The 57,671-nt window shown below is 51.7% G+C and carries 43 protein-coding genes (1 of these 43 running past the window's edge); 22 read left to right on the top strand and 21 right to left on the bottom strand.

The window, feature by feature from the left end; genetic code table 11:
* Positions 1-802, top strand: the 3' portion of a protein-coding gene (locus tag HY774_00840) for a glycosyltransferase (protein MBI4747007.1). It extends 737 nt beyond the left edge of the window; the window shows 802 of its 1,539 coding nt (coding positions 738-1,539); the start codon falls outside the window, past its left edge; its stop codon occupies positions 800-802.
* Between the two features lie 439 nt (positions 803-1,241).
* On the opposite strand, the gene HY774_00835 is transcribed toward HY774_00840, so the two are convergent.
* Positions 1,242-2,273 (bottom strand): serine kinase, encoded by a 1,032-nt coding sequence (locus HY774_00835; GenBank protein MBI4747006.1) that lies wholly within the window; start codon positions 2,271-2,273, stop codon positions 1,242-1,244.
* A gap of 11 nt (positions 2,274-2,284) precedes the next feature.
* Positions 2,285-2,743, bottom strand: coding sequence for a PqqD family protein (locus tag HY774_00830; protein ID MBI4747005.1), 459 nt, complete (start codon positions 2,741-2,743; stop codon positions 2,285-2,287).
* 237 nt (positions 2,744-2,980) lie between these two features.
* Here HY774_00830 and HY774_00825 point away from each other — a divergent pair, with 237 nt between their 5' ends.
* Complete coding sequence (locus HY774_00825; protein MBI4747004.1) at positions 2,981-3,997, top strand: hypothetical protein; 1,017 nt, start codon at positions 2,981-2,983, stop codon at positions 3,995-3,997.
* Positions 3,998-4,326: 329 nt separating this feature from the next.
* Here the strand turns inward: HY774_00825 and HY774_00820 are convergent, their stop codons facing one another.
* On the bottom strand, positions 4,327-5,388 hold the full coding sequence (locus HY774_00820) for a Fic family protein (protein ID MBI4747003.1): 1,062 nt from the start codon (positions 5,386-5,388) through the stop codon (positions 4,327-4,329).
* A gap of 88 nt (positions 5,389-5,476) precedes the next feature.
* Between HY774_00820 and HY774_00815 the strand changes: the two genes are divergently transcribed.
* Complete coding sequence (locus HY774_00815; protein MBI4747002.1) at positions 5,477-5,803, top strand: hypothetical protein; 327 nt, start codon at positions 5,477-5,479, stop codon at positions 5,801-5,803.
* Between the two features lie 99 nt (positions 5,804-5,902).
* Here HY774_00815 and HY774_00810 read toward each other — a convergent pair whose 3' ends face one another.
* Positions 5,903-7,426 carry a TIM44-like domain-containing protein gene (locus HY774_00810; GenBank protein ID MBI4747001.1) on the bottom strand — a complete coding sequence of 508 codons (1,524 nt, stop codon included), beginning with the start codon at positions 7,424-7,426 and terminating at the stop codon, positions 5,903-5,905.
* Complete coding sequence (locus tag HY774_00805) at positions 7,423-8,040, bottom strand: hypothetical protein (GenBank protein ID MBI4747000.1); 618 nt, start codon at positions 8,038-8,040, stop codon at positions 7,423-7,425. Before HY774_00805 ends, HY774_00810 begins: the two co-directional genes overlap by 4 nt.
* Positions 8,041-8,344: 304 nt before the next feature.
* Here HY774_00805 and HY774_00800 point away from each other — a divergent pair, with 304 nt between their 5' ends.
* Entirely contained in the window at positions 8,345-9,229 is an 885-nt protein-coding gene (locus HY774_00800) for a hypothetical protein (protein MBI4746999.1), read from the top strand.
* Between the two features lie 125 nt (positions 9,230-9,354).
* Positions 9,355-10,236: a hypothetical protein gene (locus HY774_00795; GenBank protein MBI4746998.1), complete on the top strand. Its 882-nt coding sequence runs from the start codon at positions 9,355-9,357 to the stop codon at positions 10,234-10,236.
* A gap of 98 nt (positions 10,237-10,334) precedes the next feature.
* Here HY774_00795 and HY774_00790 read toward each other — a convergent pair whose 3' ends face one another.
* The 5 genes from HY774_00790 to HY774_00770 form a co-directional block, all read right to left on the bottom strand.
* The gene (locus HY774_00790) at positions 10,335-11,309 is read right to left on the bottom strand and encodes a response regulator (GenBank protein MBI4746997.1); all 975 of its coding nucleotides are present in this window, start codon (positions 11,307-11,309) and stop codon (positions 10,335-10,337) included.
* Positions 11,310-11,470: 161 nt separating this feature from the next.
* Positions 11,471-12,916 carry a menaquinone biosynthesis decarboxylase gene (locus tag HY774_00785; protein ID MBI4746996.1) on the bottom strand — a complete coding sequence of 482 codons (1,446 nt, stop codon included), beginning with the start codon at positions 12,914-12,916 and terminating at the stop codon, positions 11,471-11,473.
* 155 nt (positions 12,917-13,071) lie between these two features.
* Positions 13,072-18,699, bottom strand: a complete 5,628-nt coding sequence (locus tag HY774_00780) for a PAS domain S-box protein (protein MBI4746995.1) — start codon at positions 18,697-18,699, stop codon at positions 13,072-13,074.
* Positions 18,700-19,123: 424 nt separating this feature from the next.
* Entirely contained in the window at positions 19,124-19,627 is a 504-nt protein-coding gene (locus HY774_00775) for an HIT domain-containing protein (protein MBI4746994.1), read from the bottom strand.
* 211 nt (positions 19,628-19,838) lie between these two features.
* On the bottom strand, positions 19,839-20,117 hold the full coding sequence (locus HY774_00770) for an integration host factor subunit beta (protein MBI4746993.1): 279 nt from the start codon (positions 20,115-20,117) through the stop codon (positions 19,839-19,841).
* A gap of 757 nt (positions 20,118-20,874) precedes the next feature.
* Here HY774_00770 and ftcD point away from each other — a divergent pair.
* Positions 20,875-22,443, top strand: coding sequence for a glutamate formimidoyltransferase (gene ftcD, locus HY774_00765; GenBank protein MBI4746992.1), 1,569 nt, complete (start codon positions 20,875-20,877; stop codon positions 22,441-22,443).
* A 383-nt stretch (positions 22,444-22,826) separates the two neighbouring features.
* On the opposite strand, the gene HY774_00760 is transcribed toward ftcD, so the two are convergent.
* From HY774_00760 to HY774_00725, 8 genes are all read right to left on the bottom strand, one after another.
* Positions 22,827-23,087: a CopG family transcriptional regulator gene (locus HY774_00760; protein ID MBI4746991.1), complete on the bottom strand. Its 261-nt coding sequence runs from the start codon at positions 23,085-23,087 to the stop codon at positions 22,827-22,829.
* Positions 23,065-23,343 carry a hypothetical protein gene (locus HY774_00755; GenBank protein MBI4746990.1) on the bottom strand — a complete coding sequence of 93 codons (279 nt, stop codon included), beginning with the start codon at positions 23,341-23,343 and terminating at the stop codon, positions 23,065-23,067. The genes HY774_00760 and HY774_00755 overlap by 23 nt, the downstream gene beginning before the upstream one ends.
* A 222-nt stretch (positions 23,344-23,565) precedes the next feature.
* Positions 23,566-25,689: a DEAD/DEAH box helicase gene (locus tag HY774_00750; GenBank protein MBI4746989.1), complete on the bottom strand. Its 2,124-nt coding sequence runs from the start codon at positions 25,687-25,689 to the stop codon at positions 23,566-23,568.
* 7 nt (positions 25,690-25,696) lie between these two features.
* Positions 25,697-27,109 carry a DUF2791 family P-loop domain-containing protein gene (locus tag HY774_00745; GenBank protein MBI4746988.1) on the bottom strand — a complete coding sequence of 471 codons (1,413 nt, stop codon included), beginning with the start codon at positions 27,107-27,109 and terminating at the stop codon, positions 25,697-25,699.
* On the bottom strand, positions 27,109-28,392 hold the full coding sequence (locus HY774_00740; protein ID MBI4746987.1) for a DUF2791 family P-loop domain-containing protein: 1,284 nt from the start codon (positions 28,390-28,392) through the stop codon (positions 27,109-27,111). The genes HY774_00745 and HY774_00740 overlap by 1 nt, the downstream gene beginning before the upstream one ends.
* Positions 28,392-29,294, bottom strand: coding sequence for a hypothetical protein (locus tag HY774_00735; GenBank protein ID MBI4746986.1), 903 nt, complete (start codon positions 29,292-29,294; stop codon positions 28,392-28,394). Before HY774_00735 ends, HY774_00740 begins: the two co-directional genes overlap by 1 nt.
* 342 nt (positions 29,295-29,636) lie before the next feature.
* The gene (locus HY774_00730) at positions 29,637-29,927 is read right to left on the bottom strand and encodes a hypothetical protein (protein ID MBI4746985.1); all 291 of its coding nucleotides are present in this window, start codon (positions 29,925-29,927) and stop codon (positions 29,637-29,639) included.
* 321 nt (positions 29,928-30,248) lie between these two features.
* Complete coding sequence (locus HY774_00725; GenBank protein ID MBI4746984.1) at positions 30,249-30,434, bottom strand: hypothetical protein; 186 nt, start codon at positions 30,432-30,434, stop codon at positions 30,249-30,251.
* A 211-nt stretch (positions 30,435-30,645) separates the two neighbouring features.
* On the opposite strand from HY774_00725, the gene HY774_00720 reads away from it, so the two are divergent.
* The 3 genes from HY774_00720 (at position 30,646) to HY774_00710 (ending at position 32,455) form a co-directional block, all read left to right on the top strand.
* Positions 30,646-31,035: a hypothetical protein gene (locus HY774_00720; protein ID MBI4746983.1), complete on the top strand. Its 390-nt coding sequence runs from the start codon at positions 30,646-30,648 to the stop codon at positions 31,033-31,035.
* Between the two features lie 210 nt (positions 31,036-31,245).
* Positions 31,246-31,809: a hypothetical protein gene (locus HY774_00715; protein MBI4746982.1), complete on the top strand. Its 564-nt coding sequence runs from the start codon at positions 31,246-31,248 to the stop codon at positions 31,807-31,809.
* A gap of 67 nt (positions 31,810-31,876) precedes the next feature.
* Complete coding sequence (locus HY774_00710) at positions 31,877-32,455, top strand: hypothetical protein (protein MBI4746981.1); 579 nt, start codon at positions 31,877-31,879, stop codon at positions 32,453-32,455.
* 152 nt (positions 32,456-32,607) lie between these two features.
* Here HY774_00710 and HY774_00705 read toward each other — a convergent pair whose 3' ends face one another.
* Positions 32,608-32,991, bottom strand: a complete 384-nt coding sequence (locus HY774_00705) for an HIT family protein (protein ID MBI4746980.1) — start codon at positions 32,989-32,991, stop codon at positions 32,608-32,610.
* Positions 32,978-35,242: a DEAD/DEAH box helicase family protein gene (locus tag HY774_00700; GenBank protein ID MBI4746979.1), complete on the bottom strand. Its 2,265-nt coding sequence runs from the start codon at positions 35,240-35,242 to the stop codon at positions 32,978-32,980. Before HY774_00700 ends, HY774_00705 begins: the two co-directional genes overlap by 14 nt.
* 257 nt (positions 35,243-35,499) lie before the next feature.
* Here HY774_00700 and HY774_00695 point away from each other — a divergent pair, with 257 nt between their 5' ends.
* From HY774_00695 to arr, 4 genes are all read left to right on the top strand, one after another.
* Positions 35,500-35,856 carry a hypothetical protein gene (locus tag HY774_00695; GenBank protein ID MBI4746978.1) on the top strand — a complete coding sequence of 119 codons (357 nt, stop codon included), beginning with the start codon at positions 35,500-35,502 and terminating at the stop codon, positions 35,854-35,856.
* Between the two features lie 105 nt (positions 35,857-35,961).
* Positions 35,962-36,651, top strand: a complete 690-nt coding sequence (aqpZ, locus tag HY774_00690) for an aquaporin Z (GenBank protein ID MBI4746977.1) — start codon at positions 35,962-35,964, stop codon at positions 36,649-36,651.
* Positions 36,652-37,015: 364 nt separating this feature from the next.
* A complete protein-coding gene (locus tag HY774_00685; protein MBI4746976.1) occupies positions 37,016-37,576 on the top strand; it encodes a dihydrofolate reductase in 561 nt (186 codons plus the stop codon).
* 221 nt (positions 37,577-37,797) lie between these two features.
* Complete coding sequence (arr, locus tag HY774_00680) at positions 37,798-38,214, top strand: NAD(+)--rifampin ADP-ribosyltransferase (protein ID MBI4746975.1); 417 nt, start codon at positions 37,798-37,800, stop codon at positions 38,212-38,214.
* A gap of 141 nt (positions 38,215-38,355) precedes the next feature.
* On the opposite strand, the gene HY774_00675 is transcribed toward arr, so the two are convergent.
* A complete protein-coding gene (locus HY774_00675) occupies positions 38,356-40,587 on the bottom strand; it encodes a winged helix-turn-helix domain-containing protein (GenBank protein MBI4746974.1) in 2,232 nt (743 codons plus the stop codon).
* 196 nt (positions 40,588-40,783) lie between these two features.
* Here HY774_00675 and HY774_00670 point away from each other — a divergent pair, with 196 nt between their 5' ends.
* The 9 genes from HY774_00670 (at position 40,784) to HY774_00630 (ending at position 57,536) form a co-directional block, all read left to right on the top strand.
* A complete protein-coding gene (locus tag HY774_00670) occupies positions 40,784-41,080 on the top strand; it encodes a hypothetical protein (protein MBI4746973.1) in 297 nt (98 codons plus the stop codon).
* A gap of 17 nt (positions 41,081-41,097) precedes the next feature.
* The gene (locus HY774_00665) at positions 41,098-41,643 is read left to right on the top strand and encodes a hypothetical protein (protein ID MBI4746972.1); all 546 of its coding nucleotides are present in this window, start codon (positions 41,098-41,100) and stop codon (positions 41,641-41,643) included.
* Positions 41,644-42,528: 885 nt separating this feature from the next.
* Positions 42,529-45,870 carry a CHAT domain-containing protein gene (locus tag HY774_00660; GenBank protein ID MBI4746971.1) on the top strand — a complete coding sequence of 1,114 codons (3,342 nt, stop codon included), beginning with the start codon at positions 42,529-42,531 and terminating at the stop codon, positions 45,868-45,870.
* Positions 45,871-46,020: 150 nt separating this feature from the next.
* Entirely contained in the window at positions 46,021-49,320 is a 3,300-nt protein-coding gene (locus HY774_00655) for a tetratricopeptide repeat protein (protein ID MBI4746970.1), read from the top strand.
* 191 nt (positions 49,321-49,511) lie between these two features.
* On the top strand, positions 49,512-51,716 hold the full coding sequence (locus tag HY774_00650; GenBank protein ID MBI4746969.1) for a hypothetical protein: 2,205 nt from the start codon (positions 49,512-49,514) through the stop codon (positions 51,714-51,716).
* A 621-nt stretch (positions 51,717-52,337) separates the two neighbouring features.
* Positions 52,338-53,579, top strand: a complete 1,242-nt coding sequence (locus HY774_00645) for a tetratricopeptide repeat protein (protein ID MBI4746968.1) — start codon at positions 52,338-52,340, stop codon at positions 53,577-53,579.
* Between the two features lie 130 nt (positions 53,580-53,709).
* The gene (locus HY774_00640) at positions 53,710-55,230 is read left to right on the top strand and encodes an AarF/ABC1/UbiB kinase family protein (GenBank protein MBI4746967.1); all 1,521 of its coding nucleotides are present in this window, start codon (positions 53,710-53,712) and stop codon (positions 55,228-55,230) included.
* A 431-nt stretch (positions 55,231-55,661) separates the two neighbouring features.
* Positions 55,662-56,693, top strand: coding sequence for a biotin synthase BioB (gene bioB, locus HY774_00635; protein ID MBI4746966.1), 1,032 nt, complete (start codon positions 55,662-55,664; stop codon positions 56,691-56,693).
* Positions 56,694-56,810: 117 nt separating this feature from the next.
* Entirely contained in the window at positions 56,811-57,536 is a 726-nt protein-coding gene (locus HY774_00630; GenBank protein ID MBI4746965.1) for an ABC transporter ATP-binding protein, read from the top strand.
* Positions 57,537-57,671: the final 135 nt, after the last annotated feature.

The following is a 57,671-nucleotide window of genomic DNA, read 5'->3' as shown; positions in this document are numbered from 1 at the left end:
GTTTGGCTATCCGTTGTGCCCTGACAATTATGCGGCAGCGGAACTCGTACTCCAGGAAGCCATGCTGGTAGGTGTCCCACCGGTTATTTTTCCCTTTGGCGGTGCGCGGGATTTGGTCCTGAATGGCCAGACCGGGCTGATTGTTGAATCCGAAGCCCACTATCCGAAAGCAATCGAACGGCTTGCCCGCGATGTGGAACTCCGGCAACGGCTTGGTGAAAATGCTCAACGGTACGCCCGGCAATTCTTTGGCGCTGACAAAACAGCCACTCAGTTCAATCGCCTTTACGAACACTTGATGGAGCGTCCAAAACGAGAGCGTCCATCGCTGGACACGCTGATCGAACGTCACCAACCAGCCCTGTGGTGCGGGCTCAAAGCCCAGTTCCCTGGCGCGATTTCTTTTCTCTCATCGCTTGGCGACACCGCACCAGCCTTCCAAACCAGTTTCTTGTCGTTAGATGTGAATGAACAACTGGCGGCGGAATCGGAAATCGCCACCAGTTCGCCCATTCTGTGCAACGCCAACGGTGGCGGCATCTGGCATTATCGGGCTTATTTTCCAACGGATGGATATTTGCGGTTGTGGTCAGGGTTGACACTTGAAAAAAACGGGCGCGTGGCGCTGGCGGTAGCTGAATTTACCAAAGCTTGGGAACTGGGATGTCACCACTGGCGCGTGCAATGGTACCTCGCCCGTGCCGCAACCCGCGCTGGCGCCAATGAACTGGCGGAAAAAGCACTTCAAGTGGCAATGAAAAATGCTCCGGATTTTTTTGAAAGAATGAAGAATGAAAAGTAAGCCTGTTGTGGAAAGGTCGGATTTCGCCCGCAGGGCGGTGGAAAGTAGCCGGTGGGCAGCCTGCTTTGAGGCGCACCCACCGGAATGTAGTGCAAGACAGGTTCGCGCCCGGCAGGGCGCTGGATCAAAGCTTCAAGGATAATGAAACCTGGCCAAATTGATGACCAAACTGATTTTCCAGCGCCCATCCGGGCGCAAAGAGGAGATGGACCGACGTCCGTAGGGAGCGCCCAAAGCGGCGCACCCTACGGCTACTGTCCGGCGCCCTGCGGGCGGAAACCGCATCAACTCAAATCCCGGAGTTGTCAAACCTAGATAATAACGCACTCAAGCTGGTCAATGAGTCGGTACCACCTGCGTGAGCAGGTGGGTTCGGTTCGTCTCAGCCCATCCGCTCACGCAGGTTGGTACTGACCAAATCTGAGTTTTGGGGTAGGTCCTAAGTCAGCAATTCCAAAATCGTTCGTGGAATTTGCGCCCGGTCGGTGCCGAGTTCAAACCGATAACAAGGAAGTTGACGACACAGACGGGCAATGGTTTGAAACGTCGCGGGTCCAGCGGTTGGCCATTGCATCATTTGCCCTGGGGCCAGGGCACGAAGCCCCACCGCACCGGAAACCGGCTCCAGGCGGGAATCCACCTTCCCGGTAACCTGTAGCAATAACAGGGCTTTTAATGGAAATTCTGTCAGAATCTTGTGTGAGAAATGCCGGTGCAGGTAAAAAAGTGCCTTTTCGGTCTGCAAAATCGGAGCGTCATCACCAAGTGACGCCAATACCGGAATCTGGGCAATGTCCTCGGGAAACAACTTCCCAGTACCATAGACACTGTAGACGGTTGGTTCCGGTTCTGCCGCAACCAGACAATGGTCGTCGCTCAGATATTTCAATTCAGATCCAAGACAGGACAGCGCCGTGTTTGATTTCCCAGCGCCGCCATGGCCAATGAGCAGCACACCACCAGTTGGGAGACCAACCGCCCCGGCATGAACAATATGGCGTCCAAAGCGACTCAGCCAGATGTGCAAAATAGTCCGGAGCGGCACCGAGACTTCATAATCGGGAATTGCGCTCTGATCTGGCACCCAAAAAATGGCCCGTTTCCGGTCAAAGTCGAGTAAGCTGAGCGCATTCGGGCCGACATCCAGGTGGGTATAAAACCGATCAGTACAAAATTCTTTGACTTCGCCATGGGCAAAATGTCGCCCGGCATTCCAGGGTGGAGGCGGTGCCCCAATTGAAGTGGATGTACTGTCCCACAAATCAATGGTCAGGTCCGGTGTGGGAACGGCCTCCACGGCGAGATGTTCCAGCGCAGGAAGAATCAATCGAATCAGTGCTGGACCAGCAAATCGAAGCTGAATCGTAAATCCAGCGATGGCATAAAATCGGTCAGGTACAGGTTCGCCACGACGTGTGGCCTGTTCAAACGCCTCAAAATTTGCCTGATAGTAGTCAGTGATTGATTCCACAGGAGGTGGGCTTAATTGGTCGAAGATGAGGTTTTCGCAGTCGGCCATCCGGTTTCGTCCACTTCGTGAATCGGATCAAGCAGGAGCAAATCCTGCATGTCAGTGTATTTATTGAGTTTCGGGGCAGTAAAATTCAGCTTGCTGGTGCCTGTTTCATAGATTGAACCAGCCGTTGAAGATGAGAGCGTGGACCAGGTTGGATCGGCATTGATCAACCCTTCAGAGCAAAGAAGTTCAAGAAACTGGTGGGTTCCCGTCTCAATTTCAGCCGTCTCACCAGCGTATTTGGCGCGGACACTGGCCACAATTTCCACAATCGGCTGTTTTTGTTCCAGGCAGGTCCAGACCACAGCACCAACATCATCAAGGCTGTAATAAGCACCGCTTTCAAGATTGACAATCACAACCTCATCGTCAAATTGCTCGCGAATGACGTGCGGCGATTGGATTCTGTAAAACACTGAAGACATAAATAACTCCAACACCAGGATTTAGGGTTCAGGACTTGGGGATTGTAAACTTTTGGGGAACTGACTATATGCATCTACAGTCTACCTGACAACTGGTTTCACTGTATTTTGGACTGTGGGCAAAAGTTCAGAGTCACATCTTCAGGCGTGAAGTTGATGTAGAATGAACTGTTCTCGTCTAAAGACGATACTCTGAACCCTTTTCTGAAATGCTCTACTTCAAAAGGAACCAATCATATGGAGTTCAAAACATTCCATATCAAACAGGAACTGCTCCCGACACGCTGTGACGTGTGCCATCAGGCTGATTTGTTCGACCCGAAGACTGGTATGTGTGAGCGCTGCCACTCGGTCTTACCGGCTGAAACTGACCTCCGAAGCGGTGTACTGGTTTATCAACGCCCGCTGGGTCTGAACTGGCGAATAACCGAGATTCTGAACAATACCCCACCTTTACCCGTGGGATTATTATTCACAGCACTCAGGGAAGCGCTGGCATTGTTTCCCTGGTTTTTTGTGCCGCTGGGTCTTTTTTTAGAAATGGGTTTTCGTGCTCTTACCATCGGCTGGTTGATGTTTAACGACCCTGGTATTTCAGGTGCTCTCTACTGGCCGGTAGCGGTTGCGTTGATTGCGTTGTGTGTCGTTATCAATCTCTGGCAACTGGCAACGTTGACGGTAACGACTGGTTTTTACAAAGCAGGTGAAGCGCTGCAATGGCACCGGATTACGGGTCAGATCTCAGAACACCTCGCATCACTGCTCAGCACGGTACCGGTCATTGGGGCCTACCGACTTCTGATTGCAATCTGGGGTATTTTTTTTCTGATCCCAACGTTTACGGGCGAGTTCAGCCCCTGGTCATTCGCCTCACTTCTGTTCCCAATCGCGTTGATTCCACCGCTGTATGCGTTTGGCAGCAGCAGTTTTGTCATGGAATTTCTGCTTCTTGACCGCTTTAATCAGGATCCACTGCTCTCCAGTCAAACCTACTTTGGGAGAAACTGGCGGCTGCTCTCGGTTTACTGGTTGCTCCGGTGGGGAACTGTCTTTGGGACCGCCTGTGCGGTTGCCGTTCTTTTTCACCAACTGGGTTATGCGTTTATCTGGTTTTGTATGGTGATGTTTCCGCTTCACAGCCTGCTGACCGCATTTTTCACCATCACCAAAACCTTGCTCTTTACGGAAATCGAGACGGATGTCCGCCGCCGCCTCAACGAAGCGCTTCCAGTGGCTCCAAATCCCTCGGAGTAATGCCAGTTTGTAGTCAGTAGTCAGTAGTCAGTAGTTCACTAAGTTTATTTGATTGAACTACTTGATTATTCTTTAATACAATCATTTCATTGCAACCTGGTATAATACCTTTTCGCAATGAAGTTCTTGTATTCAGGCCCGCAGGGTCGCTGTTTAATAGCCGTGGTGCGAAGCCCACGGTCACGGCCAGGACGAGACCCAGGCCCTACAAGAGCGTCATTCAATACCAACGGAAAAGACGCGGGGGTTCTTATCCTGGCGCTTATACCCTGAGCCCTCAGCCCCAATGACATTACCCTCTTTCTTACCCTCTTTTAAGGGTAATACCCTTATTCTTTGGGCTGTTTTTGGGAAATAACAGACCATCTGGCACCAGGACCACGACCAAGACACATAACCTGTCCATCATCTTTGAGCCGTTTGAGAACTGCACGGATCATGTCTCGGCTCACGCCAGGAGCGGCTCGTTCCAAATCAGTCATGGTAAAAGTATCGGAACCAGATCGAATTGCTGCCTCAATCAGTTCGGTTTTTGACCCTTTGGGGGCTGAAGCTTGTTCAAACCGATGCTCAAATTCCTGGTACGCCGTTTTGAGAACAAAGAGAAAGAAATGAATCACCGGCCAGGGATCGTGGTGACCCTGGTGCCACCGCTGTGAACTGGCTTCCAGGGTTTCATAGTATCGCTCTTTGTTTTGCTCAATGATCCGTTCCAAACTAATGTATCGCCCGACTTCATACCCAAGCTGGTAACATTGGAGCAGAAACAACAGTCTGGAAACACGCCCATTGCCATCTCGAAAGGGATGAATGCACAGAAAATCCAGATTGAACGCGGCCATCGCAATCAGCGGATGAACCCATCGCTCTTCCAAACATTGATGCCAAAGCGCAATCAATTCAATAACTGCCTGTGGAGTTTCTGAGACCGAGACAGTTTGGAACCGAACTCGCTGACGACCATCAGGGTATTTTTCAATAATGTGGCTTTCCCTGGTTTTAAACTGACCAGCATCGCCAGCCAGCCCCCGAGTCAACGCATGGAGTCGGCACACCAGATCAGAATCCAACCGAAGCCGAGCACCTTGATTGTGAATGAACTGAAGTGCATTCCGGTAGCCCCGGATTTCTTCCTCATCTCGATTGTGCAACAGCGATTTCCCAAACAGAACGGTTCCAATCCGTTTGTGATCAATTTCAACCCCTTCGATTCGATTCGATGAGACAGCGCTTTCAATCAAGGCATGTTCCCTGAGGACTTTTAACTTTTGTGGTGACTGACGGGTAAATAATTCCTGTTTGCCGCGTGCTTCGCCTAAATCAGACAAATGCCAGCTTGCCGCCATCGGAATGGATTGAATACCTTGTTGAAACTGGAGAAATGTTTTCATTTTTCTTGCTTTCGAAATAGAATTCCCGGCCACACCACTCACTTCAGATCACGAACAAACCTTCAAGAAACAGCGGAGCCACCGAGTCATGTACCCTTGCCCCAACTGCCAGAAGCCGACGATTTCATCGGCCAGCAAACTGTGGGTTGGAAAACCAATCATTGATGGGATTGTGCCTGAGCGCACGACAATCTGTTCCAACTGCAACGCGGAAATCAGCGTTGCCGGAAAAAATCTGCTCTGGTTGTGGTATGTGATTGTGTTTTTGTCGGTGCTGGTGTTCTGGTCATTGAGCGGATTACCGATTGCGTCTGACCTGCTCCGAATTGGAATCGGTGCAGTGATTGGGCTTTCACTCTCGATGTTGTTGTTTATCTATCAGTTACAAAGAGCGCTCATTGTTAAGAAGAAATAGGGTTCGGGGTTCGGGGTTCGGGGTTCGGGGTTTTTGAAGAATGTCACCCTGTCACCCTGTCACCTTGTCACCCTGTCAGTTGGTCATCTGGTCATCCTGTCATCCTCGATACGCGTCATCCTGTTCGATGCGGCTCAGGACCCAGTCAAAATCGCCGCTTGTGATTTTGCTGCCGCAATACTCACAGACACCCGCCATATTGATATGGAGCGGCGCTCCGCAATTGGGGCAACTTGAGTTCCCTTTTGACACGGAAGCCACTCCCCGGCGACGAATGAACGTCCAGTATTCAGTGAAAATGCGCGGTTTATTGGGCTTGCCACAGAGAATCGTCCCCGCCAAATCTTCCGTGTAATCAATGCAACTGGCGAAAATGCGGACAGTAATCGCATCAAAAAACGCATCCGCTTTGACTTTGGCCAGATCAATGCGGCTGATTTGAATTTCTTTGAGCACGTTTCGCAGTCCCTGCCGCTCATATTCGCGAATCCAGTAGCGGTGCATCTGGAACACATTGTCCGTTTCAAAGGGACGGGCCTGCTCCCAATCCAGCGAGGTCCAGGCCAGGTAAATCTGGTGAAAAATGTGCTGGACGCGCTTTTCAAAGACTCCCCACTGAAACGTCGGATTCAACACAGTGAACTGCTTAAACACCAATTCAACATTGGGTTGAAACACGGTTGGCAGGTCAGTTCCCCGCTCGGGCACATCCTGGGTCAAGGCGGGCCCGCGATCTTCGCGACCAAGCAACTCAATCCGAATCACAAACCAGTCAAAGTCTCCGCCTGAAATCATGACGCCACAGAAGGCACAACTCCCGTCCGGGCGTTTTTCAAGTGGCCCGTTGCACTTCGGACACCGGTCAACCGTGATCTTTTCCGGCGGGCGCGACAGCAGATCCCGTTTTCGCTGAAATGCCCATCGTTCACGGGCATACCAGGTCGTCTGGCCCTCGCCGTGGCGATTGAGTTCGGTGTAATTGGTCTCAAATTCAACTGTGATGGTGATTACCGGCTCTGAAACTGGGGTGAAATCAATCACGGTGGCGGATCCAAGCACGATTCCAGTCACTCCGACCACGTCCGCCGGAGTTTGATAGGCAAGCTGGTTCAACGCATCCGGGCTGACAAAAGACCGGTATGGTTCAAGCCCCTGCCGACCACGGGCTTCGTGGACTCGACCGTACAGCGCGGCCACAAAGTCCATGAAGAGAATTTCTGAAAAGTTTGGATCATGGACCCGGAGCGCATCTGATCGCTGGGAAATGGTCACCGGTGACGGCAGGGGCTCCCACTCTTGCGGAACGCGCGATGAATATGATGGCACCTGGCTGTGGCGTGAACTATAGATAAACCACACAATGACAATGAGTAAGAGCGGTATCCCGATTTTTGGATAGTAAAAAATCAGGCGAAAAATCAACTCCAGCAGGAAAAAAAGACCTTCGCCGCTCCCACTCCCACCGCTCCCGCCACTCCCGCCGCCGCTACTTCTTCGGCTGCCGCCATATGAATGACCGCCACCGGGGCGAGCTGACCCATCGGCCAGTTCAAACCAAACCAGAAGGCCACACAGGCTCACCACCAGACACACCAGGAAAAAATGTCGTTTGAAAAAACTCATGACAGAATGTGCGGACGGTTTGGAAGTTCGTCGGGGTTATCAGCCGTGGCTGGGAGGTAGCGGCTCAAAAATCGGCCAAAGGCGAGCAGGTCTTCCGGAAAATCAGACATTCGTTGCCGCGTAGGTTTATCCGTTTGGAATTCAGCCACAGCTTGCTTCCAGGCTTCAAGTGGAATGGCAGTCGTCACACCAAGATCGGCCACAATTTCAACCTGCTGCTCAATCACCGACCAGTAAATTAAAATCCCGGTCCGTCCGCGCGTCTGCAGAACTTCGAATTCAACAAACGCCGCCCGCGCAGCTTCCCTGACCTGTCGCGACTGACGTTTGCGTGAAGTCAACCACCGGCGAAGTGGCGTCAATGAGCTAAGATACGCGCCACCCACTGCAATTCCAATCAACTCAAACGGGAGATAAGCAATTTCAAATACCCAATCCGAATACATCATAAACGCCAGTGCCAGCCAGGCGAGTCCTCCGCCCACCAGATAGGCAACGTCCCGATACTGGCCGGACTGGGGCTGGACCACAACCACCAGTTCGGCTGAAGTCAGCGCTTCGGCTTCTGTCACCATCTGGGTAATTGCATCAAAAAATTCAGGTGTGAATTTCATAAGTCAGTAGTCAGTAGTCAGTAGTCAGTAGTCAGTAGTCAGTAAATCCAGTTTTTTCAATCAGTTTATGAGTTGTCAATTCAAATTTGTGATTTCAAAGGAGATTTAGCTCAAGAATCCAAAATTCCACAGTTGCCTCGCTGTCCCCCTGTCATTTTGTCACATTGTCATCCGCATCGGGTCCGGCAACTTGGTTTGGAGGGTTAGATTCTTGTAACATAGGAATTCTACACTCCTTGTTTCCTCCTCCTTAGATCCATAGGTCAACCAAATTAGAAATATCCATCAGGAGAGGGTTTCGTGTATGAAAAATCAAAACATTCGATCTATTTTCATGTCTGCCGTTGCGGGTCTGCTGCTCAGCCTGCCCATTTTTGGTACTTCCGGACTTTCGGCATCCCTTCCACCGACAGAATCCTCTCGACTAACTGAGCCTCAAAGCCCAGTGGACATCAAAGCCTTGACCGCTGAACTGGCTGGCCTTCAGGCGGATCTGGCTCGTGCCAAACAGGAATTCTTATCGCCTGGCACTGAAACCCCGCTTCCCAACCAGAAGCGGATGAAATATAGCGACTATCAAGCAGCCTATACCACCTGGGCGGAACGAATTAAGAGTTTCTCCGCCCGACTCGAAAAGGCGTATGCCCAGTTGAATTGGATTTACCAAAACCGCCCGAATGAGAAAGCCTACCCACAGGTATTTCAGGTCTACACCACGTGTGATGGCATTTACAATGAACTGATTGAAGGGTTTCGGAAACTCAGTGCCCCAACCGTGCTTCAGGTCAGAATGGTGATTGTCAACGATGGCCGGCTCAATGAGCATGTCAGTCGAAATGCAGGCAATACCCGGGCTGACTTGACGGTTGAACAACTTGATCAGGCTGACACCGTCACCTTCATCGGAAGCTTTGACGTTGTCAATCTGTTTCTGGTCGTTAGACAGGATCAAGCCTTTTATATCCTTCAACGATGGAAGGAACGCCCCAATCAACCTGGCGCGCCAGAGATTCTGCACAATGACGTTGTCTTTTCACAATCATTTGCACTGGCACAGGTTCAAGGCTACAGCCCAGCCCAGCATATGGAACTGGCCCTGTCGCTCAATCTCACTCCAGTTTCCGCCCAGGGTGAAAAGTTACTTGACCTGCACGACTTTCTGGATCGGATTACCACCTACACCAACTAAACCCAATTCAAAAATCTGGAAATTCCAGTTCATTTTTGGTAATGTACAGGCTCTACACTTTCCCTCTTTTCCTATTTTCCCGGGATACCGTTCCGTCATCTTCATTTCAGGAGAGAGGTTTGTGTATGAATAGCCGATTTACTGGTTTCACCTGTGCTTCCATCTTCACGGGGTTTTTATTGGCCAGCCCCATTTTGGCGGCTCCCCAGCTTACTGGTTTGGTTCCCACAACGAAACCGTTTCAACCAGCAAAATCACAAGCACCAGTTGATATCAAACAGTTGAATTCAGAACTCATCGCCTTAAAGGAAGACCTCAACCGTACCCGGAATGAGTTTCTTTCCCCGACGGCAGAGATCCCGCTTCCAAACCCGAAGCGAATGAAATTCACCGAATATCAGGCTGCCTATTCTCATTGGGCAGAACGAGTCCGGGGGTTTTCAGACCGACTCGAAAAATGTTACTCCCAACTCAACTGGGTCTATCAAAACCGCCCGGCTGAAAAAGCATATCCTCAGGTTTATCAAACTTATAGCACCTGTGACGGCACCTATGGCGAACTTCTTGAAGGATTTAAGAAGCTCCATGTGCCCCACACGCTGCAGGTTCAGATGGTCGTGGTCAAAGATCAACGGCTCAATGAGCATGTGGGTCGAAATGTGGGCAATTCACGAGGTGAGTTGACGGCTGAGCAACTTGATCAGGCAGAACAGGTTACATTTCTGGGAAGTTTTGATGTGGTCAATTTGATACTGGTCATCAACCAGGATCAGGCGTTTTATGTACTTCACTGGTGGCGAGAGACGTCTGGCGGATCCGATATCATTCACAACGACGTTGTGTTTACTCCCCCATTCCCAAAATCTCAGATTCAGGACTTTGCCCTGATTCAGCATATGGAATATGCACTGTCGCTCAAACTGACCCCGGTTATGACTGACGGAACCAAGTTTTTGGATTTGATTCACAGTCTTGATCGCCTCACAACCTATATGAAGGCTGAGTGAAGAATGAAGAAAGTGGTTAGTGGTTAGTGGTTGGTTCTTGGTTCTTGGTTCTTCTTTGAAAGTATTGATTTCTAACCACTAACCACTAACCACTAACTTCATTCCTGAGCTGGTTCTGGCGGGGAAGTTTCTGGAATGGAAGACCAGGTGGAGCGACGGTCAACGATATATTCACTTCCATCTTTGGCTTTGGCTTGCTTCTTTAATTCGGCGGCAATTTGGGCAATCTGACCGGGGTGTGAAATATAGCGACCATCGCAGACAACCACCGCCAGAGCGATACTGAGCACGGGAACCAACCCATGGTTTCCTTGACGATCAGTGACGATGACTCCTCCCCGGGCCCAATCTTCCGGTGTGTAAAAGTCCTCAATTTCGGCATCAAAGTGCTCGATGATGGTCTGGCAGAGGGCTTCGCTCCGCTCCGGTGCCGTCACAATAATGAAATCATCACCCCCGATATGGCCGACAAAATCGGTTTCAGCCACGCCTAACACGTTGACGGCACTGGTCAACACGTTGGCGGTAAAGTTTAAAACTTCATCTCCGGCGGTAAATCCATAACGGTCATTATAGGCTTTGAAGTTATTGAGATCGGCGTGAATAACGGCAAACCGGATCCCAGCTTTGATATTGGTCTTGATAATCGCCTGAATCTGGAGGTTTCCCGGCAACCCAGTCAACGGGCTGGCTTGCAATTCGCGCCACTGCCGGCGCAGGTGTGAATCAATGCGGGCAATCAACTCAGAGAATTTAAACGGCTTGGTTAAATAATCATCCGCCCCGACTTTGAGCCCTTCGACAACATCTTCCTCCTGCTTACGAGCGGTCAGCATGACAATCGTGGCATGGCAACTGCGTGGATTCCGGCGTAACCGCAGACAGGTCTCAAGCCCACTCATTCCCGGCATCATCACATCGAGCAACACCAGTCGGACGTCACCTTGAGCCGCAATTTTAAGCGCGTCTTCGCCCGATGCGGCTTCTTCCACCTGATAGTGCTTGCTCAGCACCGTGGTTAGCATCTTGCGGAGGCTTGGATCGTCATCTACCACCAGAATTTTATCAGCCATAGGTTTTGGGTTGAGGACTCATCAAGTAACAAAATGACAAGGTGACAAGATGACAAGATGACAAGGTGACAAGATGACAAGGTGACACGACGTAAGGGCGCTGTTGCTCTGAACCGCGCCCCCTTCGAAAACCCGGAACCCGGAACCCGGAACCCGGAACCCTATTTGAACAGCGTTTTCCACTTGGCATCAACTAACTTGACAATGTCATCGGACATTCGGTTTTCTTTCGGCCAGTCACGGTGAAATCCTTCACTGGGCCATTTGCGAGTGGCATCAATTCCCATTTTAGAACCATAAGCGATCATTCGAGAAGAGTGATCCAGTTCGTCAATCGGGCCCAGGGTAAATTGGATATCGCGTTCCGGATCAATGTTGTTGAGCACATACCAGGCTACATACTGTGGATCCCGAACCGGCACGTCTTCATCCACCACAATAATGCATTTGGTAAACATCATCTGCCCCGTGCCCCAGACAGAATTCATAATTTTTCGGGCGTGGCCGGGAAAAGCTTTTTTGATGGACACGATCATCAAGTTGTGGAAGACGCCTTCAAATGGCAGATGCATGTCTACCACTTCCGGAAATTGCCGTTTCAGGACCGGCATGGCAATTCGTCCGACGGCTTCACCCATAAAGCAGTCTTCCATCGGGGGACGGCCAACGATGGTGGTCTGGTAAATCGGATGGCGGCGGTGGGTGACACAGGTCACGTGAAACACCGGAAAGTCTTTGGCTTCGGTGTAAAACCCGGTATGGTCGCCAAACGGACCTTCGACCCGCTGTTCATGCGGGTCAACGTAGCCTTCGAGCACAATTTCCGCATTGGCCGGCACTTCGATATCGTTGGTGATGCATTTCACCATCGGCACGGGCTTTGAGCGGAGAAACCCGGCCAGCATCATTTCATCCAGGTCATCCGGCAACGGGAAAATCGCGGCAAACGTGAGCAGCGGATCGCCACCAATCGCAACTGAAACCGGCATGCGCTGGCCAGTGCGTACGTGCTCGCGGAAATGGGCCGCCCCGTGTTTGTGCATCTGCCAGTGCATGCCGGTGGTTTGACCGTCATATACCTGCATGCGATACATTCCGACGTTGCGCTTGCCGTTCAATGGATTGTTGGTAAATACCAGCGGAAAAGTAATAAACCGGCCACCATCTTCGGGCCAGCATTTCAAAATAGGCAATTTCAGGAGTGAAAACTCATCTTCGAGCAACACAACTTCCTGACAGGGACCGCTTTTGACCCGTTTGGGGAAGAAACTGCCCAGTTCGGCCAGTTTCGGCAGCAGTTTGATTTTCTCCATCAGCCCTTCAGGTGATTTGAAATCAATGAGTTCCGTCAGACGACCGGCAATTTCGTCATAGGATTCCGCCCCCAGGGCAATCAGCATTCGGCGCTCACTGCCCAAAGCGTTGATGAGAACCGGGGTGCGGTAACCGGTCACATTTTCAAACAACAATGCTGGGCCACCAGCTTTTGAAACGCGGTCGGTAATTTCGGTGATTTCAAGCTCACACAAAACCTCAGTCTGGATGCGCTTGAGTTCCCCCTGCTTTTCGAGGGCTCTGATAAATTCTCGCAAATCTTCAATTGGCATAAAATAAAGAATTTGTCAGTACCACCTGCGTCAGCGGGTGGGTCCGGTTGATTCTCAACCCACCCGCTGACGCAGGTGGTACTGACCCACATGGTTAAGGAAGAGATGTCTGTAAAAAGATCCTGAGTATGAAAAATGAAGAATGGAAACATTCTTCATTTTTGGGCAATCGTGAGGGCCTGACGGATGGTATCTTCGGTGAGTCCATCCTGGAAAAGCAATCGGGTCTGCTCGTTTTGTGCCGGGAGCAGGCCCCGCTGGGCGTCCGGCACATCACAATAGAGCAGAATCACCGGCAGTTTTCGCCAGGTTGGGTTGCGACGCATGCTTTGCAACAGGTCCCCGGTGTCAAAATACGGGCTTTCAAGATTGGCAATCACCACATCCGGAAGCTCCAGGAAAATCGCGGAGAGCGCCGCCTCCCCGTCTGGTGCAAATGAAATCGAATGCCCTTGCTCGACCAGAAGCGATTGTAGCTGAGCAGCACCATCGGGAGCATCACTCGCCAACAAAATTCGAAGGGGGACCGAAACCTTCATGGGTTCGGCTAACGTTTCGGTTGGCTCGCTGGTCATCGAGGTCAGGGTTTCAACTGATTGAAAAATGGGGTCAAGGACGGCTGTCGGTAACGGCCTCTGTTCCAGCAATGTCTGTTTTTCTTTTAAAACAGCTTCTAAATGTTCGCGAATCCGATGAACTTCCTGCTGGGTTGAATCCAAAACCCTTTGATACTCAGCCATTTGAGTATCAAATTGTCGGCTCAGTTCGAGCCGGGCAGCTTCAGCCTCGGCCAGTGCCTGGGCCGTGGTTGAAACCTGTGTTTCCAGAACCTGCCGGGATTGCTCAGATTCCTCCAGTTGGGTTTGCAATTCACTGACTGATGCCTGCAAGTTCGAATTTTCGGCACTGAGAAACACAGCCTGATCCAGTTCGCCGGTCAACCGCCCCTGCAATCGTTCAACTTCGGTTTGCAGGACGGCCTGTTCGTCAACCGATGCCTCCAGTTTGGTCTGGAGTTCCACAACCTCGGCTTCAAGCTGGGCCTGTTGCGCACGGAGCAACACCGTCTGGTCCAGTTCGCCCGTCAGGCGTCCGTGCAGCTCCTGAATCTCGGTGTGCAGCACTTCCTGTTCAACCCGAGACTGGTCCAATCGGGCTTGCAAGGTGCGGATCATTTCATCTGATTGGGCTCTGGATTCCGCCAACGTTGCTGACAGCGATTGCAATTCCTGTTCAAGCTCGGTTTTGACCTGTTCTTCCTGGGTATGTCTCGCTTCTTCCCTGGCTTTGAGCGCTTCCCGGAGGTCTGTTTCAATCGCGGCGGCATGGTCAATCAGGCGCTTCCAATCAGTTCGCTCCGCTTCCATCAGTTGAAGCCGGTCCAAAAGCCGAGGGAGAATTGTATTAAATCGCTCTTTTTGCTTCAGAAAGCGGGTATTTATTTCGTCAATTTGGATGATCAGTTCGCCTTTTTGGGCCTCTAACTGCTCATTCCGAGCCTGCAATTGGGTTGATTCCGTTTTGACTTGCTCCAATTCCCGCACCGTCTCGTGCAAAGTCAATTCCGTTCCAGCCGCATTGTCGAGCAGGCGCTGCCAGTCGGCGCGCTCGGCTTCTTGTAATTTCAATCGTTGTAAAAACCGTGCCTGAAAGACTTCATATTGCTTTCGTTGGCGGTCATAGAGTGCGGCAATTTCCAGGACCTGGGTTTGCAGTTGTTCATTTTGGGACGTTAACTGCGATGACTGTTGCTTCAGTTCAGCCAACTGAAGCTGCAATTCCTGGTTTTCGGTTGTCAGTTGCGTGGTGAGCGCTGTCAACTGGACTGCCTGGGTTTCCAGTCGGGTATTGGCAGCTTGCAACTGTTCGGCCTCACGTTCCAGGTAGTGGCGATCCTGGACGGCAGCTCCGAGCAATTGTTTTACTTCGTCATGAGCTGAGCCAAGTGCATCATGCATCATCTGCAATCGCTGGGACCGGGTGTGTAACTCGTGGATGCGCTCTTCGAGGGTTTTCACCGCCGCTCGGAGCGTGGCCCGCTCAGCATCGTCAGCCTCAATCTGGCTGTACAGTTCGGAAATCTGGGTAAATTGTTCGTTGGCTTGCAGATGCAGTCGTGCCAGCTCTCCGCGTTCGTGTTCGCGTTCCGCCCTCTGGTCAGCCTGTTCTTTCTGGAGACGATCTATTTCGGCCTTTGATTCGGCCAGATGTTCAACTTGGGCCGCAAGTGAGGTTTCCAGCTCCTGAATTCTGGCTTCAAAAGGTGCGACATCAACCGGCGACACGGCCCGCAACGCATCCAGTTCAGATTGGATCCTGTGCAGCAGTATTTCACGGGCTTCGGTCTCCGCCGTCAAAGCTTCAAACTGACGCGTGAGGTCCCGAAAAGCTTCGCGAAGCTGTTCTTTTTCAAGCTTGTGGGCGTCACTCTCGGCTACCAGACTGGCGGTTTCATCCTGACGCGCCAGTTTTTCAGTTTCCTGGTCGCTGAGGCGTTGTTCAAGGTATGCGATGCGCTCTTCATAAGGACCAACGTCCACTGGGGGAATGGATTGCAGGTGTTCCAGTTCCCGCTGCAGAGCCTCGGTTGATTCCCGATGGGCTTCAGACTGGGCGCTCAACTCGGTAATGCGCTCAGACAACTGGTGGATTTGTTCGTGGAGGGTGACTTCCTGGGCTGAACGGTCTGCCATTTTTGCTTCAAGATCCTCAAAAGTTTGCTGAAATTCGGTCTGCCGGGCCTGAGTAACAAGAAGTACCGCTTCAAGCTCGGCAATTCGGGTTTCATAGGGGGCAACATCCACAGGTGGTATCGCTTTGAGCCTATCCAGTTCGGCGTGCAACAACTGGTTTTCGCTCAGGAGCCGGGCCCGGTCAGACGCCAGTCGTTCGGCTTCACCCCGGAGCGTCCGGGTGGATTGCTCGGCATTGCGCACATCGTTGAGCGTGGTATCCATCGCGGCCCGCGCCTGGGCCAGATCGCTTTGAGCCTCATCCCACACCGAACGCAACCGGGCATAGGCTGTGCTCAGGTCATTGAGCGTGCGTTTGGTTTCTTCCAGCTCGGCAATGTCAGCCATGAGCTTCATCACGTGTTCCTGGTGAATTTGTCGCTCGGCTTCGAGTTCGCGTTCGTGCTGGTGGCGTTCGTCGCTCACATCCTTTTGCAGCCCAAGCACCCGCTCACGGGTCTCGCGCAGATCGTCTTCAAATTTGGTTCGCTCAAATTCAACCTGTTCAAAGGTTGAGCGCAAGCCCTGAAAGCGTTCTTCCAGTAACTTTTCACGTTGTTCAAGATCAAGATACTTCACTTGCAGTTCGCGATAGGGCGCCACCAGCAGTTGAAGGCGGGTCAGTTCATCCCGCTGAAGGTTGAATTCAGCATTTCGCCGCGCATAGCGTTCCTCCAATTCGGCACATTGCTGGCGGAATTTTTCAACCTGCTGTTCCAGATCGGAGACAGATTTTCGGAGGGCCGCCTGTTCATCGGTCTGCTGGTGCCACTCGGCTTCTTTGTGCTGCAGTTCTTTTTCAAGCGCCGAAACGCGTTTCTGATCGGTGGCCAGCGCTTCAAGTGTACTCTGCATTTCGTGCCGAGCCGCCTCAAGTCCGGCACGGGCTTCGTTTCGCTGTTCCAGGGCCTGGGCCAGACTGGCTTCGACCCGGCGAAGGTTTTCCTGATATTCCTGGGCTTTACGTTCGGCTTCCTGTACTTCACGCACCAACCGTTCCTGGGTGACCGCCCACGCGGTTCGTTCGGTTTCGAGTTCCGATAGCGTCGCCAGATGCTGTTCGCGAACCGCATTTTGCTCTTCCAGGAGCTTAAGGCGGTTTTCACGGTCGTGTTGTTCGTGCTGGAGTTCGGCCATTGATTTTTCAAGCTGGGCGTTGCGTTCGGAAAGCCGACGGTAGCCCTGTTCATAATGACGTTCGGCTTCCGTCAGGTTTTCTTTCAATTGGGCGGCGGTGGCTTCGGCTTCACTCAGGGCTTTGGCCAATCCGTGTGAACGCTCGGCGGCTGGCTTCAATTCATTGATTTCACTTTGGAGTGCTTTTTGCCGTTCCCGGAATGATTCAAGCGCCTGTTCCAGTTCAGACGAATATCCTTTTAATTCTGAAACTTCCTGGGATAGCGCCCGATGCTGTCCGGTCATTCGAACCAGATTGGCTTCAATATTGCCGCTTTGTTCCAGGAGTTGGGCCCGTGAAAGCTGAAGATCCGTACTTTGATCGCAGAGCAGACGATGTTCCTGCTCAAGTGAGGAATACCGGGCGTGCAGGTGGCGCAATTGATCGTTGAGTTGTTCCATCAGGAGCGTGTGATCAAGCACCCTGGTCGCTAAAAACATCAATTGTCGCCCGGTTTCAAGTTCAGCTTCGGTCAACCCACCATCAGCCAGCGTCGCCACCACCGCCATCGGGCCATCCTGAAAAAGCGGCAGCACCCACCACCCAGCCGACGGCGCCATCCCAGCCAGAAATGGAGCATTCGCCGGCAGCAGTTCGGCTGACAATTCAAACGGTCTGTCATCCTGGAGCTGCTGATACCAGAGTCGGGCATGATCTGAATCCAGCTTCCAGCCAGCCTGGACGGCACTCAAATCGCCGTTCAACATCGCACGCAGAATAAATTTCTTGTTTTCGAGCAGGAAAAAAGCCGCCTGTTTGATTGGAAGCAAGCGTAAAACTTGAGCCAGGACCACATCCGGCAACTGGTCAATGCGTTGACTGGCCACCAGGGCCTGGAAACTTTCAGTCAAGGGGTCAATCACCACCACGGGTTGCAAAGCTGACTCAAGCGTCGGTGCGGCGGCGGAATCAATTTCGGTTTTTGAAAGCTCACGGGCCACAATCAAAAAGCCAGCCGGGTCGCCTTCTTCATCCCGCTGGAGAGTCAAAGTCGCTTTCTCGACAAAGACTTCGCCATTTTTGCGGAGCCGCCGCAGCGTCCCGTCATATGTTCCCTGCTCAATAGTAGTCTTAAAAATTTCCATCATGCGTCCGGTGGCACGATCTTCCGGCGCATACAATTTTTCACTGTTGATCTTCCCGATGACTTCCTCGGGGACATATCCAAACGCCTGGCTGGCACCTTCATTAAAGGCCAGTACATTGCCTTCCAGGTCTTCAACGATCACGGATTGCTCGGTGTCGGCATTGAGCACCGAATTAAGCAGGCGGGTGGTTTGCTGGAGTTCGCGATCCTTTTCTTTCATCGCGGTTTCAGCCCGTTGGGCACGAACTGTCAGCTCGGCAACTCGAATGGCGGTTGAGGCATACGAGCCAAATGCGCCCATTTCGCGAAAATCAGCCGGATAGATAAGTTTACGACTAAAAATCGCCATCAACCCTACAACACGGTTTTCAACTCGGAGCGGCTGGGTTGCAAACGACACCAGTTGCTGCTGTTCAGCCCAGGTGCGGTCAATTAAAAAATCAAATTCCGGCGCCCGTTTGGACCAGTCGGCAATCCCTCCGCGCGCAATGGTCTCATGACTAAAGACATCCAGCGGTGCACGGCGAAATTCACTATCAATCGGCGCTCCGCAACTGGCTTTCAGATGCAGGCAGCGGCGTTTGTCGGAGCATTGTTCGGCCCAATGGCAGGTAGCGCATAGATCGCCACGCCGAATGAGCCAGACCCGGCAGCACACCGCATCAAAATATTCGGTGGCTTCACGGGCAATCTGGTACAGCACCCGGTCTAACTCCTGCGGATTTTGAAGTTGATGAGCAACGGGATCGAGAATATCGCGAATGCGTTCGGTCTTCGACATAGGCATGATTGGGGCTGAAGAACTCGGGCTGAAAACTTCGGGCTGAAAAACTCGGGCTCAAGAACTTGGGCTGAAGAAGGTGGGTTGAAGAACTGGTTTTCTTTCATCCCTCATCCCTTCAATTGGGCCAGGATCTGAAGGGGGAAGCTCATAAGCGCCAGGATAAGGAAATTTGGGTCTGTTTGAGACAAGGAGCTGGGGAGACAAGAGGACACGAAGACAGATTGGAGAGCCTGATTCCGCTGCTCCCAACCGGAGTTCATTCAAACTGACAACCTCTGTGACATGGTCTCTGTGTCCCCTTGTCTCCTTGTCTCCTTGTCCAGATCGGACTCTGTTCCCTTATTCTGGCGCTTATGAGGGGGAAGCTACATGGTGGGAGGCGTTTCGTTCGCCAGTCCGCATTCTTTTTAACTGACGCAGGAGCTATTTAGACGGAACGTTCCAGCGACAATTGCTGAAAATATGGGTGCAGTCGCCGATAGGTCGTTATCAAATCTTCGGGAACAGTGCGGGTTTCCGCAACGGTGGTGATGAAATTCACGTCACCCATCCACCGCGGCAAAATGTGCATATGCAGATGGGCGGCCACGCCCGCCCCGGCGGCGCGACCAAGATTCATCCCCAGGTTGCACCCATGGGGATGATATTCCCGCTGCAAAATCCGGTTGCACAACTTGGTCAAATCCATCAATTCATCACTGACTTCTTTGTCAAGCGCAACCAGTTCGGCAATGTGTTGATAGGGAATCACCATCAAATGGCCGCCGGTATATGGAAAAATGTTGAGAATCACAAAGTTGTAGCAGGCACGATACAGAATAAAGTTTTTTTCATCCTGCTCTTCCTGAACAACGGTGCAAAACGGACACTCAGTCAGCCGTTTTTCATCCTTGATGTATTGATACCGCCAGGGTGTCCACAAATGATCCATATCAATGGCCAGGAAATGGGGAGAAACCAAGGGTAGAGGGCTCGGGGCAACTGAAGGGATGAAGGATGAGGGATGAGGGATGAACCAAATCCCTTTTTTGGACCTGCTTTCCAGGACTCAAGAAGAAAAGGTCTGAGATTCAAACCTTCGGATTGATTTCATCCCTCATCCTTCATCCCTCATCCATTGATTTCAGCCCAGGCTTTTGCAGTTATTCGCCGTTGATTAATTCCTTGAGTTCCTTCCCCGGCTTGAAGTACGGCACGGCTTTGGCGGGAATATCAACCGACTCTCCGGTTTTGGGGTTGCGTCCACGACGTGGCCCACGATTCCGAATCCGGAATGAGCCAAATCCACGCAACTCGATTTTTTCACCTTTGTTCAGGCAATCAATGATGCTCCGAAACACTTCTTCAACAACAACTTCTGAGTCTTTTTTGGTGAGCTCCGCAGCACGTGCAACTTCATCCACCAGCTCTGCTTTGGTCATGACCATCCTCCACTTAAACAAAATTTCAAAGTTAAGATCAGGGCTTGAGCGCCCCGTTTCACAAACTGTTTGCAACAAACTCGTTTTTTTTCCAGGCTGAATGAACACAAAAAAGCATCCACCCAGCCACGGCCCGCCAACCGGGGCCTTTCGTAAAGAAAACCAGTGCTGTATATGATTGTTTTTGAGAACGTAACTGAACGTGAAGCTAACAGATTGTGCAATGTTTCTGCAAGTCTATTATTCGTACCAAGTTATGAGAAAATCAAGAGATCTTGCCAATTCTGGGCTCTCCCCTGCCCTGATGGCTTTCGAAAAGGCCCTCAAAAAGTGAAAAATCTCCCATCTCTTTTCGTGTCAGAAATTGCATTCCAGCACATGATTGGGTAAGGTGTGCGCCGCTTTCAGAAAGCAAGTGGTTAGTGGTTAGTGGTTAGTGGTTAGACATCAATACTTTCGAAGAACCACCAAAGAGTGGTTAGTGGTTAGTGGTTAGTGGTTAGACATCAATACTTTCGAAGAACCACCAAAGAGTGGTTAGTGGGTAGTGATTAGTGGTTAGACATCAATACTTTCGAAGAACCACCAAAGAGTGGTTAGTGGGTAGTGATTAGTGGTTAGACATCAATACTTTCGAAGAACCACTAACCACTAACCACTAACCACTAACCACTAACCACTAACCACTAACCACTAACCACTAACCACTAACCACTAAATGGTTTCTTCATCCTCAATTCTTCATTCTGTGTAATTTATGAAAACTATCGTCGAATGCATTCCTAACTTTAGCGAAGGCCGGCGGCCAGAGGTCGTCGAGCAAATTTTAGCCAGCATCACCAGCGTTCCCGGCGTGGTGCTCCTTGGGTCGGAAAGTGATGCCGATCATAACCGCTCGGTCGTGACATTTGTCGGTTCACCCGAAGCCGTTCTCGAAGCGGCTGTCCGAGGCGTCGGACGTGCGGCGGAACTCATTGATTTAAATACCCATACTGGCGAGCATCCCCGGATGGGCGCCACCGATGTCTGCCCGTTTGTGCCAATCAAAGGCGTCACCATGGAAGATTGCGTCGCACTGGCCCGCCGCGCCGGAAAACGAATTGCTGAAGAATTCAAAATTCCGGTTTATCTCTATGAACGGGCGGCCACACGCCCCGAACGCGCCAACCTGGCTGATGTCCGGCGCGGGCAATTTGAAGGCATCCGGGCTGAAATCGAGACCAACCCGGCCCGTCATCCGGATTTCGGCGAACCCAAAATCCACCCGACGGCTGGCGCCGTGGCGGTTGGTGCCCGTCCTCCACTGATTGCCTACAACATTAACCTCAACACCTCAGACATTTCAGTCGCCAAAAAAATCGCCAAAGCCATTCGTGGTCGTGACGGGGGGCTGATGTTTGTCAAAGCGCTCGGGTTTGAACTGCGTGACCGAAGCATCGTGCAAATTTCGATGAATATGGTGAATTTCCTGGGTACGCCGCTGTTCCGGGCCTTTGAAATGGTTCGCAGCGAGGCCGAACGCTATGGTGCTTCTATTGTCGGCAGCGAAATCGTCGGGCTTGTCCCGCAGGCCGCGCTCAATGCCTGCAGCGACTTCTATTTGCGGCTCGAAAATTTCAGCGAAGACCAGATTCTGGAAAACCGGCTGCAGCAGGCGCTTGAAACTTCGGGTCAGACGATCTCCACAGGTCGCAGTGAAGCCGACAAGCGCGCGGCCAAACTTGGGAATTTCCCGGCGGAAGTTGCCGCTGGAACACCCGTTCCCGGCGGCGGCAGCGTCTCAGCCTTTGTCGCCAGCCTCGCCACGGCGCTGGGTCAAATGATGTGCAATATGACGGCAGGCCGGGCCAAATATGCGGCGGTTGAAGGTCAGGTGCTCGATATCCGCACCGAACTCGAAGCCCTGCAACAGACGCTCGAAGCCCGCATTGACGAAGATGCCGCCAGCTTTGACGGTGTGCTGGCTGCCCGTCGCCTGCCCAAGGAAACCGAAGCCGAAAAACTGGCCCGGGCCACCGCCATCCAGGAAGCTACGCAACACGCCGCCACCGTGCCCTTCCGCATGGCGCACGAAGCGTTCAACGTCCTCGAACAACTGGCTGATCTGGCCGAAATCGGGAATCCGAACCTGTTGTGTGACGTCACCGTGGGGGCCCAACTGGCGCTGACTGCCATCAAAGGTGCGCGCTATAACGTGTTGATCAATCTTTCGTCGCTGGATTCGAAAGAACTGGTCGAAGAGTACCGCAGTACCATCAACAGCTTACAGGAACGTGCCCAGGACCTGGCCAACCAGATCGAAGCGCAGTATCTGGCAACATTATAAGGGGTCAGGGGTCAGGATTCAGGGGCATAAGCGCCAGGATAAGAAACCCTGTGTCTTTTCCGTTGGCATTGAACGACGCTGTTGTCGGGCTTGGGGGTCTCGTCCTGGCTGTGACCGTGGGCTTCGCACCACGGCTATTAAACAACGACCCTTCGGGCCTCAAACCCTTATCCTGGCGCTTATGCCCCTTATCACATCGTCCCCTTGTCCCCTTGTCACTTTGTCATTTTATCCCCTTGTCCCCTCGTCATTCTGTCAGGAACTTTGAACCCCAACCTGCGTGAAAGACCTGCCATAGAGAAAGCTTACAAGCACAATGCCAGCCGAAGGAGCCTCCTCAATCGAGCCTCCGGCTGGCATTTCTTTTTCGAAAACCCGAAACCCTAATTCGATTCCTTCGGAGGCAACTGTCGTCCCGCCTGAATCTGGCGCAGTCGTTCATCACAGGCCATTTTGATCCAGGCCTGGCGTGGGATGCCAACGAGCAGACATTCAGCGTCAATTGCCCGGAGCAGGGCTAAAGGAAAATCTACGTTAACCCGTTGTTTGGCAACAAATTTCCCGGTGAAGTGTTCGGAGATATCTTCCCCACTTTGGGCTCGCCGTGCGATTTCTTCAATGTCAGTAATGGGTTTCCTGGTCATACATTCTCCGTTCTGATTTGGTTGATTGCCAGGCAGTGACAATCCACATAATTTCTCCCAATTCATCAAAGCGATATTCAACAATAAACGTGGCCATCATTCCGTTTGCAAATCCAATGATTCGGTATTGCTCGGGGTCATCAGACTTTTGATCTTCAATGTAGGGCAGGCTCACCAGATCCTGCAGATATGCAAAATCCACTCCACGTTCTGCCAGAACAAGTTGACGTTTTGGCTCATCCCATTTAATTCGCATAATAATAAGGTATAATTTTTATATCTTTTATATACAACAACTCATTGGGCACTATCAATCACTTTAGAAAAATTATCACAGCAACCACTCATCAGTCCTCTCCCAGGCGAAGAAGCCTCCTCAATCGAGCCTCCGGCTGGCATTTCTTTTTCGAAAACCCCGAACCCCGAACCCCGAACCCCGAACCCCGAACCCCGAACCCCGAACCCCGAACCCCGAACCCTAGCCCGCGCCGCTGATTCTTCTTCCTGAAAACAACCGCGTAAACCGTTCTGGATCAAAAGCTTGAACCAGAGCTTCAGTTTGGACGGATACCGGCAACAACCGATGAAACCAGCCAACGTCCAGGCGCCGCTGAAAATGCTTTCGGTGGCGTGTCAAACAGGTCCTGACTTGCGCCGGAGTAAAGGCCAGCGGTTCAGTCGGCACATAGCCACTGATTTTGAGATGCAAATCCGTGCATTCGATCACATCCACGCCAAAATGTTCATTGAGCATCCAGCTTAAAACCACGCCGTACATTTCCCCGGCCTGATGAAATACCCAGGTTTCTGAAGGCGGCAAGATTTCATCATCAACTTCCGGATTTGTGTCTGGTTCGACCGTCACTCCCGGAAGATCTGATATATGAGCCGGTTGCGGCAAGCCAAGTTCCTGAGCGACAGCCGCCGCCAGTGCTGGAGGCATGCGACGGCTTCCAGAACCAAACGCCCCAGCGCGCCAGCCAGCTTCGTCAGTGGTCGGTTCAGCAAACAGCCGCTTTCTTTCAAACCTGATCGCCCGAACCGTGTGCCCGCCAAGCAAAAACACCTCGCCAATCGGCACCCAAAAATCAATTTCCCCCATCCGGCGACCGGTTATCTGGTTAAAAACTTCGACTGGTTCGCGTAACTTCAGGGTGAGATTGCTGTAAATCGCCCGCTGTTCGTGGAGCAATTCCCACTCTGGCCCTGGCTTCAACAGTCGGTCAGTTCCAGGGACAAATATTTTGTTTTCCAACAGATGATTGATGATCAAGTCAAACTGAGTTTTTGAAATCAATGGGTTCCCGTGAGGTTGAGTCACCAGGGAAAAGGAATGTTCCGGGTCAAATTCGCCAAATGGCGTCTGTTTGACATAGGAACAAAGCTGCTGGACCACGACCGATGGCCGAAACCAGTACGGCCCATTGTCGAGTTCTTCACTGCCGGGCTGGAGTTGACCAGTTGTGGCCACCCGGAGAAAGACAGAAAACAAAGCCGCTTCGATTTCCGTGCGAAAATACCCAATCACATTGGTTTGGCCGGTTCTTCGGTTGCCACGACCGATGCGTTGCAGAAAAGCGCTGCTATTTTCCGGTGGACCAATCAACACGACCAGATCCACGTCACCAATATCAATGCCAAGTTCAAGCGTCGAAGTCGCAAAACACAGCGCCGCGCCAGTTTGCGAAAATCCAACTTCCGCCCGCAGCCTCACTTCACGGTCGAGGCTGCCATGATGGACAAACACCTGGTCGCCAAACGGCGTTCCCTGCTGAAAGCCATGTCCCCAGGCTTCGCATTCGGCTTTGGTCTCGCAAAAGACAAGCACTTTTTTTCGACGTTGCGATTGTAACGACGCAAACAATTCAATTAGCGAATCCGCCCCTTGAAACGGAAGAATTTCAGCCTTGATTTCACGCCGTTCAGTACTGGCAACCACAAGTGAATCAGCAAAATAGCGTTCGGCCACCTGGATGGGGTTTTCAACCGTGGCCGACATGGCGCAAAACTGGATTTCTCTGGTTGCCGCGTCGCCTTTTTCAAAAGCAAATTGTTTGAGTCGCCGCAAGCGATTGAGCAAGAGTCGAAGCTGGTCTCCGCGTGGAGTGTTGTCGAGCGCATGGAGTTCATCAAGCACCACGGCCTGCAAATGAACCAGACTTCGTGGACGGCTGGCCAGCAGTGAATCCAATGATTCCGGCGTGGTTATCAGCATATCCGGCCTTTTTACCTGTTGCAGGCCATGAGTATCTCCGGTCTTCACAGCCAGTCGAAAGGAGAGGCGTTCAAGCGGTCCAATCAGGCGTTTTTCCAGATCATTGGCCAGGGCACGGGTGGGAACAATATAAAGGAGTGAAAGCGAATGGGAAGTTCGAGCAGAAGAGTGAAACAGCCGTTCGATCAGCGGCGCCAGCACGGCTTCGGTTTTTCCGCTGGCGGTGGGCGAGACGATAAAACAGTTTCGACCCTGGAATACAGGCTCAATGGCTCGCGTCTGGATGTCGGTAAACGTCCCGAACCGCGAGAAAAACGCATCCCACGTGTGGTGCAACCGATCCTTGAGCCAGTACATAAAGTCCAAAGCGGTGTCAAGCCACCGCACTCCACAGTTACCGTCCGAGCAACGCCCGCCGCACTTCGTCAACTGCCTGGGTCGCCGCGAAATCCGGGTAGGCAAAGCAGCGGTCGTAAATTTCCATTGTCAATCGGATGGTTTGGCGAAGGTTGATCAACCGGTTTTCGAGGCATTCAAGCAGGCCATGCGCGACATCAAGCAAAATGTCGCTTCGGTTATACCCATATGCCTGCCGATGCAGTACATAGAGCCGCGACATCAGTTCTTCAATCGTGCCTTCATCCCAGCGACTTTCGAGCGTAATGATTTGTTCCGGTTGGAGCCAGCGCCGGTAATCAAAGGCATTGACCGTCGGTGTCATGGCAAAGAGCGTCAACAGGTGGCTGTGTTCCATCAATCGAAATGAATGCTGGTTGGTGTGGTGGTGCTCCAGGTCATTTTCAGTAATTCGGCTGTTTGGCTGATTGGCGGTGCAGGTGTAAATCAAGCCTTTAAACATGTTGTCGGCGCGTTCTTTTCCGCGTTGCGGCAAGAGGCTGTAATGCTCCGATTCATCAATCAGCAGTACCAGCCCGGCATAACCAAGCTGCGAAGCAACCCATCCCCAGCCGCTCAGCAGATAGCAATACTGGTCAGCCGTGGTCGTCATGGTTGAAAGCGCTGGTGCTGGGAAATCCTGATTCCGAACTGGCAGGGCTTTACGAATGTCGGAAATATAGACTTTCTCGCCGGAGATCCAATCGAGCAGGAGTTGGAGTTCTTCGCCGTCCTTGCTGCGCAACTGGGCATAATTTTGAATGACCGTGGCGAAGATTGTTCCCCGTAATTTTTCAAGCATCGCCGCCATCGCCGTCGGACGCGAACAAACGGTTTCAAGCAACGGCACGAGACCGCGTTCATCAGGCTGATCGGGCAAGTGCAACGATTTGATCAGTGAATTGTAAATCCGCTGCGGGCGATTTGGCGGCACTTCCTGAATGTCCAGACTGGTGATGGCCACCAGATACCGGCGTTCAAGCGCGTCCTGGGCGGCAATTTCAAAGAAGTGGCTTTTCCCGCTGCCATATTCGCCGACCACCACGCGTAAATCCCCGCCTTCGCGCTGCACGCACTCAAAGGCTTCGTGCAGACTGTTGAGCGGACGTTCGAGGCCCACGCTCATTTCCCGGATGCGCTTTTGGGGAACAATGCCATACCTGAGCGCTTCAATCGTCCGCCGGGCGGCAAACTGCTGGCGCTGGTCCGGCGTCAGTTCCGGTCTGACCGCCATTGGCTGCGGACGAGGTACCGCCACTGCCGTCGAGGTTTCAAGCGTGGTCAACATTGAAGCCGGCACGACGGTTCGAATGCCGCTGTCAAACTGCACGGCGGCTTCACGACCCGCATTGCGCAATTCCTTAACCCGTCCGCGCCCAAAAAGCGGATGATTTACGAGTGAGCCAACCATCAGTATTCTCCGCCTTGTGATCGCCCAAGTTGTTCTGTCACCCGCCGGATCACGCCATTGACGCCGTCGGCTTCGTAGAGAAATTCCCCATCGGCTCGCTGTTCGGTCAGCATATCAATCAGCGACTTCACAAAATGCCGCCGGTGGCTGGTTGAAAGGAGCGCCGCGCACGAAGTGGCCAGTTGCGCGATATTTTGGGCCTGCAATTCGTGGTCGAGCTTGAGGTCATAGGCCAGTTCAAAGACTTCGACCAGCCGTTCGCCGATCAAGGTCAACAATTCCTCGCCTGGAAAATCCAATTGATCAAGGCTGATTTGGACGCTGAACGGGTTTTTGCGCGAGAACTTCACCTTGGAACTGATGCGCTGGCTCAGGGCTTCATACTGCGGTGCAATGTTGGTCACAAAATAGGGCGGAACGGCATACATAAAGAGCGTTCCCGGCAGACTTTCTCCGGCGCACCGGTCAACCACTTCGCGGAGGTTGTCGCAGGCTGTTTTTTCAGCCTTGGCCGAACTGATGCTCACCATGCGGTCGCCTTCGTCAAAGAGCAGAACCAGCCCGGAAAAGCCAAGTTCGTGAATGAGTTGCGCCAGTGAGCGCAACATTTTGAACGCCACGGACTTGTCAATTTTCTCGGTGATGCTAAACGGACGCAAGTCTTTGAGCGCCACCGTTTCCCCGCGCAGCCAGGCACCGATAAGCCGTTTTTTGTATTCGTTTTCCTCAGCCACAGCCAGCAAATAAAAATAAACCGCGTGGCGAAACGAAGGGCTTTCCACCTTGTAGCGCAACACGGTATCGAGCCAGAGCTTGACCCGCAAATCAAGTTCTCCCATCGAATTGCGCATTTGTTCAATGCCGATGGTGCGCAGCGTGTTGTGAAAGTAATTTTCCAGGAAGGACTCAATCCCGTGGGTGTCTTCGACGTTTGGATCCGGGTCGTGGAAGATCAGGTTGTTGATCACCGCCTGATAGACCTTGAGCTGGTTGTCGTAAGGGCATTCCTTCGGGCTGAGTTCGGAACGGCTGACAACGTAGCCATTTTTCCAGGCGATATCGCGCACGCGAAACAAAAAGTGGGATTTGCCACTGCCGTATTCGCCGACGACCAGCTTGAAGCTGGACCCGCCGTTGGGCAGGTAGCCTTTCAAATATTCGTCTTCGATGGTTTTCAACATCGAGTCGAGACCGACCGTGTAGGCTTCAAGTCCGCGAGTCGGCGGGATGCCCGATTCGCCGAGTTTGCGCACGATGTGCTGAGCTTCTGCACGTGAGAGCATTACTTCGATTTCTCCACAGTAAAGTACAAATCTTTAATGAAGGCGCCTTCATTGGCACCGGTCGCCAGGAACATGGCTTTGCGGCTATCGCTGCCGACTTCGATGGTCGAAACGCCGAAATTGAGCCGGAACTCGTTGTGGTTCAGGATGTTGTGCTGGCGCAACTGAAGCATGTCATAAATAAAGTGCGTTTTCGGATAATCCAAAAAGGTCAGGTTGGATGGTGTTTTCCGAAATGCGGCTGGCTGACGAACCCAAATCAGTTCGGTATAAAGATCCACAATTCCGGTGCGTGCCCCGACCTGTTCGCCATTGAGTTTGAGCAGGCGTTCATACGCGGCAAACAAATCGGCCAGAAGTTGCGGATAGTCGGTTTTGCGCTCGAAGATTTCCTTTCTGGCACGGTCATAGGCGCTGACGACGGCGTCTACATTGAGCTTGATGGTCTTGGAAGTGACCGGCTGGCGTGAAAACGTGATATCCACGCGCTTCTTGCGCATATCGGGCTTGATCAAAAAGAGGTCGGCAACCAGTGCATTGGGCGGACCGTCAAGCGTGATGCCTTTTTCCTGGAACGCCGTGCGCAAATCGCGGGCGAAGGTAAATTCCAGTTCCGAGAGTTTTTCATCGGCAATCACCCGCACCTGGGCGACCAGTTCTGAGTAATTTTCGGGCAGGTTGACATCCTGGGGTGGCTTTTCGAGTGCCGCAACGCTTTCCGAGAGGGCCACCGCAAATTTATGCGGGTCTTTGAGTGCCCGGAGCGCATCTTCGAGGGGTTTGGTCACCCGTTTGCGGAGCCCGATTTCCTGATTGAGTTGTTTGCGGATGGTATCAAGCGAGGTGGAAAGCTCAGCCGACTGAGGGACTTCAGCCGCGCCGTGGAGATCGTCGGTTGCCATGGGCTAATTACCTGTATTGAGTGAAGTAGTTGGATAAAATTTGGAATCCGCAAGGCTACTGATGAATGTCAGGTTTGTCCAGAACATTTTGCATTCTGGACCATTTGGAGTGCTGGGACTTGTCACAGCTTTCATTTTCAGCGGCTTGTCGCTGGCTGGTCTGATTTCGAAATCTTCACTCTTTGGATGGCTGTCGCCCAGCCTCAATCTGCTGGAGTCGTTCATCACAGGCCATTTTAATCAATCAATTCCAAAATGTGAGGTTCGACAAGTGGGAGGCAAAATGAAAGCCTCTCGTCTAAAGACGATACTCTGAACTGTTTCAGGCGTCTGAACAATTTCTCATTTCCCAGAAACTGTACCTTCCTCCGTTGCCGAAAAGGTCGGTTTTCGCCCGGATGGGCGCCGGAAAGTAGCCGGTGAGGAAGCCTGCTTTGAGGCGCACCCACCGGAATCCGCCCCCCAGGGAGGTTCGCGCCCGGATGAGCGCTGGAACAGGAGTGGTGAGCGAGAAGCCGAAAATTCCACGAAAACGGGATCAAACCAGCTTCCGGCGCCCATCCGGGCGCGAACCACTGCGGACCGACGATCCGGTGGTGTGCCCAAAGCGGCAAACCACCAGCTACTCTCCATCGCCCATCCGGGCGGGATCTGTCAAGCCCAGCGACCTTTCAACAACAAAGTGTATCTTCAAAAGAAATTGCCAGTAAATCATCATTTCTGCGAGAATGTTTTTCCAACCTTTGGATGTCTCAACACCTGTCTTCGAAAAAATCGCTTTATGACCGATACCAATGACAAAAATGCAAATGCGTTGACCCGGCAACCTGGGGCTGCCCCTCTCACCAAACGCTCAGATCGTCTGGCCAGGCGCGGGCTGGAAATGCTGAGCAAACTTGAGGCGACGGCTCTGGTTTCGTCAGCACCTTCCAGCCTGGCTCACGCTTTCCCAGTTCAATTGGTTTTCAGATTGGGGCATTTGCGTGCCATAAACAGTGTCGCGTTTAGGGACTGTAAAAAATCAACTTCCCGTTTTCGTTTGGGAATCAGGCATTTGGATTGAGCATCCTGAAAGGCTGCAGTTCGGATAGCCGGTGGTTGCGAGGCTTTGTGAGCTACCACCGGAAACAGGTTCGTCATCTCCAGTGCTCCCCGCTTCGCCCGTGCCCCTGCGGGGCGCGGGCGAAGCGGGGAGCAACAAGGGGTGGCCTTTGGATCCGGTGGTAGGCCCAAAGCGGCCAACCGACCGGCTATCCGAACTGCAACGCTTCGCGGTGCAAAACCAAAACCTGGACGTGGCGGAACTCGCCCCAGGAACTTATTTTTTAACGCTTCCTAAGGAGAAAGTACAATGTCAGATCCGGTAAATGTGATCTTTCATAGTCCAAGTAGATTAGCCATTGGGCCGATGATCTACTTGCATTGGGGGAGAGACGGTCTTCTTGAGTACTTGCGATTCGCCCTTCCGCGAATGCGTACTGGAGATGTGGAATATGCCTCCGCTCGGTTCATTGGTTGTTGTCACGAAAATCTACCCGGCGCAAATAGCCTTGGGTGCAGCAATCTTTTCCTTCCGCTCCCTGCAGAAGATGAAGACGAATTTGGGATTTATGAAAAAATCATAAGTGAAATACCAGCAGAGATTGCGAAGGTAAATGTTGATACGTGGACTGTTGACTGGGAGGGAAATACCATTCAACTGCCATCTGAATTAGCGGTAAAGGCAACCGGATTTGGATGATATTTCACAACAGCAAACGATTCGCTTCAGCAGTGTGCCGCTGAGCGCGGGCGTCCTGCCTGCGCTCCCAGGCAGAAATCATTTCCTGAAGAACTATTATGCATTACACCAAAGCACACGTAGCCGGCTTAGTTGATAAATCCAGCTCTGTCACGTGTACCGGGTTATCCTTGTCGTTGAGTCGCTGGCAATGGAGGCGTCAATCTACCTATGACTGTCTATGAACACTACCTGGAAACGGGATCAGGAACCGTTCGCGTTACGCTTATGCTCGACGCCGACATCGCAGTTGTGAACTACGAGATCCGCATTATGGGAGCGGGGAATCGGCGATTTTCCCTTGAAGGGCAGCGAATCGTACTTGCGGAAACATATGGATACATCAAACTCCGTAGCTTCACCGACAAGAATTTGAATCGTACGATTGAAATCTCCTCGTTGGGCTCAATCGTCGGCGATCCTGATTGGGACGACGACATGCGCGATGTCTTTAATCATATCTTCCTTGAGTATTACTGCGTGCCGGGTGGCGCTCCCTATGTAGCTGACGACCCCGGCTACGAACAGATGCGCGAAATGAACTGGGCCAATTGGAACGACCGATTTGACGTGTTACTCGTGGTCCATTTTTGCGCAATGCTCCATCCAGAGTTCGCCGACTATATGACAGACAGCGAAGCGGTCTCCGAACTCAAGTCTGTCCTGACGAGCCTGAACCGACAAAAGCTCGCGATACGGCGTGAGGAAACACTGGAACCAGGTTCGCAGCCATGAGGCGGTCAACCTGGCAGGCGCACCAAACGCGGCCTGGCGAATGTCGTTACCTTCATCGAGGTGTATTGTGGTCAAAACAACGAACTTCTTCGATAATCAAACCCGATTATCTGCCAACCCACACTTCTATGATTATCTGCACTGCCTGGACTTTGAGCCCGATGGTTTAGTCCGGATGCTTGACGGTGGTGGACAGGTCATCAACACTGAAGCGCACGGCAGATATCGAATCTCGCAAGTTGATGATGCGTTCTTCCAAATTCACTTCAGCGAACTGGTTGAAACCAATCCATATGCAGATGACAGAATTCTTCGCCACCTCGACGATTTCAGTGTGACCGTCGAAAAACAAGACGGCCTGTTTGCATTTCACCAGGAAGTGGTGTGGCATATCGCTGACAAGACAAAATGGCCATGCTTGTTGTATCCCGTGCGATACGTCTTCAACATTGATCCGTTAGAGTTTGGCAACTCCAATCAAGAACATAACCTGTACTTCATTCTTGAAAAAAAGGATTTTCGGAACTCCACCCATTACTACTATGCGGCTGAGGATGCTCAAGAATTGCCTGCAGATCAACTTGAACAACTCATCTTGGAGAACAAGAATAGTGTTTGTTGGCCTGCCAAAAACGCCGCATCATGAGCACCTGTACCAAAATTACGGTCCGTGCCGGATCTAACCTGGACACATCACTACCCACAATCATGTCTCAATTACCTCAAACTTCAATTTGAACACCAAATTCTGGAAGCCGTCGGGCGCTGGTACGAAGCTAAAAAATAGTCTCAAGCTACCTAAAGGTAAGCCACCAGAGGCTTTTTGAGATTCCGGATTCCACCACGTGGGTCAGCACAATCACCGTTGAAGCGCGGAATTACATGAAAATGAACGTGGAAAATAGTTTGTCCCGCGGCTTCACCGTCATTGACACCAAAGTTGTAGCCGGCGGGCCGATGTGTTTGATCAAGATAACCGGTAACCACTTGAATCATTTGGTGTAATGCCTGAAATTCCTCAAGGGTCATTTCTCGAAATGATGCGACGTGACGTCTTGTGATAATCAGGCAATGCCCAAGATTTACGGGGAAGGCGTCTTCGATCATGACCCAAAATTGGTTTTCCAGGACAATCCGGTCTGTGAGGTGGCAAAAAAGGCAAGGGTTGTCAGACTCTGGCATAGTAGGAATTGATCGCAGCTTGAGCTATTTCTTTCAGTTGGCGCTTGTCTTCTACGGTAAGGACTCTCCACAAGGCATCTTGAAACTTGATCACAGTCACGTCTTTTAAATAGCGGAGATATTTCCGACGCTCAAATTTCTCAAACGGCATTTCCAACATCACCGACGCAATCTCAGTATCTGTCAGTGTCACTACTTTATTCATGCGCTTTCCTTCAGCTTCAACTTTTTGACCGGATGTTTGCCGATTGAGATAAAACGTCCGGAAGAATTGAACCAGCGCCGGGACATTCACCCTTCCCCGCTCATCGGCAAGTTCCAGTAACCCGAGTAACAAGACTGGTTTGTAAGAAGAACTCATATCCATTTCGGTGACAAATTCAAAAAACTGCTGCTTGATATTTTCTGATGTAACTTCGACCAACCCGAAATCGGCTCGGATCTGTGCAACTCTCTCCTTTTTAAAATAATGATAGACCCGGCTGCCCATTTCAATGGTGTGATCAGGCTGCAACCGGTTGGCTTCAATCCAGTTCCGGACAGTCCGTTGTCCAACTCCAAGTTCTCGCTCCAACTCATGGGCTTGAAGCATGTCTTTAACTTCGTCTTGCCAGCGGAAAATATCAATTGGCTCGTAGCGCTCAGCCCATAAATGAAGCCCCAGGTGAGCAGTTGTTTTTTCTCCGGCAGCAATTTGCCGGTCTTCGGTTTGTAGAAGCTCTACTGGCGCGGCAATCAGAGCACCAGGGAAGTATTTTTCCTTCTGAAGTAATCGGTGGGCACTCATTGCCTGTGCATATCGGGTGGTATTGTCTATGAAATCAAAAACATAGAGACATTCCTTGCCAGGAGCTTTTCGAGTCCCACGCCCAAGTTGCTGAACATACACAACTTTGCTGAGCGTCGGACGGGCCATAAATAAAGCTTCGGTTTCGGGTGAATCCCAACCTTCCGTCAAAATATCACAGGCACATAGTACCTGGATTTCCCCTTGTCGGTACTTTTCAAGGGTGGCTTGACGCTGTTCGGCATCCGTCCGCCCTGACACGTGGGCCGCAGCGATTTTCTGTCGTTGAAATTCCAAAGCCAGATTCTCAGCGTGGGCAACATTGACACAAAAACACACAGCCCGTTTGCCCGCTACATGAGCAATGTAGGTATCAACAATCAATCGGTCCCGACCTGGAATGAACAAATGTATTTCGAGGTCTGAAGCCCGATAATCCACTCCATTGAAATGAATATGGGTCAAATCTACATTTGTTCGAACACGAACACACCGAATCGGGACTAATAATCCACGGGAAATCGCTTCTTCCAATTCAAGTCGGTGAGCCGTGGTTTGAAATAAATCGAGAAGGGATTGACCATCATGTCGCTCGGGAGTTGCGGTCAGCCCCAAAATGAATCTGGCCCGAAAATAAGCCAGCACTTTTCGATAGATAGGAGCAGCAACATGGTGGGCTTCATCAAAGACGATATAGCCAAACTCTTTTGGATCAAAGAGTTCAAGCGAGTCACTCATTGCCTGTATCGTAGATAAAACAACATGAGCGTCAGGTTTTCCTGACTTCTTTCGAAAAACCTGAGAAGTCACTTCCGGCCAAAGTTCCAGGAAACGATTTTGGGTTTGTTTGACCAAATCCGTCCGGTGAGCAAGATACAAAGTTCGAAAGCCAAGCCGTTTTGCGTCTGAAATGGCAATGTGGGTTTTCCCGGTTCCAGTTGCAAGGGTCAACAACGAAATGGTTTTCCCTTGTCGTCTCAGTTCGTCAAGTAATTGCACTGCATTACTTTGGTGAGCATGGAGTGATATTTCAGCGCCTTGTTGCTCAGGCAAAAAGTCATCCAACGTTCCTTCAGATATTTCCCGTTCCAGGAACAAGCGCAACTGTTCTCTCACTCGTTCTCGTTCGCCTGCCAGTTGAGCGTCAGTCCACCGATAAACCTTCCAACCTTGATAAATCAAACTGTTTTGGCGCACCAATGAATCACGATAATCCCTGGGTGAAACAATACCTTGTGTCGGAAAATGCCAGGCTTCGCCATCGATCTCAAATGCATACTTCCCAAGCCTTGAAAGCAAAACAAAATCGATAGAGCGACCTTTTCCGTCAATATCTTGAAAGGGATACTGCGGCAACAATAGCTGAGCACGCTCAAAGCCTAGCGCTTCCTGGAAAATATCAACAAAAAGGTCTTCACTCGAACTACTTTGGAGACCTCTATTTAAATCGGGGGTGTTAGTCATTCATCCTCCAGTTCAATTCAAAGACTGGCAGCGACAGCTTAAGGCAGCGGGGGCAGAGCTGCGTGGCCATCGGTTAATTTATTCAAAAACAACCCCATAGGAAATCTTAAACCTTTATCACTTTTTACAAAAAAACCTTTCGGAGTGCGGCGGCTTGACACATGTGGAGTGCTGGGACTTGTCACAGCTTTCATTTTCAGCGACTTGTCGCTGTGGTCTGATTTCGAAATCTTCACTCTGCGGCACACCACCGGAGCTTGGGTCCACGATGGTCCGCGCCCGGATGGGCGCTGGAAGCTGGTTCGGGTCCCGTTTCCCCAGGGTTTTCGGCGCCTCGCTCACCACTCCTGTTCCAGCGCCCATCCGGGCGCAACCCCGTGATGGCGACTCTGTCCGGTGGCCGCGTGTCCAAAGCGACACTTGCCACCGGCTATTTTCCAGCGCCCATCCGGGCGAAAACCACTGTTCCTGCCAGCGAGTGGTCGAAGTTCATCCCCCTTTTATGGGGACTTGTACTCAGCAACTCGCTTGCCCTGGTCGTTTCTTGTGCCTACTATGTGCGTATCCAACAACATCCTGAAAATTTCCTCAATACACCTGTTAGACGACTCTGAGCCGGAAAATACGCTCAATACACCTGTTATGTGCTATTGAGATGCATAATCAATCGTTTGGCGTCGCAGGGCAACCATTCCCCATCTTTCGTTAAGGAGAAGACCATGAAAAAGTATACCGCGGAATTCTTAGGCACGTTCTGGCTGGTGTTAGGCGGATGCGGCAGCGCTGTCCTTGCAGCCGCATTTCCACAAGTCGGAATCGGGCTGCATGGCGTGTCACTCGCTTTCGGTCTGACCGTTCTCACCATGGCATTTGCCATCGGGCACATCTCGGGCTGCCACCTCAACCCGGCAGTCTCGGTCGGGTTGTGGCTCGGCGGACGCTTCCCAGCAAATAAGCTGGCGCCGTACATCGTGGCGCAGGTCCTTGGCGCCATTGCCGCTGGTGCGGTGCTCTACCTGATCGCGAGCGGGGCGCCCGGCTTTGACGTCGCAAAGGGCTTCGCCTCAAACGGGTATGGTGAACATTCACCGGGAGGCTACTCTCTTGTGGCGGCAATGGTCACGGAAATTGTCATGACGATGTTCTTTCTGATCGTCATTCTTGGCGCCACAGACAAACGCGCACCTCAAGGCTTTGCACCTATCGCCATTGGGCTGGCGCTCACCCTGATTCACCTGATCAGCATTCCGGTTACAAATACTTCAGTAAATCCAGCTCGAAGCACCGGCGTGGCGATCTTCGTTGGTGGCTGGGCAATTGCGCAACTCTGGTTGTTTTGGCTGGCACCAATCGTTGGCGCGGGCATCGGCGCGCTCGTTTATAACTTCATCAGCCAAGACGAGGCATGATTCCCTGTTCAAGCAGAGCGCCAACGGCAGGCCACCAGACCCGGTCTGGCGGTATGCGGTACAGTTTCACCAGCCTGGCCTTTCAAATTGCGACACGAAGTGGGATATCAAGCACGACCTTCATTTTGGTACCGCAATCGAAACCAGTTTGGAAAAGCGTCGTCCTTCTCCGACGGAGGGTCTGCCGAGCTGATTGAAATCACGTCCACTCACGTTTGTGACTGGCGGAGACTCACTGATTTCCAGGCTGGAAGTGTCTCCGAAAGACACAAAAGCGAGGGAATCCCTTCTTTTTCGGTTCCAAAACACAACTGTCGAGTTCAAAAGCATGACGATCTCTAATAATTCACGGATAACGATCCACATGGTGGCAAGCCTCGACGGCTTTATCGCTCGAAAGGACGGAAGCGTTGACTGGCTCGAAACCTCAGACGAATTCGCAGACGGGGATACGCTGGATCCCGAATTCGTCGAAGCATTCCTCAAGACAATTGACTGCTACGTTATGGGGTCTCGAACCTATGAAACTGCGCTTGGTTTTGAAGCCAAAGGGTTGGGCTGGTCCTATGGTGATAAGCCGACCTTCGTCCTTACCAGTCGCAATCTTCCACGGACTCGGGATACCGTACAGTTCTACTCAGGTGACCTGGCGCAGTTGGTAAATGAGCGCCTGCGGCCCGCTTTCGGTAACATCTGGGTTGTCGGAGGTGGTGCAGTTTCAGGCGAATGCCTTCGTCTTGGACTGGCCGATGAGATCCGCTATTCGGTTGTGCCGGTCTTGATTGGCAATGGAATACCATTCTTTGAGAAGCTCGACAGAGACATTGCTCTCCATCTGGCGGAGGTCAAAGCCTATCAGAGCGGCATGGTGGAACTTTGTTACGAAGTGCAGGGGCGTAACAGTACGTCACAGAACACTATCTAATAACAAAATGCGACCGGATGACTCTGAATCGGAAAAACGGCTCAATCTGCCTGTTATGCGCCATTGAGACGCATAATCACTGGATGAGCGGCAAGCTTCTCATACTGGCCACTGCTCTTTGGTCTGCATGTATCTACCGGCTCCTGGGGTTTGGCCCCCGCCTTGTTCAGCGCCTGATGGGCAACATCAGGCAAATCCCCTAAACATCTGTGGAGTAGTAAATGGCTACCTTCGACAATCCTGATTCGCAAATGTATTACCACGGCACAAAGGCTGACCTGAAGGTGGGTGATCTCATCGAACCGGGCTATGCTTCCAACTATGGCAAAAGGAACCAGGCGGCTTTCGTTTACCTGACTGCTACACTGGATGCGGCCATCTGGGGCGCCGAGCTGGCCGTTGGCACCGGACCTGGCAGGATCTACATCGTGGAACCAACAGGATCCATTGAAGATGATCCAAACCTAACCAATAAGAGATTTCCTGGAAATCCTACCAAGTCATACCGTTCCCGGAATCCATTTCGCGTCATCGGCGAGGTTACAGATTGGCAGGGTCACTCTCCTGACCAGCTCAAAGAAATGCACGATCACCTTGAGAATCTCAAGCAACGTGGGATTGAAGCAATTGAAGAATGAACACAGTTCGGCCATCTAACACTTTATTCAAGTGACGTTGCTTCGCAGTTCGGCAAATACAGGCATTGGGCAAAACCCACTCGATGACCTCAGGCGCTCATAGAAAAGCGGCGTCGAGTGGGCCGCACTCCAAATTTGGATTTATCGCGCGATGTCCAGCAAGTACAGGTTTGAGAGTTTGCGCACATATGTGTAGGCATATGATTTACCGTCCGCCGAATACAATATCGGAATCATTGAAATCAATCCCGCCTGGTCAAAATACCGAATCTCCCGCAGGAACTCTTTGTGGCCTGTTTCAATGTCAAACCGCGAAATCCGCAACGGATTTTCTCCCTGCACAAGAAAGAGCGAACGACCATCAGCACTCCAGCAAATAATCCCGGTATGCGGTTCAAGTACCGGAAAGGGGCGCATTTCTCCGGTTTCAACCGAAAACCAGAACCGATTGCGGCTGGCATCATTCACGACGATGGTCCGTCCATCCGGTGACAACGGACGCCCGGTAATCCCCTCCGGAGTCAAAGGTTGAATGACGTTGGTCTCTAAATCAAAAGTGTAGAGTCGCGGCTTGTGCCCCGGTTCACGTCCAAACAACACCAGCCGCTGGCTGTCGGGGAACCAGTTGCCATATTCACGAAATTCAATGGCTCCAGCCGGGATGGTTTGCGGTTGCCCAACACCTGTCGGAATCAAAACCAACTGCGGCGGTTTGGTGTGCCGGTATCGCGCCAACGCCCATTTACCGTTCGGAGACAGTGAAATTGCAAAACCGTCTCCGAGTCGAACTGCCGGACTGCCATCCGTGTGGCGCAGGTACACCGATGCCGTTTCCCCACCACCTTCTCCCTCTTCGTCAAACAGGATTTGTTGGCCATCCGTTGAAAGATCCCGGAGCCAGGATCCATCAAGCCACGAAAGATCCCGTTCCTGAGTTGCACCAGGTGGCAAACACATAATGCCGGTGCGCCAGTCTTCGCGCGCCAGTAAAACCTGTCCCTGAGCAGAAATGTCATAGATCGTCAGGCTGCCAGGGACTCGAACCAGTTGCCGTTCCTGTCCGTCCAGATTGACGGCATACAAATCACAATTGATACCTTTGGCCGATGCCGTAAACCAGATTTCTGAGCCGGAGGGCGACCAGGCCAGCCCGCTAAGCGATGTCCAATCGCTGGATAGCTTGCGTTTGTTGCCATTCTGGTTAATCAGGAAAATTGACCCGCTGCTATCGTAAGCCTGTGCCGGATGATTGATAAAAGCAATCCATTCACCAGTTGGCGAAATCCGGACGTTGCTGATCCAGCCCGGCAACGGCGCTTCGTACAGCGTTTTGCCAATCGGAAACTGAAGCTGGAACTTCCCATCTTCAAAATGAATGACGGCCAGCTCTTTTCCATCCGATGACCAGTCAGCCTCAAAGACATTATCCAGGACCTCACGCGGGGCACCACTCCCGGAAAATGAAACTCGCGCCAGGGTTCCTCGATGCGCCAATGGCCCTGGATGGGTAATCACGGCCAGTTCCCCAGTCGAAGAAACAGCCGCCAGATAGACATCACTCAACCCAAATGGACGTGATTCAGGGGTTTCCGGTCGAAGTGAAAAAATCTCGCCTGGATTCCCTTCCCAGGCGGCGCTATAGAGAATTGTCGCTCCATCTTTGAGAAACCGGGCCGACCACACCATCCCGTTTCGAAAGCTCACCTGTCGAAATACTGGGAGCGAGTTTGGAACCTGAGGCTTCTGCAAAAAAACAGCTCCACCACAAACTCCAATGACACCAATAAATAAACTCCAGATGACCATTGTTAATGGACTAAATGAAACCTGTGGTCGGTGCCGGGAACGTGATTCTGAACCGGAGGGAAGGCTCTGTATTGAGTTCTCAGGCAGTCGTCCCAGATCGGTCAGTGCAAAAGAGGTCGTTAGACGTTCCTGAGGACTGCCATTTTGACTGGAAGCTGTGGTGGGCTGATCAAATTCAACTTCTTCCTCAATGGTAATGTGTGATCGCTCTTGCACGATCACAGTCAGACTGTCATCGGCCAGGGATTTGACAGTGGCGACAAAGCGATAGCCACGACGTGGGATTGTTTCAATAAACTGGGCACCCTCATCCACCTCTCCGAGCACTTTGCGCAGTGTCGAGACGTTTCGCGCCAGGTTTCCCTCCTCAACAAACGTGTCGGGCCAGACACGCTCTAGCAAACTATCTTTTTCCAGGACGCTGCCTGGGTGCTCCAAAAAGATCAATAAAATGTCAAAGACCTTTGGCGCCAGGGGAACGACCTTTCCCTCTTTGAGCAACAAGCGGTCCTGGGGGTCTACCCGAAAGGCTCCAAATTCGTAGAAGTGCTTCGTTTGCTTAGACATAAATTACCGGACAAGCTTATTCCAGGTTTTTTCCGAACTCTTTCCAAACTCTTTCCAGGCGCATTTCATACCTTTTTCCGAATTTGCGAAAGACATATTTTCAAGTTTTTCCTTATGGTCGCTGGCGTCGGTTTTTCACCAAAACTAAAGCAGCAAGCCTGACTTTCTGAAATCAAAAGGCGTGAAATTAGGTACCATGAGAAAGAAAATCACCATTACCATTGAAACTCAACGGACGGTGTCACTCAGACGTGAACCCAATCGGAACGGGGAATGGTGTTCTGAATGCCACGAATATGTTGATTTGATTGATGTTGAGCAGGCAGCGCTGATCCTTGGGGTAGACCATCAAACGCTGAACCAGCTTGCACAAATGGGTGATCTCCACCCGCTGAGCCAGTTTAATAGGGCACGGTTGATCTGCCTCAATTCGGTGCTGCAGTACCACGGAACCGACACCACACTCAAATCCATTACATCTAAATCTCAATGAGAAGGAGAAAGCGTGTTATGACTTTTAATAGACTGATTATTACTTTCCTTTTGGCGGGGTTGGTTTCCGGATTTACCTCTGATTTGCAGGCCCGATCACTCCATCAACCCAACCAGACACCAACCCAGGCTTCGGCCAGGGCGGCGGGAAAACAAACCTTGACGGGAAGCTGGATGGCAACATTTTCATCAGCCGATGAACCACCCTCGTTTCCACCACTTCCGGCGCTGTTTACTTTCGGCAAAGATGGGACGTTGGTCCAAACAGATGGTGGCGAGTTACAACCCCCACCTGAGGAAGATCCATTCTATACCGGCCCAGGGCATGGGGTCTGGAAAAAAATGGGCGGCTCGAAATATGCCTTTTCGTTTATGATTATTGCGGTTAACCCAAACGGCACGCTCAATAGCACTGGAAAAGTCAAATTCACCATTGATTTAAGCGCTGATGGTCAATCATTTAGCGGGAATGGGACGTTTGCGTTTTTTGATGCGGATGGAGTTCCGATTGATGGGGCTTCGGGTCAGGAGAGAATCACCGGCCAGCGGCTGAATGTCGAATGAACTGAGTACAAGTCCCCATAAAAGGGAGATGAAATTTGACCACTCGATGAAAGAAAAATTGGTTTTCGCCCGGATGGGCGCTGGAACAGGAGTCGTGAGCCAGAAGCCGAAACTTCCACGAAAACCGGGACCCGAACCAGCTTCCAGCGCCCATCCGGGCGCAACCCACTGCGGACTGACGCTCCGGTGGTGTGCCCAAAGCGGCAAACCACCGGCTATTGTCCGGCGCCCATCCGGGCGAAAGCCAATTCGGAATCACCGAATTTCCATCCCCTATTTATGGGGACTTGTACTAACTCCTATATTTTCACTCCTTTGCTCCTTCACTCCTTCGCTATTCACTATTTCACGCTGATAGAGCATTTTAGAAAATGATTTCGGTTCAGAGTAATACCTTCAGGTGCGAGATGTAACGACTGGGACGGAAGAAGAACCCTCTCGTCTAAAGACGATACTCTGAACTTTTTCAGACTTCTGAACACAAAGGTAAGCGAAGGCTTGAACGCTGAACAGCTTCCCATTCCCCGAGAAACTGTATCGTCCTCCGTTGCCGAAAAAGTCGGTTTTCGTCCGGAGGTCGCCGGAAAGTAGCCGGTGGGTGTGCCTCAAAGCAGGCTGCCCACCGGCTACTTTTTATTGCTCTGCTGGGCGGGAGTGGTCAAAATCAAGTGACCTTTCCACAACGAAGCAATTCAAAATCTGTTGTTACGCAGTCAAAATTTGAATGATAAACTTGGCAACCATAACCCTGACATTCAGAGTTGCTCTCGATCAGCCGTCATTCTTTCATTTCTAACTCCATAATGCCTGCCATTTGTCAAATTCAAGGTGCTTTTCATCCAGCATAACTTCAGCCCTGATTTAAAATTGAAAGGAATCCACCCCATGAAATGCCTGCTGTTTCGGGTGCAACCGTCTTCCAGCTTGACCCTGATCATCATCGCAGGTCTGCTTTTCATCGCTCACCTTCCCAATTCCCAGGCTGATGACTTTACAACTTTGCGGGCTCAGTCTTCAGAAGGAACAGTTCAAAACCAGTCGGAAGTTTCAGGCTCAATGTCAGCACAACTTGCTCCGATTACCGATCAGGACAGGGCTCAGACTGAGATTGAGAAACTCGATGCGGAGGCAAAAAAACTGTATCGAGCCGGAAAATATGATCAAGGCATCGTCCTGGCCCAGCAAGCGGTGGAACAGAGCGAAAAAATCTTTGGCCGCGACCATAGGCTGCTGGCAACCAGTCTCAACACGCTGGCTAATTTCTACCGTGCCAAAGCCGAATTTCAGAAAGCTGAAACCCTGTATCAGCGAGCCCTGGCCATCCAGGAGAAAAGTTTTGGTCCAGCTCATCCAGATGTTGCGACCAGCCTCCATAATCTGGCCCTGGTCTATCAGGCGACAGGTGACTTTCAAAAAGCTGATTCACACTACCAGCGGGCGCTGGCGATCCAGGAGAAGTCACTGGGCTCTGAGCACCTGGATGTGTCTATCACCCTCAACAATTTAGGGAACCTCTACAAAAACACAGGGGACTACAAAAAAGCCGAACCACTCTATCTGCGGGCTCTGACGATCAAGAAAAAAGTACTCGGCACTGACCACCCAAGTGTCGCCACCAGCCTCACGGGATTGGCTAATCTGTACCTGGAAAAAGGTGACTACAAAAAAGCCGAGCCGCTGTACCAGGAAGGGCTGGCCATCCGGGAGAAAGCACTGGGGGCTGACCACCTGGATGTAGCCAACAGTCTTACCAATTTAGCGCTTCTCTATAATGAAAAAGGGGACTATCAGCGAGCCGAACCTTTGTACCATCGGGCACTGGCCATCTATGAGAAATCACTGGGCTCTAACCATCCAAAGGTCGCCACGTGCCTCAACAACCTGGGCAAACTCTCCTGGGATCAGGGCAACTACCAGCAAACGGAACACTACCTGCAGCGGGCGCTGGCGATCCGGGAAAAAGTCCTGGGGCCTGACCACCCGGATACAGCGTTCAGTCTTCATAGTTTAGCCACCCTCTACACGACCAAAGGCGATCTGCAACGAGCCGAACCGCTTCATCAGCGGGCGCTGGCCATTCGGGAGAAAGTATTAGGCTCTGAACACCCGGAGACGGCAGGCAGCCTCAACAATCTGGCTAACCTCTACTGGGCCAGCGAAGACTATCAACGGGCGGAACCACTCTATCTGCGGGCGCTGGCGATCCGTGAAAAAGCGCTGGGCCCTGATCATCCGGAAGTCGCTGACACACTCAATGATCTGGCGAATTTGTATTGGACCAAAGGAGACTATCAACGCGCTGAACCACTCTACCAGCGAGCCCTGACGATCCGGGAGAAAGTGTTGGGAGCTGACCATCCAGCGACGGCCAGCAATCTCAACAATCTGGCGAATCTCTTCAACTCCCTGGGGAATTACCAGAAAGCCGAATTACTTTACCGGCGGGCCCTGGCCATCTATGAAAAATCATTTGGACCTGACCACTCACTGGTCGCGGCCAACTTCAACAATTTGGCGAATATGTTTCACGCCGCAGGCAATCTGCCACAAGCTATTCAATTTCAGATTCGAGCCAATGATGCCAGCGAATCGGATTTAAAGCGCAACCTGGTCGCAGGTTCCGAACAGCAGAAAATCCTCTATCTCAAACAAACAAGCAGTTACACCGATGCGACCCTGGCGCTGCATCTTCAGTCGGCGCCCCAATCCCGTGAGGCCAGACAGGCAGCCTTGACCGTGCTGTTGCGTCGCAAAGGACGGGCACTGGATGCCATGACGAAGGCTATTGAAACCCTGCGGCAACAGCAAACACCTGAGATTCAACAACTTCTGGAGACGTATGCCAGTCTTGCCGGTCAAATTTCGGTGCTGACGTTGCGCGGTCCTGACAAACAAACACCCGAAGGACATCTGGCCTACGTCAACGAATTGGAAAACCAAAAAGGCAGGCTGGAAGCCGAAATCAGCACCAAAAGCACTGAATTTAAAACTCAGGTGACGCCAATTACCCTGGAGAACATTCAGAAACAACTTCCGGCTGATGGCATGCTGATTGAATTTACCACTTACAAATCCTATACCCCCAAAACATTTCAATTTGGAACACTGCGGATGGCAATCTACACATTGGACCGTGCGGGTGAGATCAGGTGGGCGGATTTAGGTCCAGCCACCCCGATTGAACAGGCGGTGATAGCCCTTCGCAAGGCAGTGAGCACCCCCAGGACAGACCTGATCAAAGACGTTGCCCCAGCCGCCCAGGCGCTGGACAGGCTGGTGATGAAACCAGTCCGGGCGTTGGTCGGAAATACCCGGCACCTGCTGATTTCCCCTGACGGTGTATTGAATTTGATTCCCTTTGCTGCCCTGATGGATGAACAGGGAAAGTTCCTGGTCGAAAACTACACGCTGACCTATTTGACCAGCGGGCGTGACGTGCTGCGGCTGGCGGTCAAAAACGAAAGCCAGCAACCGCCGCTGGTGATCACTGACCCGGATTATCTGGATGGAACCGGACCACAAATGCTGGGCCACCAGCTTGGTCGGCTAGCACGACTTGCCGGAACCCGAGTTGAAGGCGAACAACTCAAGGCCATCTTTCCAACCGCGGTTTTGAAGGTGCGGGCTGAGGCAACCGAACAAGATCTGAAACAGGTCAAACGACCACTCCTGGTCCACATTGCCACCCACGGCTATTTTCTGGAAGATGCTCCCCAAACCTCAGAAACAACATCCTTAGATCAGTTTGCCCGAAATACTGGAAAGGCATCTTTTGATTTCGAAAAAGAACGCCACGCCAATCCCCTGCTCCGATCAATGTTATTTTTCGCCGGTGCCAATCAAGGCGGCACCGAAAACAACGATGGCGTAATGACGGCCCTGGAAGCCGCCCAACTCAATCTGTGGGGGACGAAACTGGTGGTACTCTCAGCCTGTGATACCGGCCTGGGTGACGTGAAAAACGGTGATGGCGTCTATGGCCTGAGACGCGCCCTGGTTCTGGCTGGAAGCGAAGCCCAGATGATGAGCCTCTGGCCGGTGTCCGATCAGGCCACCCGCGAACTGATGGTGGACTATTACACCCGGCTCAAAGCGGGTGAAGGTCGCTCTCAGGCGCTACGCAATGTACAGCTCAAGCTGTTGAAAACCCCCAGGCGGCAGCACCCGTTTTACTGGGCTTCATTTATTCAATCTGGCGAATGGACCAATCTGGATGGGAAAAAGTGAACTGAATCAGGGTTCAGGGTTCAGGGTTCAGGGTTCAGGGTTCAGGGTTCAGGGTTCAGGGTTCAGGGTTCAGGGTTCAGGGTTTTCGAGTTTTGGTCCTTTTCGTCCTTTTGTCCTTTTTGCCTTTCTCACCCACCACCGGAGGTCACTATGTCACATCCCCACACAGTGGACAAAACATTGGGTTTAAGCTGGTTTTTGGTGCTGGCGCTTGTGGTCAACCCTTTTGCAGTCATTGTCACCCTGGCACAAAGTATTGACCCACTGGAGGCTGGAAAGACAGTTGAACGGGAACTGAAAGGTGGTGAAAAACACCGTTTCTCAGTCCAGCTCAGCGCCAATGACCTCCTGAAACTGGTCGTGAACCAGAACGGGATTGACGTGGTGGTGCGGTTACTTGGGCCAGATGGAAAAACCGTGCAGGAAGTGGACAACCCCAACGGAATCCAAGGCGAAGAACCACTCTCGTGGATTGCAGAACAGACAGGGAGTTACACCCTGGAAATTGAATCTTTGGAAAAAGCGGCACCGTCCGGCAAGTACGAACTGAAGCCAGAAGCGATCAAAACTGCGACCGAGCAGGACCGGGCTCAACTGGAAATTGAAAAACTGCTTACCACAGGCGAACAACTCTATCGAAGCGGGAAATATGATCAGGCATTGACCTTTGCCCAGCAGGCCAGAACGAAAAGTGAAAGTATGTTTGGGCTGGAACACCCTCTGACCGCAACCAGCCTGAACCTGTTGGGCGCGCTCTACAAAAAGAAAAACAATTACGATCAGGCGGAAAAGCTGTACCTGCAATGTCTTGCAATCCAGGAGAAAATCTTTGGCCCTGAGCATTTAAAGACGGCGGATGTCCTGAACAATCTGTCCCTGCTCTATCTGGAAAAAGGTGAGTACGCCAAAGCGGAACCGCTGCGCCTTCGAACCAATGCCATTTGGGAAAAATCGCTTGACCCCAATCACAGTTCTATCGCCACAGGGCTGAACAATCTGGCAGCGCTCTATCTTGCCAAAGGCGAATATGCGAAAGCGGAACCGCTCTATCAACGTGCGTTGGCGATCAATGAGCACAATTTGGGGCCGAACCACCAACTGGTCGCCTTTGCCCTCAACAATCTGGCGTCGTTCTATAAGAACAAAGGCGACTATGTAAAAGCCGAACCACTCTTTCAACGATCTCTGGCGATCCTGGAACAAACAGGTGGTCCGGAGAATACGAATGTTGCGGTTGCCCTCAACAACCTGGCTGGACTGTACAGCCTGATGGGTGATGATCAACAGGCTGAGTCGCTGTACCAACGAGCCCTGGCGATTTGGGAGAAGATCTTTGGCAATGAGCACACCATGGTTGCCTTCGGTTTAAACAACCTGGGTACAACTTATTTTGACCGAAAAGACTGGGACAAGGCTGAGATGTTCTATCAGCGAGCCCTGGCCATCCGGGAAAAAGTATTGGGGCCAAACCATCCTAATGTCGCCGAATCTCTGAGTAATTTGTCTCTGCTTTACCAATTCAAACGCGATTATCTCCGGGCAGAACCCCTCTCCCGACGAGCCCTGGCCAGCCACGAGAAGGTGAATGGCCCCAGCCACCCGGTTACGGCGCTTGATCTGACGAATCTGGCAAATTTGGTGATGTTGGCAAGAAGAGATTTTGCGGAGGCTGAGCCGCTCCTTCAGCGAGCACTGGCCATCCGGGAAAAAGCGCTTGGCCCTGATCACCCGGAAATGATCTCCAGTCTGAACCTCCTGGCTGATTTATACCTGGGCAAAGGTGACATTGCCCGGTCCATTGCCTACCGAATACGGGGAGCCGATGCGGCTGAGCATAACCTTGAGCGCAATTTGGTTTCTGGTTCTGAGCGCCAAAAACAGCAGTACATGAAATCGTTTGTTATTGCTGAGGACCGAACCATTTCTTTAAATATTCAGCAAGCGCCACGTGAAAGAGCCGCGCTTGAAATTGCGATGACCCTGATCTTGCAACGCAAAGGGCGGGCACTGGATGCCATGACCAATGCGATAGCGACGTTGCGAAACCAAAGTGACCCTGAAACACAAAAACTGCTTGATGAGTACACAAATTTGGTCGGACAAATCTCGGTTCAGACGTTAAAAGGCCCTGGCCAAAAGAAGTTGGAAGATCATCTCACCTCCCTCAAAGCTCTGGGTGATGAAAAGGAAGCGCTAGAAAAAATCATTAGTCGCCGAAGTGCAGAATTTAAAGTTCAAACCACGCCTGTCACTTTGGAAAATGTTCAAAAAAATATCCCTCCAGATGCCGCTTTGGTTGAATTTGTCTTCTATCAACCCTACCTATCCAGAGCCAAATCACCTCAGTTGGGTGTGTATGTGTTCGATCACAAAGGGAGCATTCAATGTGCTGACCTTGGGGATGCGAAACACATTGAAAAAGCGGTCAGCGCCTTCCGCAAAGCGGTGAGCAATCCCAAAACAAACCTGGCACAGGACATCAAGCCAATCGCCCAGGAATTGGACCGGCTGGTGATGAAACCAGTCCGGGCGTTGAGTGGAAAGGCCAACCATCTGCTGATTTCGCCGGATGGGGTGCTCAACCTGATCCCATTTGCTGCCCTCATGGATGAGCATGGGAAATTTCTGATTGAAAACTATGAGTTGACCTACCTGACAAGTGGGCGTGACCTGTTGAAATTAGCCGTGAACATTGAGCCCCACCAACCACCTCTCATCATTGCCGACCCGGATTATCAGGACGGAGCCGGGCCTCAGACAATGGGGCGTCGCATTGGACGATTGACACGACTGATCGGCACCCAGGTTGAAGGCAAACAGATCAAGGCCATCTTTCCCGAAGCCAGATTGAAAATGAGGACTGACGCGACAGAACAGGATTTCAAACAGGTTGACCGGCCAGCGTTGGTCCACATCGCGACCCATGGCTCTTTTCTGGAAGATGCTCCTCAAACGTCGGAAACGACTTCGTTTGATCAACTGGACCGAAACATCGAAAAAGCCACTTTCAATTTCGAAAAAGAACGACAAGCCAATCCCCTGCTCCGGTCAATGTTATTTTTCGCCGGTGCCAATCAAGGCGGGACAGAAGACAATGACGGCGTGATGACGGCCCTCGAAGCCGCCCAACTCAATCTGTGGGGGACGAAACTGGTGGTGCTTTCGGCATGTGATACCGGTCTGGGTGACGTGAAAAACGGCGACGGTGTGTATGGTCTCAGGCGCGCCCTGGTTCTGGCTGGAAGCGAAGCCCAGATGATGAGCCTCTGGCCAGTGTCCGATCAAGGCACACGCGAGTTGATGGTGGACTATTACACCCGACTCAAAGCGGGTGAAGGTCGCTCCCAGGCGCTGCGCAATGTCCAACTCAAGCTGCTCAAAAATCCAAGGCGACAGCACCCGTTTTACTGGGCTTCATTTATTCAATCTGGCGAGTGGACCAGTCTGTAGGGCTGAGAAAACCGGGGCTCAGGGCTTGGGGCTGAAGACGTCGGGCTGAAGAAAACGGGCTCAGGGCTTGGGGCTTGGGGCTAAGAACTGAAGATTGAGCTTTTATTCTTTATTTGTAATTTCTTCATTTGTAATTTCTCTTAGCTATAAATCATTCCCAGTCAAACACATACCTTTATGAGGAAATCACCATGTGCCAGAGAAGATGTATTGTCCTGCTGGTCTTGTTTTTGACCATTTCCAGTCAAACATTTGCCCAAACACCAGCCAAAAAACGTCCGGCGGCCAAACCGACGGCAGAAACCACTCACGGCCAGTCGCTTCCGTTGCGGAAGGTCATTCTTTATAGCAATGGCGTGGCCTACTTTGAGCGACGAGGGATGATCACGGGAGATGCTGAAATCCATCTGCCGTTTAAACAATCGCAAATTGACGATGTGCTGAAATCAATGGTTGTGCTTGATTTAGGCAAAGGTCGGATTGGCGCGATCAGTTACAATTCTTCGGCCCCACCATCAGCCCGGCTCGGAGAAATCCCGTTCTCGATGCCACCGGAAACCGCCAACAATGACCCACGCGGTGGACTGGCCGGCGTGCTCCGGCAATTGCAGGGCGCTCAAATCAGCCTGACAACGGCGAATCGCACGGTCACCGGCGCCATTTTAAGCCTCGAACGCCGCACTACACCGGCGGTCGAAAAAGACAAACCTCCGACTATCACCCAAATGGTGGTGCTTGCCTCGGAAAGTGGCGAAATCACCAGTGTTGACCTGGCTGAAATCCGGAGTGTGAAGCTCCTCGACGAAGGCACCAAACGCGATCTGAACACCTTTACCGATGCAAGCTCCGCTGTTCGTCGCCGCGACGCCAAAACAATCGTGGTGACTTCGGAAGGTGAAGGTCAGCGGGAAATGGTCGTAAGCTACACGATTGCCGCCCCGATTTGGAAAACCTCCTATCGGGTGGTGATGGATAGCAGCGGAAAGCCCTTTTTCCAGGGATGGGCGATTGTAGACAACATCAGCGAAGAAGACTGGGAAAACGTCTCGCTCTCGCTGGTTTCAGGGACGCCGATGTCATTCATTCAGCCGCTCCAGCAACCGCTCTACCGGTACCGCCCGGTGCTTCCAATTGCCAGTGACGTCCACCTTGACCCACAGAATGTCAACCCGGTAGATCTTTCAGTGACTGATGGTGACTCACCAGAATCTGAAGAAACCTCAACCGTGACTCAAAGACAGATTCAAGAATTGCCGTCGCCAGCCTCACAAGGTCAATTGAATCTGGCTCAAATCCAAGCTGGGGTGAATACTATAGGGAATGTGTACTCCAATAATTCAACCGGCCCAACAACAACCCTCAGTACAGCAATCACTACCGGTGAAGCTGGAATCACTTCGACTTCAACCGGAAACGAAATTGGAGATTTGTTTGAATACAAAGTTTCGCAACCAGTGACGGTTCGGCGTGACCGGTCAGCCCTGGTGCCGATTCTGCAGGAAAAACTCGAAGGCGAGCGAGTGTCGCTCTACAACGAAGCCATCAACAAAGAGCGCCCGATGAACGGCGTGCGACTGCTCAACTCTACCAAATTGACGCTTGAAAGCGGGATTCTGACAGTGGTGGACAGCGATGCCTATGCCGGAGAAGGCAGCATTGACCGCTGTAAGCCGGGCGAACGCCGGTTTGTTGTCTATGCGCTTGATTTGGGTACGCTGGTCACGACCAAAACCGAATCGGAACAAAAACCAGTGTTTCTGGTGCGGAAATATTATGGCACCTTTGAAATTCATTACTATCTGGTTGAAAAGAAGAAATTTACCGTCACAAACCAGACTGACCGCCCCAAAACGGTCTATCTCGAACACCCTATCCGTCAGGGCTGGACTTTGACTAAAGACATGGGTGAACCACCGTCAAAAAGTCCAACCGTCAACCGGTTCCGGCTCGAACTGGGTCCACGTGAAACCAAAGAATTTGTCATTTCTGAACAGCAAGCCACAATGGACTCCTATTCGTTCAGTGATCTGGTCCGTGAAAACCTCGAATACTTTCTTGAAAAAGGTTATGTGGATGAAACCACTCGCACGGTTCTGGAAAAAATCATCGCCAATAACCAGAAAGGGCGAGAGCTTCAGGAAATGATTGAACGGGCCGATGAAGAAATCGAAAAAATCGGCGAAGACCAGGAACGGTTGCGCGAAAACATCAAAACACTCAATGAAACCTCGGAAGCCAAACAGTTGATTGCGCGCTACGTGGCCAAAATCAACGACCAGGAAACGCGTGTCGAGGAACTCACGAAGGCTAAAGCGAATGCACGGGCTGAAATCCAGCGCCTCCAACAAGAACAACAGGCCATCGTCAAAGCCTTTGTGTTTGAAAAGAAATTTTAAGGGAGTCGGATGGAAATATCATACCACCAGGGTTCAGGGTTCAGGGTTCAGAGCCAGATACTCCACGTTGAGTGGTACCCGCCAGTTCCCCAGTCTTCATCTTGAGTGGGATCAGTCAACTCATCGCCGAAACCCTGAACCCTGAACCCTGAACCCGATTTCAGTGGGATTTTATTTTCTTCTGGGTCCCTAAGAACCAGGGCTGAAAAAATCAGGGCTTGGGGCAATCAAAGGGATGAAGGATGAAGGATGAAGGATGAAGGATGAAGGATGAGGGATGAAATGAAACCAATTCTGCAACCCGTCTTCTTCAGCCCGACTTCTTCAGCCCTTAGCCCTCAGCCCAATGTCTTCAGCCCTGGTTTTTTTCAGCCTCAGATTCCTGACGGCTTCATTTTTTACAAAATCGAGACGGTGTTGAGTTGGTTCTTTTTGTAAACTAGGTTTTCTTTGGATCTTATTGATCTTCCAGATAACTGAAACCTGAATAACAAACTCTCTTTTCAACCGTTCAAGATCCTGTTCCAACGTTGGGAAGAAAAACCTGCCCGCAGGTCAAGCACCGGTTTTGTTGTTCAGGGAATCAAATTCCAAAATTTCTGTGAACCACTTGAGGGTGACTTGATTTTTCGTCTCCGAACTCGACAACGATTCTATTTGATCACGGCTGCGATTGTGGGCCTGCTGTCCCTGGCCTTGCTGTATCGGTTTTCGTACTGGATTGGCGGGTTGGGTCTGGTTATCACGGCTGCCATCTATTTTTGTTCCTACCTGGAATGCATTGTCTTTGATGGAAACGCGCTCACCCGAACGGGGCCAATCACCTGGGTCCTGGCCCAATTCAGCGGTCAAAACTGGTATTTGCCAATTGGCGAAATTGAAATGATCGCCACTGAATCCACCCGCCTCCGGTTTCCACCTGACCGAATTCGCTATCGCTATCGCACGCTGGTTTTGGGCAGCAACGCTGAATTTGTGCTCAATTCAAGCGAACCGGGCTATCCCCAACTGGCCAAAGCTCTGTTTTGCTCAGTCGGTGAAGATAAACTTGATCCTCGATCCAGCGAATTGCTCTACTATTTCGACAGGGTTGAAGGCTACGAGAGTTTTGATTTTCCACAAGATCATCTCTCCAAACTTCCCACCCAGCTCTTGCGCTCCATCGCCAATGGGTTACGGCTTTCAGGCCAGATGCGGCAGGCATTGAACTGCTTTATGGTGGCCTACCAGCGCGAACCAAACAACCCGCATCTGCTCTATGAAATGGCGCGATTTCTGCGTTCGCTGGCGGCCCTCGATGGCCCACGACTCCTCACCCGGTCAAGCGCCTGTTTGCGCCTGGCCGCCCGGATTTCACAAAACGAACCTCGATTGCTTGAGCGTATCGGCGAGACGTATTTTGAACGCCTGGAATATGATCGGGCTTCACGGTGCTTTGCACGGGCCCTGGAACTTGACCCAAATCTGTTTCGGGCCCATGTCGGAATGGCTGAGATTGCCCTCCGATCCGGCAAACTCGCCCACGTTGCCCACTTCTACAGTACCGCCGCCCACTCAACCCTCGATGTCGCCCAGGCTCGATTGGCCAACCGGGAAGCATCCTATTATGGCCGGCTCTGCAGTGATGAAGACTATCTGGAAGCTGAAATTAACCGCATCACCATGCTGCGTCACCTGCGGTGGATTCGAACGGCGGCGGCGACGGTGTTTTTTATCGCCTTGACCGCCGCCTGTCTGGTCAGTGCGTTTTTTGCTCCGCTTGAAACCCTGTCCTGGTCGTTTGTTATTTCCTCCAGTTTTTTGTGGACGGTAGCCACCCTCGGGCTTCAGTGGTACAACAAGCGCCTCGATGCTACAGTGTGAGGCTGAACCGCCAGCCTCCAGGTGTCTTCTGGTCCAGGCAACGGTATCCAGCGGCGTCCCAGATCATCATCCCCCATTTCCCGTTTCAGGTCGCCGGTGAATCTCAATTTCCGCGAGGCAGCGACTTCCGGTGACCAATTCCACGTTGACCCGATTGACCCACAATTTTTCCCAGGCATTTCGATCAGGATGGCGGTTTGGATATGTCACATTTTTGCTGTCGCCATTTCTGATCAGTTTCCTGCGAGATCATCGCCGTTTTATCAAATGGGGCGTGCCCCGCGATCTTTCGCTTGCCGCACATCATCGGCGGGCACGATGGCTGGTCAATATCTTCGGCCATTTGGGCCCGGCCTTTATTAAACTGGCCCAGATTCTGGCGGTTCGCGAAGACCTCCTTCCCAAACTCTACGCCCAGGAATTTTCCCGCCTCCTTGATCAAACCCCAGCCGCCAACTGGGACTATGTCGAAGCCACGGTCCGCCGAAATACCGGAAAAGCTCCATCCGACATCTTCGAATCGCTCCAAACCACACCGATTGCCTCGGCTTCGATTGGACAGGTCCACCGTGCCAGATATCAAAACCGTGACGTGGTGGTCAAAATCCGTCGGCCACAAGTGGTTGAAACCATTCTGCTTGACACTTCGACCCTGTCTATTTTGATGGACTGGATTCGCCCGATCTTTGGGTCGCATTACCTGTATCGAGGGTTTGAAGTTTTACTCAGTGAATTTAAGCGCATGGTGGTCGCCGAACTTGATTTCCGAATCGAAGCCGCCAATGCTGATCGGATTCGAGCCCAGGAACCTCGCCATCCACGGCTGATCATCCCGGAAATGATTCCAGAACTGATTTATGAAGATTTACTGGTGATGGAATTTTGCGAAGGGGTTCGCATTGATCAGGTCGAGACCATTCGCACTTATGGTGTAGATTTAAATGAGTTGATCGAAAGCCTGCTTGAAATCGTCTTTTCCCAGTTGCTCGTCCACGGTTTTTTTCATGCCGACCCGCATCCTGGAAACTTACTCATTAATCGTCAGGGCCAGATCATCCTGCTTGATTACGGCATGATGGATGAATTTGACCCGGTCACACGCGACGATTTTCTGGGGTTAATTCTGGCAGCCAATAATAATGACTATGACGAAGTCACCCGCAAACTGTACCTGCTCGGGATGGTTGCCACCGATGCCCCAACCGATGATTTGCGGATGGTCACCGAGACAATTTTGAACCTTCGATTTCTGGTGCGCACCCACCAGCGTCAGGTTCAGCAGGCCGTTGAAGAACTTTTTGAAAAGACCCGGATCCTGCATCATCTCCGAATGCCACGCCAGATGGTCTACCTGATGCGAATGGGCACACTGATCGAAGGTGTTGCCATTCGTTTTGACGATAACTTTGACAGCATTCGCGATGCCGTTCCGATTGCCAAACGAGTCGGGTTGCGCATCATTGCCCGGATCGTTCCCTTTGCCACAGCACTCCGCTACACGGCTGAAGTGGTGGCTGAACAGGTTGACGCCTTCCTTGGTCGCCTCACCCAGCGCAAAAAAGTCACCGTGGTCCGCAATTTCGTCAGCGACGTCACGCGCCGCCTCCGCCCAACCCCAAATACTCCGGCCCTGCCAATTCAGAGTGAGTAGCGAGTAGCAAAGAGTCAGACAAGAATTCTTCCAGGTAAGGGATTGTAAAAAATCAACTTCCCGTTTTCGTTTGGGAATCAGGCATTTGGATTGAGCATCCTGAAAGGCTGCCGTTTGGATAGCCGGTGGTTGCGAGGTTTTGGGAGCTACCACCGGCTATCCGAACGGCAACGCTTCGCGGTGCAAAACCAAAACCTGGACGTGGCAGAACTCGCCCCAGGAACTTATTTTTTAACGCTCCCTAAAGATCAACCACGTTCTCTTTGGTGACTGGGAACACTTAACGCAGGTGGCACTGGATTGACGACGTGCGACTCGCTTTGTCTTCGCTCTTTCGCTCGGCTCTATTGACTCACAGCCACAGAGCACCAACAATGAGTCGTCCCCTTTGTCCTTTGTTTTTTACTTTCCACACAATTTGGAGAATTTGCATGGTCTGCGAAGCATTTGACCCGAAAGGCATTTCCGCCGAAGAAGCCCTCAATCTAATGAATCTGGAAGGCGCGGCCCTGTTTGAAGTATTTGCCCGCGCCGGACGTGTCCGCGAACATTTTAAAGGCAACGAAGTCCGGATGTGTTCGATTGTGAATGCCAAAAGCGGTGGTTGTCCTGAAAACTGCTCGTTTTGTTCACAATCGGCTCATTATTCCGGCGAAGCTTCTCGCTATCCATTGATGACACCTCAGCAGGTGGCTGAAAACGCCCGTGCCGCCGCTGCCGCACACGCCACTGAATTCAGCATCGTCACGGCCACGCGTGGCGTGAATGAACCCAAAGCCCTGGGCCAAATTGCCGATTCGGTTCGAGCCGTCCGTGATGCAGGACTCGAAGCCTGCGCTTCGCTGGGACTTTTGACTGAAAACTCATTGCAAGTTCTCAAAGACGCTGGAATGCAGCACGTCCATCACAATCTGGAAACCTCGCGGTCGCATTTTGATAAAATTTGCACCACTCATACCTATGACGACCAGATTGAAACCGTGCGGTCAGCTAAAAAACTGGGATTTGATGTCTGTTGCGGTGGAATTTTCGGCATGGGTGAAACCCGCGAACAACGGGTTGAGCTGGCGGTTACCTTGCGTGAACTGGATGTTGACCATATCCCGATGAATTTTCTCGACCCGCGCCCAGGCACCCCGCTGGCGGATGTCGAACGGCTTTCCCCAACCGAATGCCTGAAAATCATTGCCGTCTATCGGTTGATGATGCCCACCAAAGATATTTTTGTGATGGGTGGTCGCGAAGTAAACCTGCGCGATATGCAATCGTGGATCTTTATGGCTGGTGCCAACGGCATGCTGCTTGGCAACTATCTCACCACCAGAGGCCGGTCAGCCGAAGACGATCTGAAAATGCTCGCGGATTTAGGCATGAAAATTAAGCTGCCTGAAATAAAACCGGCACCAAATGACACGGTTGAGCGTCCAATGAAGCTGACGCAATTGCGACGGGCAACCAGTTAAAAAATGAAGAATGATGAGTTATGAATTATGAAGAGGGTATGTGGTTAACCGGCAATTGCTGAGCACATTCATCGCCCATAACTCATCATTCATAACTCAGAGTTCATCATTCAGGTTATGGAAATTACTCTTCGACAGGTTTCCAAGCGATATCTTCTTCTGGACGCACTCAAAGAGGTAAATGCCACGATTGAGCCAGGAGAAATTGTAGCCGTGTTGGGGTTAAATGGTGCCGGGAAAACCACGCTCCTGCAGTGCCTGGCTGGAATTGTGCAGCCTACCAGTGGAGAGATTTTATTTGACGGCGAACACTTACGCCGGGACCGGCTTGATCTCCGCCGCCGGTTTGCCTTTATGCCAGATATGCCGTTTTTGTTTCCTGACTTGACTCCGATCAGACATATCGGCATGGTACTGAAACTCTATGAAAAAACCTATGCCGGCATTGAAGACCGCGTGGTGGATATTTTGCGCGGGTTGGATTTGCTGCCGCTGGCGGAATCCCGCATCGGGACGCTCTCGCGTGGACAGGCGTACAAAGTTGGTTTAGCCGCGTTGATGGCCGCCGAGCCTGAACTCCTGATGCTTGATGAACCGTTTGCTTCCGGAATGGACACCCAGGGCATGTCCGCCATGAAGCTCTTTTCGCGCGAGGCCGCCTCGCGTGGCAAAACTGTGGTCTACACAACTCAAATTCTCGAAGTCGCCGAAGCCTTTTCGCATCGGGTCCTCATCCTTAATCGAGGCGAAGTCTTTGCCTTTGACCGACTTGAACGGCTATTGACCATGCCGGGTGATGATTTGTCTTCCGTGTTTAAGCGGTTGCGCGAGCAGCGAAGCTAAGTGAGTTAGCAAAAGTTATTTGAAAAAAGATTTCAACCAAAAGTTCTTTGATAAGATGCCAGCCTTGAGTAAGGCTTCAGTCTGAGTCAGTGATTGAATCCATTGCTCAGCAAAGTCAGCGTGCTGGTCAATATC

Source organism: Acidobacteriota bacterium (genome assembly GCA_016208495.1).
Lineage (GTDB): Bacteria > Acidobacteriota > Blastocatellia > Chloracidobacteriales > Chloracidobacteriaceae > JACQXX01.
The sequence above is the reverse complement of the archived record's forward strand: the minus strand, read 5'-3'. Positions and strand labels throughout refer to the sequence as shown.

Coding starts and splice junctions, on each gene's coding strand:
- HY774_00705 (MBI4746980.1), bottom strand. CDS start 32,991: ATGCCAGAGTCTGACAACCCTTGCCTTTTTTGCCACCTCACAGACCGG.
- HY774_00685 (MBI4746976.1), top strand. CDS start 37,016: ATGGTGGCAAGCCTCGACGGCTTTATCGCTCGAAAGGACGGAAGCGTT.
- HY774_00795 (MBI4746998.1), top strand. CDS start 9,355: ATGAATAGCCGATTTACTGGTTTCACCTGTGCTTCCATCTTCACGGGG.
- HY774_00715 (MBI4746982.1), top strand. CDS start 31,246: ATGACTGTCTATGAACACTACCTGGAAACGGGATCAGGAACCGTTCGC.
- HY774_00800 (MBI4746999.1), top strand. CDS start 8,345: ATGAAAAATCAAAACATTCGATCTATTTTCATGTCTGCCGTTGCGGGT.
- HY774_00700 (MBI4746979.1), bottom strand. CDS start 35,242: ATGACTAACACCCCCGATTTAAATAGAGGTCTCCAAAGTAGTTCGAGT.
- HY774_00725 (MBI4746984.1), bottom strand. CDS start 30,434: ATGACGAACCTGTTTCCGGTGGTAGCTCACAAAGCCTCGCAACCACCG.
- HY774_00805 (MBI4747000.1), bottom strand. CDS start 8,040: ATGAAATTCACACCTGAATTTTTTGATGCAATTACCCAGATGGTGACA.
- HY774_00730 (MBI4746985.1), bottom strand. CDS start 29,927: ATGGAGAGTAGCTGGTGGTTTGCCGCTTTGGGCACACCACCGGATCGT.
- HY774_00630 (MBI4746965.1), top strand. CDS start 56,811: ATGGAAATTACTCTTCGACAGGTTTCCAAGCGATATCTTCTTCTGGAC.
- HY774_00660 (MBI4746971.1), top strand. CDS start 42,529: ATGAAATGCCTGCTGTTTCGGGTGCAACCGTCTTCCAGCTTGACCCTG.
- HY774_00745 (MBI4746988.1), bottom strand. CDS start 27,109: ATGGTTGGCTCACTCGTAAATCATCCGCTTTTTGGGCGCGGACGGGTT.
- HY774_00820 (MBI4747003.1), bottom strand. CDS start 5,388: ATGAAAACATTTCTCCAGTTTCAACAAGGTATTCAATCCATTCCGATG.
- HY774_00740 (MBI4746987.1), bottom strand. CDS start 28,392: ATGCTCTCACGTGCAGAAGCTCAGCACATCGTGCGCAAACTCGGCGAA.
- arr (MBI4746975.1), top strand. CDS start 37,798: ATGGCTACCTTCGACAATCCTGATTCGCAAATGTATTACCACGGCACA.
- HY774_00825 (MBI4747004.1), top strand. CDS start 2,981: ATGGAGTTCAAAACATTCCATATCAAACAGGAACTGCTCCCGACACGC.
- bioB (MBI4746966.1), top strand. CDS start 55,662: ATGGTCTGCGAAGCATTTGACCCGAAAGGCATTTCCGCCGAAGAAGCC.
- HY774_00830 (MBI4747005.1), bottom strand. CDS start 2,743: ATGTCTTCAGTGTTTTACAGAATCCAATCGCCGCACGTCATTCGCGAG.
- HY774_00815 (MBI4747002.1), top strand. CDS start 5,477: ATGTACCCTTGCCCCAACTGCCAGAAGCCGACGATTTCATCGGCCAGC.
- HY774_00650 (MBI4746969.1), top strand. CDS start 49,512: ATGTGCCAGAGAAGATGTATTGTCCTGCTGGTCTTGTTTTTGACCATT.
- aqpZ (MBI4746977.1), top strand. CDS start 35,962: ATGAAAAAGTATACCGCGGAATTCTTAGGCACGTTCTGGCTGGTGTTA.
- HY774_00720 (MBI4746983.1), top strand. CDS start 30,646: ATGTCAGATCCGGTAAATGTGATCTTTCATAGTCCAAGTAGATTAGCC.
- HY774_00810 (MBI4747001.1), bottom strand. CDS start 7,426: ATGAGTTTTTTCAAACGACATTTTTTCCTGGTGTGTCTGGTGGTGAGC.
- HY774_00790 (MBI4746997.1), bottom strand. CDS start 11,309: ATGGCTGATAAAATTCTGGTGGTAGATGACGATCCAAGCCTCCGCAAG.
- HY774_00780 (MBI4746995.1), bottom strand. CDS start 18,699: ATGCCTATGTCGAAGACCGAACGCATTCGCGATATTCTCGATCCCGTT.
- HY774_00755 (MBI4746990.1), bottom strand. CDS start 23,343: ATGCGAATTAAATGGGATGAGCCAAAACGTCAACTTGTTCTGGCAGAA.
- HY774_00735 (MBI4746986.1), bottom strand. CDS start 29,294: ATGGCAACCGACGATCTCCACGGCGCGGCTGAAGTCCCTCAGTCGGCT.
- HY774_00675 (MBI4746974.1), bottom strand. CDS start 40,587: ATGTCTAAGCAAACGAAGCACTTCTACGAATTTGGAGCCTTTCGGGTA.
- HY774_00775 (MBI4746994.1), bottom strand. CDS start 19,627: ATGGATCATTTGTGGACACCCTGGCGGTATCAATACATCAAGGATGAA.
- HY774_00760 (MBI4746991.1), bottom strand. CDS start 23,087: ATGACCAGGAAACCCATTACTGACATTGAAGAAATCGCACGGCGAGCC.
- HY774_00655 (MBI4746970.1), top strand. CDS start 46,021: ATGTCACATCCCCACACAGTGGACAAAACATTGGGTTTAAGCTGGTTT.
- HY774_00785 (MBI4746996.1), bottom strand. CDS start 12,916: ATGCCAATTGAAGATTTGCGAGAATTTATCAGAGCCCTCGAAAAGCAG.
- ftcD (MBI4746992.1), top strand. CDS start 20,875: ATGAAAACTATCGTCGAATGCATTCCTAACTTTAGCGAAGGCCGGCGG.
- HY774_00770 (MBI4746993.1), bottom strand. CDS start 20,117: ATGACCAAAGCAGAGCTGGTGGATGAAGTTGCACGTGCTGCGGAGCTC.
- HY774_00665 (MBI4746972.1), top strand. CDS start 41,098: ATGACTTTTAATAGACTGATTATTACTTTCCTTTTGGCGGGGTTGGTT.
- HY774_00670 (MBI4746973.1), top strand. CDS start 40,784: ATGAGAAAGAAAATCACCATTACCATTGAAACTCAACGGACGGTGTCA.